This window comes from Enterococcus sp. DIV1639a (genome assembly GCF_050530445.1).
Lineage (GTDB): Bacteria > Bacillota > Bacilli > Lactobacillales > Enterococcaceae > Enterococcus_B > Enterococcus_B hirae.
Genome location: NZ_CP172886.1, coordinates 1990431 through 2048101 on the forward strand (window position 1 = coordinate 1990431; position 57671 = coordinate 2048101).

Annotated in this window: 53 protein-coding genes and 2 tRNA genes (2 of these 55 cut by a window edge); 5 read left to right on the plus strand and 50 right to left on the minus strand. The window is 37.1% G+C overall.

Going from position 1 to position 57671, the window contains the following annotated elements:
* The 3 genes from trxB to IGJ32_RS09095 all read right to left on the minus strand — a co-directional run.
* Positions 1 to 886 carry the 5' portion of a thioredoxin-disulfide reductase gene (trxB, locus tag IGJ32_RS09085; protein WP_081128033.1) on the minus strand. It extends 44 nt beyond the left edge of the window, so the window shows 886 of its 930 coding nt (coding positions 1–886); the start codon lies at positions 884 to 886; its stop codon lies beyond the left edge, outside the window.
* 146 nt (positions 887 to 1032) lie between these two features.
* A complete protein-coding gene (locus IGJ32_RS09090; protein ID WP_081128034.1) occupies positions 1033 to 2466 on the minus strand; it encodes a 6-phospho-beta-glucosidase in 1434 nt (477 codons plus the stop codon).
* A gap of 13 nt (positions 2467 to 2479) precedes the next feature.
* Positions 2480 to 3874 (minus strand): 6-phospho-beta-glucosidase, encoded by a 1395-nt coding sequence (locus IGJ32_RS09095; RefSeq protein ID WP_010718538.1) that lies wholly within the window; start codon positions 3872 to 3874, stop codon positions 2480 to 2482.
* A 220-nt stretch (positions 3875 to 4094) separates the two neighbouring features.
* On the opposite strand from IGJ32_RS09095, the gene IGJ32_RS09100 reads away from it, so the two are divergent.
* Positions 4095 to 4985 carry a MurR/RpiR family transcriptional regulator gene (locus tag IGJ32_RS09100; protein ID WP_342081841.1) on the plus strand — a complete coding sequence of 297 codons (891 nt, stop codon included), beginning with the start codon at positions 4095 to 4097 and terminating at the stop codon, positions 4983 to 4985.
* 214 nt (positions 4986 to 5199) lie between these two features.
* Here IGJ32_RS09100 and IGJ32_RS09105 read toward each other — a convergent pair whose 3' ends face one another.
* The 4 genes from IGJ32_RS09105 to IGJ32_RS09120 all read right to left on the minus strand — a co-directional run bounded on the left by IGJ32_RS09105 (position 5200) and on the right by IGJ32_RS09120 (position 9493).
* A complete protein-coding gene (locus tag IGJ32_RS09105) occupies positions 5200 to 5334 on the minus strand; it encodes a hypothetical protein (protein ID WP_265096494.1) in 135 nt (44 codons plus the stop codon).
* A 231-nt stretch (positions 5335 to 5565) separates the two neighbouring features.
* Entirely contained in the window at positions 5566 to 7344 is a 1779-nt protein-coding gene (locus IGJ32_RS09110; RefSeq protein ID WP_342081842.1) for an ABC transporter ATP-binding protein, read from the minus strand.
* The gene (locus IGJ32_RS09115) at positions 7334 to 9094 is read right to left on the minus strand and encodes an ABC transporter ATP-binding protein (RefSeq protein WP_342081843.1); all 1761 of its coding nucleotides are present in this window, start codon (positions 9092 to 9094) and stop codon (positions 7334 to 7336) included. The genes IGJ32_RS09110 and IGJ32_RS09115 overlap by 11 nt, the downstream gene beginning before the upstream one ends.
* Before the next feature lie 174 nt (positions 9095 to 9268).
* Positions 9269 to 9493 (minus strand): YneF family protein, encoded by a 225-nt coding sequence (locus IGJ32_RS09120; protein ID WP_010718542.1) that lies wholly within the window; start codon positions 9491 to 9493, stop codon positions 9269 to 9271.
* Between the two features lie 238 nt (positions 9494 to 9731).
* On the opposite strand from IGJ32_RS09120, the gene IGJ32_RS09125 reads away from it, so the two are divergent.
* A complete protein-coding gene (locus tag IGJ32_RS09125) occupies positions 9732 to 11309 on the plus strand; it encodes an Nramp family divalent metal transporter (RefSeq protein ID WP_010718543.1) in 1578 nt (525 codons plus the stop codon).
* A gap of 243 nt (positions 11310 to 11552) precedes the next feature.
* Here the strand turns inward: IGJ32_RS09125 and IGJ32_RS09130 are convergent, their stop codons facing one another.
* Positions 11553 to 12452 carry a deoxyribonuclease IV gene (locus IGJ32_RS09130; protein ID WP_081128037.1) on the minus strand — a complete coding sequence of 300 codons (900 nt, stop codon included), beginning with the start codon at positions 12450 to 12452 and terminating at the stop codon, positions 11553 to 11555.
* Between the two features lie 291 nt (positions 12453 to 12743).
* On the opposite strand from IGJ32_RS09130, the gene IGJ32_RS09135 reads away from it, so the two are divergent.
* Positions 12744 to 15089: a transglycosylase domain-containing protein gene (locus IGJ32_RS09135; protein ID WP_373169206.1), complete on the plus strand. Its 2346-nt coding sequence runs from the start codon at positions 12744 to 12746 to the stop codon at positions 15087 to 15089.
* 92 nt (positions 15090 to 15181) lie between these two features.
* Here the strand turns inward: IGJ32_RS09135 and IGJ32_RS09140 are convergent, their stop codons facing one another.
* The 3 genes from IGJ32_RS09140 to ccpA all read right to left on the minus strand — a co-directional run bounded on the left by IGJ32_RS09140 (position 15182) and on the right by ccpA (position 21756).
* The gene (locus IGJ32_RS09140) at positions 15182 to 17563 is read right to left on the minus strand and encodes a hypothetical protein (RefSeq protein ID WP_430610434.1); all 2382 of its coding nucleotides are present in this window, start codon (positions 17561 to 17563) and stop codon (positions 15182 to 15184) included.
* Between the two features lie 513 nt (positions 17564 to 18076).
* On the minus strand, positions 18077 to 20530 hold the full coding sequence (locus IGJ32_RS09145; RefSeq protein WP_342081852.1) for a hypothetical protein: 2454 nt from the start codon (positions 20528 to 20530) through the stop codon (positions 18077 to 18079).
* Between the two features lie 224 nt (positions 20531 to 20754).
* Complete coding sequence (ccpA, locus tag IGJ32_RS09150; protein ID WP_010718548.1) at positions 20755 to 21756, minus strand: catabolite control protein A; 1002 nt, start codon at positions 21754 to 21756, stop codon at positions 20755 to 20757.
* A gap of 207 nt (positions 21757 to 21963) precedes the next feature.
* Here ccpA and IGJ32_RS09155 point away from each other — a divergent pair, with 207 nt between their 5' ends.
* Positions 21964 to 23067: a M24 family metallopeptidase gene (locus IGJ32_RS09155; protein ID WP_010737965.1), complete on the plus strand. Its 1104-nt coding sequence runs from the start codon at positions 21964 to 21966 to the stop codon at positions 23065 to 23067.
* A gap of 642 nt (positions 23068 to 23709) precedes the next feature.
* Here the strand turns inward: IGJ32_RS09155 and IGJ32_RS09160 are convergent.
* The 26 genes from IGJ32_RS09160 to IGJ32_RS09285 all read right to left on the minus strand — a co-directional run bounded on the left by IGJ32_RS09160 (position 23710) and on the right by IGJ32_RS09285 (position 48960).
* Positions 23710 to 24306, minus strand: a complete 597-nt coding sequence (locus tag IGJ32_RS09160; RefSeq protein WP_088775289.1) for a YtxH domain-containing protein — start codon at positions 24304 to 24306, stop codon at positions 23710 to 23712.
* Positions 24307 to 24308: 2 nt separating this feature from the next.
* Positions 24309 to 24749 carry a DUF948 domain-containing protein gene (locus tag IGJ32_RS09165; protein ID WP_010718552.1) on the minus strand — a complete coding sequence of 147 codons (441 nt, stop codon included), beginning with the start codon at positions 24747 to 24749 and terminating at the stop codon, positions 24309 to 24311.
* A 129-nt stretch (positions 24750 to 24878) separates the two neighbouring features.
* Positions 24879 to 25817 (minus strand): UTP--glucose-1-phosphate uridylyltransferase GalU, encoded by a 939-nt coding sequence (gene galU, locus IGJ32_RS09170; protein WP_010718553.1) that lies wholly within the window; start codon positions 25815 to 25817, stop codon positions 24879 to 24881.
* Between the two features lie 14 nt (positions 25818 to 25831).
* Positions 25832 to 26857, minus strand: a complete 1026-nt coding sequence (locus IGJ32_RS09175) for an NAD(P)H-dependent glycerol-3-phosphate dehydrogenase (protein ID WP_342081854.1) — start codon at positions 26855 to 26857, stop codon at positions 25832 to 25834.
* 43 nt (positions 26858 to 26900) lie between these two features.
* Entirely contained in the window at positions 26901 to 27731 is an 831-nt protein-coding gene (gene lgt, locus IGJ32_RS09180; RefSeq protein WP_063627394.1) for a prolipoprotein diacylglyceryl transferase, read from the minus strand.
* A gap of 14 nt (positions 27732 to 27745) precedes the next feature.
* Complete coding sequence (gene hprK / locus IGJ32_RS09185; protein ID WP_010718556.1) at positions 27746 to 28684, minus strand: HPr(Ser) kinase/phosphatase; 939 nt, start codon at positions 28682 to 28684, stop codon at positions 27746 to 27748.
* 191 nt (positions 28685 to 28875) lie between these two features.
* On the minus strand, positions 28876 to 29226 hold the full coding sequence (locus IGJ32_RS09190; RefSeq protein WP_010737969.1) for a phage holin family protein: 351 nt from the start codon (positions 29224 to 29226) through the stop codon (positions 28876 to 28878).
* The gene (locus IGJ32_RS09195) at positions 29226 to 29534 is read right to left on the minus strand and encodes a PspC domain-containing protein (protein ID WP_010718558.1); all 309 of its coding nucleotides are present in this window, start codon (positions 29532 to 29534) and stop codon (positions 29226 to 29228) included. Before IGJ32_RS09195 ends, IGJ32_RS09190 begins: the two co-directional genes overlap by 1 nt.
* 216 nt (positions 29535 to 29750) lie before the next feature.
* Entirely contained in the window at positions 29751 to 31322 is a 1572-nt protein-coding gene (liaX, locus tag IGJ32_RS09200; protein WP_010737970.1) for a daptomycin-sensing surface protein LiaX, read from the minus strand.
* 241 nt (positions 31323 to 31563) lie between these two features.
* The gene (locus tag IGJ32_RS09205; RefSeq protein ID WP_034699165.1) at positions 31564 to 32208 is read right to left on the minus strand and encodes a hypothetical protein; all 645 of its coding nucleotides are present in this window, start codon (positions 32206 to 32208) and stop codon (positions 31564 to 31566) included.
* A 256-nt stretch (positions 32209 to 32464) separates the two neighbouring features.
* A complete protein-coding gene (gene phoU, locus IGJ32_RS09210) occupies positions 32465 to 33142 on the minus strand; it encodes a phosphate signaling complex protein PhoU (RefSeq protein WP_010718561.1) in 678 nt (225 codons plus the stop codon).
* Between the two features lie 12 nt (positions 33143 to 33154).
* Positions 33155 to 33913 (minus strand): phosphate ABC transporter ATP-binding protein PstB, encoded by a 759-nt coding sequence (gene pstB, locus IGJ32_RS09215; protein WP_010718562.1) that lies wholly within the window; start codon positions 33911 to 33913, stop codon positions 33155 to 33157.
* Positions 33914 to 33928: 15 nt separating this feature from the next.
* The gene (gene pstB, locus IGJ32_RS09220; RefSeq protein WP_010718563.1) at positions 33929 to 34735 is read right to left on the minus strand and encodes a phosphate ABC transporter ATP-binding protein PstB; all 807 of its coding nucleotides are present in this window, start codon (positions 34733 to 34735) and stop codon (positions 33929 to 33931) included.
* A 14-nt stretch (positions 34736 to 34749) separates the two neighbouring features.
* Entirely contained in the window at positions 34750 to 35634 is an 885-nt protein-coding gene (pstA, locus tag IGJ32_RS09225; protein WP_010718564.1) for a phosphate ABC transporter permease PstA, read from the minus strand.
* A complete protein-coding gene (gene pstC / locus IGJ32_RS09230; protein WP_010718565.1) occupies positions 35634 to 36554 on the minus strand; it encodes a phosphate ABC transporter permease subunit PstC in 921 nt (306 codons plus the stop codon). Before pstC ends, pstA begins: the two co-directional genes overlap by 1 nt.
* A gap of 117 nt (positions 36555 to 36671) precedes the next feature.
* Positions 36672 to 37526, minus strand: coding sequence for a phosphate ABC transporter substrate-binding protein PstS (locus tag IGJ32_RS09235; protein ID WP_010718566.1), 855 nt, complete (start codon positions 37524 to 37526; stop codon positions 36672 to 36674).
* Between the two features lie 349 nt (positions 37527 to 37875).
* Positions 37876 to 39324: a cardiolipin synthase gene (gene cls / locus IGJ32_RS09240; RefSeq protein WP_342081855.1), complete on the minus strand. Its 1449-nt coding sequence runs from the start codon at positions 39322 to 39324 to the stop codon at positions 37876 to 37878.
* A gap of 348 nt (positions 39325 to 39672) precedes the next feature.
* Complete coding sequence (ftsX, locus tag IGJ32_RS09245; protein ID WP_278250225.1) at positions 39673 to 40557, minus strand: permease-like cell division protein FtsX; 885 nt, start codon at positions 40555 to 40557, stop codon at positions 39673 to 39675.
* A complete protein-coding gene (gene ftsE, locus IGJ32_RS09250; protein WP_010718569.1) occupies positions 40550 to 41236 on the minus strand; it encodes a cell division ATP-binding protein FtsE in 687 nt (228 codons plus the stop codon). The genes ftsX and ftsE overlap by 8 nt, the downstream gene beginning before the upstream one ends.
* 104 nt (positions 41237 to 41340) lie before the next feature.
* Positions 41341 to 42439, minus strand: a protein-coding gene (gene prfB, locus IGJ32_RS09255; RefSeq protein ID WP_178243920.1) for a peptide chain release factor 2 whose coding sequence is annotated in 2 segments (ribosomal slippage) — positions 41341 to 42366 and positions 42368 to 42439 — 1098 coding nt in all. Because the reading frame shifts where the segments join, the coding sequence is not laid out codon by codon here.
* Positions 42440 to 42584: 145 nt separating this feature from the next.
* Positions 42585 to 45119, minus strand: a complete 2535-nt coding sequence (gene secA / locus IGJ32_RS09260) for a preprotein translocase subunit SecA (RefSeq protein WP_034699158.1) — start codon at positions 45117 to 45119, stop codon at positions 42585 to 42587.
* A 215-nt stretch (positions 45120 to 45334) separates the two neighbouring features.
* Entirely contained in the window at positions 45335 to 45895 is a 561-nt protein-coding gene (gene hpf, locus IGJ32_RS09265) for a ribosome hibernation-promoting factor, HPF/YfiA family (protein ID WP_010718572.1), read from the minus strand.
* Between the two features lie 133 nt (positions 45896 to 46028).
* Positions 46029 to 46718, minus strand: coding sequence for a ComF family protein (locus tag IGJ32_RS09270; RefSeq protein WP_081128060.1), 690 nt, complete (start codon positions 46716 to 46718; stop codon positions 46029 to 46031).
* A complete protein-coding gene (locus IGJ32_RS09275; RefSeq protein WP_081128063.1) occupies positions 46705 to 48078 on the minus strand; it encodes a DEAD/DEAH box helicase in 1374 nt (457 codons plus the stop codon). The genes IGJ32_RS09270 and IGJ32_RS09275 overlap by 14 nt, the downstream gene beginning before the upstream one ends.
* A gap of 175 nt (positions 48079 to 48253) precedes the next feature.
* Positions 48254 to 48577, minus strand: coding sequence for a PTS sugar transporter subunit IIB (locus IGJ32_RS09280; RefSeq protein WP_010718577.1), 324 nt, complete (start codon positions 48575 to 48577; stop codon positions 48254 to 48256).
* A gap of 95 nt (positions 48578 to 48672) precedes the next feature.
* A complete protein-coding gene (locus tag IGJ32_RS09285; RefSeq protein WP_081128065.1) occupies positions 48673 to 48960 on the minus strand; it encodes a DUF7662 domain-containing protein in 288 nt (95 codons plus the stop codon).
* Between the two features lie 128 nt (positions 48961 to 49088).
* Here IGJ32_RS09285 and IGJ32_RS09290 point away from each other — a divergent pair, with 128 nt between their 5' ends.
* Positions 49089 to 49736 carry a YigZ family protein gene (locus IGJ32_RS09290; RefSeq protein ID WP_063627399.1) on the plus strand — a complete coding sequence of 216 codons (648 nt, stop codon included), beginning with the start codon at positions 49089 to 49091 and terminating at the stop codon, positions 49734 to 49736.
* Between the two features lie 95 nt (positions 49737 to 49831).
* Here IGJ32_RS09290 and IGJ32_RS09295 read toward each other — a convergent pair whose 3' ends face one another.
* From IGJ32_RS09295 to IGJ32_RS09355, 13 genes are all read right to left on the minus strand, one after another.
* Positions 49832 to 50539, minus strand: coding sequence for a GntR family transcriptional regulator (locus IGJ32_RS09295; RefSeq protein ID WP_010718580.1), 708 nt, complete (start codon positions 50537 to 50539; stop codon positions 49832 to 49834).
* A 256-nt stretch (positions 50540 to 50795) separates the two neighbouring features.
* A complete protein-coding gene (locus IGJ32_RS09300) occupies positions 50796 to 50966 on the minus strand; it encodes a hypothetical protein (RefSeq protein WP_010718581.1) in 171 nt (56 codons plus the stop codon).
* A 120-nt stretch (positions 50967 to 51086) separates the two neighbouring features.
* Positions 51087 to 51158 (minus strand) — tRNA-Gln (locus IGJ32_RS09305).
* A gap of 6 nt (positions 51159 to 51164) precedes the next feature.
* Positions 51165 to 51245, minus strand: a tRNA-Tyr gene (locus tag IGJ32_RS09310).
* An 87-nt stretch (positions 51246 to 51332) separates the two neighbouring features.
* On the minus strand, positions 51333 to 51566 hold the full coding sequence (locus IGJ32_RS09315) for a DUF2969 domain-containing protein (protein ID WP_010718582.1): 234 nt from the start codon (positions 51564 to 51566) through the stop codon (positions 51333 to 51335).
* A gap of 83 nt (positions 51567 to 51649) precedes the next feature.
* Positions 51650 to 52537 carry an ROK family protein gene (locus IGJ32_RS09320; protein ID WP_342081889.1) on the minus strand — a complete coding sequence of 296 codons (888 nt, stop codon included), beginning with the start codon at positions 52535 to 52537 and terminating at the stop codon, positions 51650 to 51652.
* An 80-nt stretch (positions 52538 to 52617) separates the two neighbouring features.
* On the minus strand, positions 52618 to 53115 hold the full coding sequence (locus tag IGJ32_RS09325) for a GNAT family N-acetyltransferase (RefSeq protein ID WP_342081856.1): 498 nt from the start codon (positions 53113 to 53115) through the stop codon (positions 52618 to 52620).
* Positions 53102 to 53371, minus strand: a complete 270-nt coding sequence (yidD, locus tag IGJ32_RS09330) for a membrane protein insertion efficiency factor YidD (protein WP_010718585.1) — start codon at positions 53369 to 53371, stop codon at positions 53102 to 53104. The genes IGJ32_RS09325 and yidD overlap by 14 nt, the downstream gene beginning before the upstream one ends.
* A 180-nt stretch (positions 53372 to 53551) precedes the next feature.
* On the minus strand, positions 53552 to 53728 hold the full coding sequence (locus tag IGJ32_RS09335) for a DNA-directed RNA polymerase subunit beta (protein ID WP_010718586.1): 177 nt from the start codon (positions 53726 to 53728) through the stop codon (positions 53552 to 53554).
* 12 nt (positions 53729 to 53740) lie between these two features.
* A complete protein-coding gene (murA, locus tag IGJ32_RS09340; protein WP_010718587.1) occupies positions 53741 to 55042 on the minus strand; it encodes a UDP-N-acetylglucosamine 1-carboxyvinyltransferase in 1302 nt (433 codons plus the stop codon).
* A gap of 104 nt (positions 55043 to 55146) precedes the next feature.
* On the minus strand, positions 55147 to 55380 hold the full coding sequence (locus IGJ32_RS09345; protein ID WP_010718588.1) for a DUF1146 family protein: 234 nt from the start codon (positions 55378 to 55380) through the stop codon (positions 55147 to 55149).
* A gap of 449 nt (positions 55381 to 55829) precedes the next feature.
* Positions 55830 to 56681 (minus strand): hypothetical protein, encoded by an 852-nt coding sequence (locus tag IGJ32_RS09350; RefSeq protein WP_232088593.1) that lies wholly within the window; start codon positions 56679 to 56681, stop codon positions 55830 to 55832.
* A gap of 144 nt (positions 56682 to 56825) precedes the next feature.
* A protein-coding gene (locus IGJ32_RS09355; protein ID WP_342081857.1) for a hypothetical protein crosses the window boundary here: on the minus strand, positions 56826 to 57671 show its 3' portion. It continues 663 nt past the right edge of the window; only the last 846 of its 1509 coding nucleotides appear in the window; its start codon lies off the right edge, out of view; the stop codon is at positions 56826 to 56828.

A 57671-nucleotide genomic window follows, 5' to 3' on the forward strand; every position in this document is an offset into this window, starting at 1 on the left:
CTTGTTGACCAGCAATGCCTCCATCACCGACTGCTGTCGTGATTTGTCGTAAATCTTTTTCACGAACATCCCCAATAGCGAACACACCAGGCATAGTCGTACGCATGTCTTGATCTGTTGGAATCCAACCAGCTGCATTAGTTAAACCAGCTTTTTTAAATGGTTCAGTCAACGGATCTAATCCTACGTAAATAAACACGCCATCTGCTGCTAAATCAATGGTTTCATTCGTTTTCACATTATGCGCTTTAACCCCAGTGACCACCATGTCATTACCAACGATTTCATCTGTGACAGTGTCCCAGACAAATGAAATCTTTTCGTTAGCGAATGCGCGATCTTGGATGATTTTTTGCGCACGTAATTCGTCTCTTCGATGAACAATCACGACTTCAGAAGCAAATTGCGTTAGGTAGATGGCTTCTTCTACCGCAGAATCGCCACCGCCGATCACGACTAAGCGTTTGTTTCGGAAAAAAGCACCGTCACATACGGCACAATAGGAAACACCTCGGCCAGCGTATTCTTCTTCTCCAGGAACACCTAACTTACGATGGATACAACCCGTTGCGATAATCACTGTTTTGGCTTCATAAGATTGATCTTCACAGATCACTTCTTTGTAATTTCCATGATCTTTGATGTCTTGCACAATTCCATAGACATTTTCTGTTCCAAATTTAGTGACACCTTCATACATTTTATATGCAAGGTCAGGTCCCATGATGGAATCAAATCCAGGGTAATTTTCAACTTCAGCGGTGTTATTCATTTGTCCACCCGGTGCGCCTTGTTCAATCATAGCAACTGAAAGATTTGAACGTGACGCATATAACGCAGCAGTCATTCCAGCAGGTCCAGCACCAATCACGATAACATCATACATATGTACATTCCTCCATTATAAAAATCAAGTAAGCTTACTTTACAGCCTATAGAAAAAAAAGTCTATTGTTCTGCTTACTCTTTCCTCGAATAGATTTATTATACTCGAAAAATTAGTTTAAAAACAATAGACTTTTATTTAATTCACTATTCGTTACTTAAATCTTCTCCATTTGTTGCAATGACTTTTTTATACCAGTTGAACGATTTTTTCTTCGAGCGTTCCAATGTCCCATTTCCTTCGTTGTCACGGTCAACGTAGATGAACCCATAGCGTTTCTTCATTTCGCCAGTCCCAGCAGAGACAAGATCGATACAGCCCCAAGTCGTGTAGCCCAGGAGATCCACACCATCGAGCTCAACCGCATCTTTCATTGCTTGGATATGTTGTGCTAAATAATCGATCCGATAGTCGTCTTCTACATAGCCATTTTCATCTGGTGTATCAATCGCACCTAATCCATTTTCGACGATGAACAATGGCTTTTGGTAACGATCATAAAGATCATTCATCGTGATACGTAACCCCAATGGATCAATTTGCCAGCCCCATTCACTGGCTGAAAGATAAGGATTTTTAGCCGATTCAAAAATATTACCGGCCGTTTGCTCTAATACTTTTGGATCAGTAGTAGCTACCCGGGAAGAGTAATAGGAGAATGAAATAAAATCAACGGTATGTTCTTTTAATATTTCTAAGTCAGTTGGTTCCATCTCGATTTTGATTCCATTACGTGCCATTTCTTTTAAGGCATAGGCGGGATAACTTCCCCTTGACTGGACATCAATAAAGAAATAGTTTTCCCGGTCCGCCTTTCTTGACGCCCAGACATCTTCAGGTTTACAAGTGTAAGGATAATTTGCGCCAGCTGCTAACATACAGCCAACTTTATTTTCTGGATCCACTTCATGAGCGATCTTTGTAGCGATTGCACTAGCAACTAGTTCATGATGGGCTGCCTGGTATTTGATTTGTTCCACATCGTCCCCTTCTTCAAAATACAATCCAGCGCCCATAAATGGAGCATGTAAAATCATATTGATTTCGTTGAAGGTCAACCAGTATTTCACTAGTCCTTTGTAACGATTAAAAATGACATGGCAAAGTCTTTCATAAAACTCTATCAACTTTCGAGAACGCCAAGCACCATATTCTTTGACTAAATGCATCGGACAATCAAAATGAGTGATCGTCACTAACGGTTCGATTCCATATTTTTGACATTCTTTAAAGACATCTTCATAGAACTTCAACCCTTCTTCATTTGGTTCCTTTTCATCACCTTTTGGAAAAATACGACTCCACCCAATGGATAAGCGATAAGTTTTAAATCCCATTTCCGCAAAAAGTGCAATATCCTCTTTGTAACGATGGTACATATCAATGGCTGTTTTTGCTGGATAAAAATGTTCCTCATCAAAGTCAAACATTTTTTGTTTCCCAGTGATCACTGAAAAACGATCTTTACCAATCGGAACAACATCAACATTAGCTAAACCACGTCCACCTTCAGCGTAGCCTCCTTCACATTGATTGGCAGCCGTTGCGCCACCCCATAAAAAGTCTTTCCTAAATGCCATCCTACTTCCTCCATTATTGTTTTTGATAAGTTTTTGTCAGGTTGTTTGCTATTTCATCTTGTACTTCGATCCCCTCTTCTTTTAAGCGGTGGATCGTTTCCTTAAATTGTGGTAAATACGCTTCGTGAGCAACAAACAATTCATCCATGATCCGTTTCGCTGTTTCACCCGACCGTACTAAGGGATTGATCGTAAATGCTTGAAGCGCTGTGCCATAATTACCCGTCACTGCCGCTTCGATCGTCAATAATTCCATATTTTTCATGACTTGAAGCCAGCCACGTTCAGCTGGTGGCAAAGAACCGAAAGCAACGTTGCGTGCCCCTTGTGCCCCGACATACGCTGTGACCTCCACGACACAATCAGCAGGCAGATCAGGAACAGCGCCGTCATTTTTTGTTGAAACAACGATTTGGGTTTCTTTATTGGCATAGATCGAAGCGATCGTTTCACAGGCAGCATCTGAATAATAAGCACCCCCACGTTGTTGTAACTGTTCTGGTTTATGGTCTAGTTCTGGGTCCTGATACAACTCAAATAATTCTGCTTCCGTTTTTTTAACTTGTTCTGCTCTTGTACCAATTGTTTGATATTCTTCTAAAGCATGGTTCAACATTTCTTCTTCACGATAATAATAGCGATGGTAGCCACAAGGAATCATTTGCATTTGTTGTAATTGTTCCTTGAAAAACGGCACATCGAATATATTTTTTGGTAAGCCATTATTTTCAGCATAAAGTCGGTCGATTAGCTCATTCGTTCGATCGTTTCCATGTGAATCTGCTACTTTATGCCAATGAAAGTGATTGAGTCCAGCAAATTTATAAATCAAGTTTTCTTTGGTTTCTCCCAGCATTTCTGGCTCTGTCATCATTGCCATAACTGGTACATTACAAAGCCCAATTACCTTTTCCCATTTCCCGTAGCGAACGACAGCTTCTGTAACCATTCCACTAGGATTGGCAAAATTGATCAGCCAAGCATCGGGACATAGTCTTTTCATATCTTCTACGATTGAAAGAATGACCGGAATGGTACGAAACGCTTTGAACATCCCACCAGCTCCATTGGTTTCTTGTCCAAGCATGCCATAATATGCAGGGATTCGTTCATCTTTCACTCTGGCATCTAATTGACCTACCCGAAACTGAGTTGTTACAAAATCAGCATCCCGCAGTGCTTCTTCTCGATCCAACGTCGCATAGATCTTAACATCATAAGGCGAAGCATCCCACATTCGTTGAGACATTTCACTGACGATTCTTAGTTTTTCTTGACCCTCTGCTACATCCACTAACCAGATTTCTTTAATCGGTAATTCTTCATATCGTTTAATAAACCCTTCCATCAATTCAGGGGTATAGCTACTTCCGCCACCAATTGTTGCAATCTTCACTTTTCGTTCCATGAGCTTTCTCCTTTTTTGTTTTTACAACTATATTATGTTTTTTGTAAACGAAAACAACAAGTTAACTTTATTCTTTTGCATTTCCATTTACAAAAATTCATTATATAGCCGATTATTTTGTAAAAATCTTGTATAAGAACAACGAACGATTGACGAATCAATAAATAGCGCTTACAATATTTTTACACAAAAAATTAAAAACATGTAAAAGAGGATCGTCATGCTATTAAAAGAAAAACTAAAAAAAATTGCTTTTTCTCCCGCAGAAACAGAAGTGATCCATTTTATTCAAAGCCATGAACATCAACTCAAAGAAGCAACAATTCAACAAATTGCGAAGGCATGTTATGTCCATCCTTCTACGTTGATTCGGATTGCCAAAAAGGCTGGGTTCAACGGTTGGGTCCACTTTAAGGAAGCTTTTTTGGCGGAAAACGAGTATTTGGAAGGAAATTTTCAAGAAGTTGATGCCAACCTCCCCTTTCTAGAAAACGATGGAATCATGTCTATTGCGAACAAAGTCGCTACACTGGAACGAATGACGATTGAAGATACACTCTCATTGCTTCACCACGATGACTTACAACGAGCAAAACAGCTTTTATTGAAAGCAAAAAAAATCGTCCTTTTTTCTAGTAATTCGAATACTTTGATCTCGCAGGCTTTTATGTTGAAAATGAAGCGAATCAAACGAGACGTAACGATCGTGACGACTTCAGGCGAATCCTACTACGAAGCCTACAACTGTACGCCTGATACTTGTGCCATCTTAATTTCTTATACCGGCGAAAATAAAATGATGTTACGAACAGCCAAGATTTTGCAAGAAATCAATGTGCCGATTTTAACATTGACGAGTATTGGTGATTCCACTCTTTCTACTTTCAGCTCAGCAATCCTTCGTATCACTACCAGAGAACGATTGTATTCCAAAATCAGTAATTTTACGATCAATACTTCAATTTGTTACTTACTAGACGTACTATACAGCTGTATCTTTGCAGAGGAATATCAAAAAAACCTCAACCATTTAATCAAAATCGGACAAAAAGTAGACGATCGCCCAATCAGCTCCTCTATTATGGAAGAGCCTCCTGCAATTAAGGAATAAATTATCTCACACTTTTCAGCTTCTTATGCATTTTCTCTTTTCACCATCTAGCTTGTTAAGTTAGTCGTGTCCAAAAAGAAAAACCTAAAAAATTTACCATGACAACATGGATATTTTTTAGGTTTTATTTGCTTAAATTTCATGTTGTTTTTCGTAGTTGTTAGCAGTTGGACTAGGCTCAGTAGCGCCTATTAGTCCACGTTCTCTTGCCTGACTAAAACTTGCTCCCCCCCTCACTCTCTTTGTTTCTTTGTTTTGATTCAATTGATGAGAGTTGTTCCATTTTGGCAGCCACTACTTTTTTGAGCTCTTCTACGGATACTTTTGGATCATCAATCTTGTCGGCCATTAAGTCTACCAAAACTGCTTTTTGTTTTTCATTAAGTTCTGACAGACGATAAAATGTCTCCGCTAAGAAATGATCACTAAATAGTTATTTTATATCTGTTTGTTTATTTCAAACGCTATTGTTCAAGGTACTCTACTTCTGATACTCAATAAAATTGTCTTTATTAAAAAAACAGAGAAAAAGAAGATGATTTCCTCTTTTTCTCTGTCTGATTACTTCTATTTGGAACAACTATTCACTTTGAAGTTTATACATATCAGCATACAGTCCTTCTTTTACTAGCAACTCCTGGTGGGTTCCTTGTTCAACGATTTTTCCTTTATCCAAGACAAGAATGAGTTCTGCATCTTTGATTGTTGACAAGCGGTGCGCAATCGCAATAGTGGTTCTTCCTTGACGCATCTTTGCTAATCCTTCTTGGATCAACCCTTCTGTCTCGGTATCAATATTGGCAGTTGCTTCATCTAAAACCAAGATTTTAGGATCAGTAACAATGGTTCGTGCGAATGTGATCAATTGTCGTTGTCCACTAGAATAACTTGCGCCTCGCTCAATCACTTTTGAATGATACCCATTTGGTAATTCATTAATAAAGCGATCGGCTTGGACAAATTCAGCCGCTGCACGTATCTGTTCATCTGTGATCGCTGGGTCCATCATACGTATATTTCCTGCAATATCCCCATAGAATAGAAAAGCATCTTGGAGAACTAACCCCATTTTTTTACGAAGTTCAGCAATCGGATATTCCCGAATATCACACCCGTCAATTAAAATCTGCCCTTCATAAAATTCATAAAAACGCATCAATACATTGATGATCGAACTTTTCCCACTGCCAGTATGACCGACTAATGCGACAGTTTCACCAGGATTGGCAACAAAAGAAATGTTGTTCAGCACTTTATTTTTTCCATCATAGGAAAAGCTGACATTACGAAATTCGATTTTCCCTTCAGTGATGGTTTTGTTTGCTCCTTCATGTTGCTGTGGTGCGTATTCTTCTGTGTCCATGATTTTTAAGATTCTGCTACCAGCGACGATCCCGTCAGTGAATATACTTAAGAAATCCATCATTTGAGACATCGGATTGAAGAACCCTTGGACATATGTGGTGAAAGCATAGATCAGTCCAACTTCCACTGGTGATTTTAAGGCATCTAAACCAAAAAGCGTCAGTACCCAAGCAATGGCTAATGCATATAAAAAGCTGATAATCGGGCTCAATAACAGCGAATTGGTTTTGATCATAGCGTATCGTGTATTGAGATAATCCGTATTGACCGCTTCAAATTCGTTTGCTAACCGTTTTTCCTGCCGGAATTGCTGGATGATCCGCATCCCTGAAATGGATTCATTTAATTTAGTATTCAACTGACTTAACTTTTCTCGCATATTACGATAAATCCGAGAACTAAATTTTTGATAATACCAGATCACGACTCCTAGAACAGGTAAAAAAAGCAACAGCCATAAAGCAATGCGTCCGTTGATTTGAAACATTGCAATAAAGGAGGAAACTACTGCGAAAATGCCTGTCAATACCATCAGAAAAACATACCAAAATTCAAAAAGCGTTTCGGTGTCATTCGTGACTCTTGAGACAGTCGAGCCGGCTGGTGTCTGGTCAAAATATCTCATTCCCAATGTATGCAATTTTTCAAATAATTTTATACGGATATATTGATAGGTTTTAAGCGAAGCATTGGAATACAAATACCATTGGAAAAACCAGATGATACTTTTGACGATGACCCCAAATAAATACAAGCCTGCAAAAAATAAAATCACTTGTGTCGTAGCAGATTGTTTGGCTAAATATTCATCCATAAAGGTTTGAATGATTCGAGGTAATAGGACATTGATTACTGACAATCCCAAAGCAAACAGGATGGCAATGATGAAAGTCGCTTTAAAGGGTTTAGCAAAATGCAACAAGCGTTTAATGATTTGCTTTTGCTCTCGCAATGGAATGGATTTTGACCATTCGGATTGATAGTTATCTTCCATCATTTTCTCCCCTTTCAATTTTGGCTTCTAACTGTTGTTTTTCCCACATTTGTTTGTACCAACCACCTAAAGCCAATAGCTCGGCGTGACGGCCACGTTCAATGATCTGTCCTTTGTCAATGACGATGATTTCATCAGCATGCATCACACTGCTTAGTCGATGAGCGGCAATGATCGTGGTTTTACTTTGACGAATTTCTTTTAAATTCCGCAAAATTCTTTCTTCTGTTTTAGCATCCACTGCCGACAACGCATCGTCAAGGATTAATAACTCTGGATTTTGGATCAATGCTCTGGCAATCGAGATCCGCTGTTTTTGTCCACCAGATAAGGAAACACCCCGCTCACCAACTAATGTTTCATACCCCTTCGGTAATTCTTTGATCTCTTGGTTGATTGATGCTAACGACGCAGCAGCTTCCACTTCTTCGTTAGATAACTTAGGATCAGAAAAACGGATATTCTCACGAATCGTCATTGAAAACAAAAAATGATCTTGTGGTACATAGCCAATAGAATGTAAAAGAGCATCTAAGGAATATTCTTTGATCGAACGACCACCAAATTTGATTTGTCCTTGATAGTCATCATATTCACGCATCAGCAACTTCATGATCGTGGTTTTTCCAGCACCAGTTTTACCAACAATTCCTAATGTATCCCCTTCTTTAATTGCAAACTTGATTTGTTCCAAGGCGGGTAATTCTTCTTTGGGATAATGGAATTGCGCGATCTCTACATTTAATTCTCCTTTTGCGGGTGTCTTCACTGCACCAAGTTGTTCGACGATATGGGTCTTCTCATGTAAGAGTTCATTCACTCGGTCATAAGAAGCATTTCCTCTTTCCAGAACATTGAACAACCGACCAATAGCAAACATCGGCCAAACCAACATTCCAATGTAACTGATGAAGGAAACCATTTGTCCAATCGTGATCGTGCCATCTAGCACATATTTACCACCCAAGATGATCGTTAAAACATAAGATAACCCAATGATCAGCGTGATAAACGGATCAAACAAAGCATCTAAAAAGTTGACACGTTTATTCTTGGTGATTGCCTGTTCGATTTTTTCTTGAAAATCTGCCAGATCTTCCTGCTCTTGCCCAAAAGTTTTGATTACTTTAATCCCAGTAATACTTTCTTGCGTTTTGTCGTTGATACTGGAAAAAGCTTCTTGTGATTCTCGAAAAGCATCATGTAGTTTTGATCCTAATATCCTTGAAGTAACAGCTAATAGCGGCAAAGGGATCAAAGCAAGTAAAGTCAAGCGCCAGTCAATGAAAAGGATCATGGCAATGATTGTGGTTCCCCCAGTAATGACCGAATCAGCAAATGTCAAGATGCCTGCTCCTGCCACATTTTGAATCGCATTTAAATCATTGGTCGCATGTGCCATTAAGTCACCTGTACGATATTTTTGGTAAAACATACTATCCATACGAGTGAAATGGATAAACAAACGCTGACGTAATTCCTTCTCTAACCTCGCTGCACTTCCCCAAATATTCACCCGCCAAATGAAACGAAAGAGATACTGTAAAATGGCAGATCCGATTAATACAGCGATCCAAAAGACGATAAATCGCATGGAGAGATTCTTATCTGCAATCTCATCGATGATGATCCCGATTACTTTAGGCGGAACTAACTGAACCAAGGCAACACATAATAAAGAAAAAACGCCGATCACATAGTGCTTCTTTTCTTGTTTAAAAAACCAACCCAACTTCCTAAAAATAGACATATTTTTCCTCCTTTTTAACTCCCATCAACCTCTTTTTCTCTTGAAAATTTAGTCAGTGTCACTCATTTTTCTCACTAACTACACAACCTTGTTTTTAATCGCTTCCATAAATTCATCTAACAAAAAAAGCGAGCTGAAATCAATCAGCCCGCTATGATTTGTCCAATGAAAACCTTATTTTTTCCCTTGGTTTTTCATTTGTTGCATCATCTGACGAATTTTCTTTTCAGATGGTTTTTGCCCCATTGACATCATCATTGATCGTAACATGTCCTCATTAACGGGAGGATTTTTTTCTAAATAATCTTTCATATATTTACGCGCAAAAAAGAATCCACCGATTGCGCCGATTAATAAAGCAATAACTGCGATAAGTACGACTATTCCTGTTTTTACCATATAAATCTCTCCTTTCTATTTCCGAATTGCTCTCAATGACTTATTTTACTAAAGTTTTCCCAAAAAAGAAAGGCGTTTTCTTTAGTTTTGGCTAAAAAGTTTATTTTACTGCTTTCCTATAACTTCGCCAAAAAGAAGCTTAACCATATATTTTTTTTAGGCAAACCGAATAAATTGCTTTCAATTTTTTTGATGCAGGTGTAGAATGGTGTCGTGAAGAAAATGAGAGGTGATTTTTTTGAGTAATCAATTCCATAAACAAAAATTGATTGAACACACCAACGGCTTATCTTTAGCTGAAGTGAACGGGACAGTCAAAGTTCCTAAAGGGAAAAGTTTTTTTAAAACATTATTAGCTTATTCAGGTCCTGGCGCACTCGTTGCGGTAGGTTATATGGACCCAGGAAACTGGTCGACTTCTATTACAGGAGGTCAAAACTTTCAATATTTACTGATGTCAGTCATTCTTTTATCCAGCTTAGTCGCTATGCTTTTGCAATATATGGCAGCAAAACTAGGCATCGTTAGTCAAATGGATTTAGCCCAAGCCATCCGAGCCCGTACAAGTAAAACACTTGGTGTGATTTTGTGGGTGTTAACTGAATTGGCAATCATGGCAACCGATATTGCAGAAGTAATTGGGGCTGCCATTGCCCTTTATTTACTTTTTGATATTCCATTAGTAATTGCTGTATTTATTACTGTTTTTGATGTTTTTGTTTTATTGATGTTAACTAAGATTGGCTTTCGTAAAATTGAAGCGATCGTCGTTTGTTTGATCTTTGTCATTTTATTCGTTTTTGTCTACCAAGTGGCTTTGTCAAATCCCGACTGGAAACATTTATTTGCTGGCTTTGTTCCTAATAGCAAAACGTTTGCTGATTCACCGATGATTGGTGGTGAGACACCATTGACAGGTGCATTAGGAATCATTGGCGCAACTGTCATGCCTCATAATTTGTATCTCCATTCTGCAGTCTCACAAACGAGAGAAATCGATCGGAAAGACCCAACCGATATCGCTCGAGCTGTTCGTTTTACAACTTGGGATTCTAATATTCAATTGACTATGGCTTTTTTAGTCAATGCTTTACTTTTGATCATGGGCGTTGCAGTATTTAAAAATGGTTCTGTGCAAGACCCATCATTTTTTGGGCTTTACGAAGCATTGTCTAATCCTTCTGTTATGAGCAATGATGTATTGACCACTGTAGCAAAATCTGGCATTTTATCTACATTATTTGCTGTTGCCCTTTTAGCTTCTGGACAAAATTCTACGATTACTGGAACACTGACAGGACAAGTGATCATGGAAGGCTTTATCCACATGCGTATGCCGATTTGGTTACGTCGTTTGGTCACACGTCTCTTGTCTGTCATCCCTGTTTTACTCTGTGTCCTCTTTACCAGCACGAAAGGAACGATCGAAGAACATACTGCTTTGAATCATTTGATGAACGAATCTCAAGTATTCCTTGCATTTGCGCTTCCTTTTTCAATGATTCCATTATTGATGATGACAAATAGTGAAGTAGAGATGGGGAAACAATTTAAAAATAATCTATTCGTTAAATCTTTAGGCTGGATCTCCGTAATCAGTCTGACATTCTTGAATTTACGAGGGTTGCCTGGACAAATCGAAAGTTTCTTTGGTGATCAAGCAACTACCAATGAATTGATGTGGGCAGACAATGTGGCCTACTTGATTATCTTTGCTGTCTTAGCCTTATTGTGTTGGACGATCGTCGACTTGTATAAAGGGAACAAAAGATACGCAGAACGTTTGCAACAACTAACCGTCCAAGAAAATAACTAATAAAAAGATTAGATGATAAAAAAGTTGTTCCTTAAGTGTCCAACTTTAAAAAATAAGCCAAAGAATCCCGAAATAGTTACTCAGGGAAATTCTTCGGCTTATTTTAATTCGTATAACTACATTCAACAGCTTTGATGTCCATTTGTTGAAATGTCTTCGTGAAGAGATAAATCACGTTTTTTTCTACTAATATCAGTAGGTTTTGCACAAATCCTACAATCAAAACTTTAAGGTTTCATTTGTTTATTCATTCACTGCTGCTAATAATTCTGGGAAAGCTTCTGGATCAAAGTGTTTTTCTTTTAACATAGCAATTTCTTTTCCATATGGTGCATAGGCCGTTTTTTTCTCTTTCCCTACATAAGGGGTTTCTAAGATTTTGGCAATATCTGAAAACATCGGTTCATGTACGATTTCTTTCAGTGCATCAAAACCGATCGTCCCGAAACCAATATTAGCATGACGATCCTTATGTGACCCTTGAGGATTCTTCGAGTCATTGATGTGTAACACTTTCAATCGATCCAAGCCGATTACTTTATCAAATTCTGTCATTACACCTGAAAAATCATGACACACGTCATAGCCTGCATCGTTCGTATGACAAGTATCAAATGTCACAGACAGTTTTTCATTCAAAGTCACGCCATCAATGATCTGCGCTAATTCTTCAAATGTCCGACCGACTTCCGTCCCTTTACCAGCCATTGTCTCTAAAGCAATTTGTGCAGTCTGTTCTTTCGTCAAAACTTCATTCAATCCTTCAATGATTTTGGCGATACCAGCTGCGGCACCTGCACCGACATGGGCACCTGGATGCAAAGTGATCTGTGTTGCTCCTAAAGCCTCCGCTCGGACGATCTCTTCTCTTAAAAATTGAACCGCAAAAGGAAACATCTCCGGTTTAATCGTATTTCCCAAATTAATAATATAAGGTGCATGAACCACTATATCAGATAATCCATGTTCCTTCATATACGCTTTCCCCGCTTCGATATTCATGTCTTCAATTGCTTTACGTCTAGTATTTTGCGGTGCTCCAGTATAAATCATAAAGGTTGAAGCACCGTAACTTGCAGCTTCTTCTGCTGCCCCTAATAGCATTTTTTTCCCACTCATGCTTACGTGTGACCCTAATAACATAAAATTCTTCCTCTCCATGAAAAGTGAATCAATGATCGAAATCCTTATCAAGCCATATTCCATTCATTGATAATCACTCTAAATAAGCTAATCTTTTTCTATTTTAACTGAACATATAGGGAAAGAAAAGTTTACGACTCGAAAACGGTCTAATGCTTTAAGTTTCTCGTTCACTCTATCATTCAGAAAAAGAAAGTTGAAATAATCCTTATAAAAATCACCATATCTGTTTTTTTGCTCCATTATTTGCTATAATTAGCGAAATAAAACTATTAGTTGAGGTGAACCCTTTTGCCACGTAAAGATACTCGGAAAAAGCAACATCGAAGGAAAAAGCAAAAATGGTTGGGATTAAACATCGCTTTTGGTGTCTTCCAATCACTGACTACTTTTATCGTCGTCCTTCTTCTGCTACTGGCAGCCCTTGGTGTTGGTATCGGAGCTGGTTATTTTGCCTATCTTGTTGAAGATACCGAAATACCATCCAAAGCAACCCTGCAATCAGAGCTTGGCAACATTACAGAAACATCTAAACTTGTTTATGCTGACAATTCTGAAATATCAAAGATCCAAACTGATTTAATGCGGACAGCCGTTCCTTCAGATCAAATTTCGCCTTTATTGAAAACTGCAATCATTAGTACTGAAGATGAGTATTTTGAGCGACATAACGGCTATGTACCAAAAGCTGTTTTGCGTGCTTTATTTTCTGAAGCAACTGGTATCGGTTCTTCCGGTGGTTCCACGTTGACTCAACAGTTAGTCAAACAACAAATCTTAACTGATGAAACAACATTCAAGCGAAAAGCAAATGAAATTTTATTAGCAGCACAAGTCGAGAAACACTTTTCCAAAAATGAAATTATTTCTATGTATCTAAATGTTTCTCCATTTGGTCGAAACAATAAAGGACAAAATATCGCTGGTGTACAAGAAGCAGCGAAAGGAATCTTTGGTGTTAATGCCAAAGATGTCAACTTACCACAAGCTGCCTTTATCGCAGGTTTGCCACAAAGTCCGATCACTTATAGTCCTTATACAAATACTGGGAGTTTAAAAGAAGACCTTTCAGCAGGATTGAATCGAAAAGATGTGGTTCTATTCAGCATGTATCGTGAAAATAAAATCACAAAACAACAATATGAAGAAGCGAAAGCTTATGATCTCACGAAAGATTTCTTACCACAACAGATTGCTGAACAAAGTGATCGTGAGTTTCTATATTATACCGTTATGGGTGAAGCCACAGAGATCATCACTAAACAATTAGCTGAAAAAGATGATGCAGATTTATCTGATAGTTCAGTCTATGATGCCTACTATCAAAAAGCACAACAAACGATCCAAAACAAAGGTTATACGATCCATTCAACGATCGATAAAAATGTTTATGCGGCAATGCAAGAAGCAGCAAAAAGTTATGGACATCTATTAGACGATGGCAAAGCCACACAAGTTGAGACAGGAAATGTCTTGATGGATAATAAAACTGGTCGTATCTATGGTTTTGTTGGTGGTAGAAATTATCTACAAAACCAAAATAATCATGCTTTTGACACCCAAAGACAAGCTGGGTCTTCGATTAAACCAGTACTCGTGTATGGTCCAGCCATCGATATGGGGCTTGTAGGATCAGAATCACGCGTTTCTGATTACGCAACTACCTGGCAAGAAGGAAGTAACGCAGGAGAAAAAATCGTCAATGCAACGAATGAAGGTTCTAATACCTTCCAAACGATTCGAGAGTCTTTGGAATGGTCTAACAATATCCCTGCCTATCATTTATATCAGGATGTTTTAGAAAATGGTGGTTCTAAACAATATGCTTATGAAAATTACTTGGCAAAAATGAATTATCCAACCAACGATAATTGGGGCGTTGAGTCTGCACCTTTGGGAACCGTTGATGTAACGACTTTGGAACAAACCAATGGCTTCCAAGCTTTAGCTAATGGCGGGGTCTATCAAGAAGGTTATTTGATTGATTCAATTACTGATAACTCAGGAAAAGTCATCTACAAACATGAGGAAAAACCTGTAAGAGTGTATTCTGAAGCTACAGCATCAATTATGAATGATATGATGCGTAGTGTAATCACTGCGAAAATCACGACACCTTTTAAAGATGATATTACTGCTTTAAATCATGAACTGGGACAAGCGGATTGGATCGGCAAAACAGGTTCAACAAATGACTACCGTGATTCTTGGCTGATTGTTTCAACGCCATCTATTACGATCAGTAGTTGGGCAGGTCACGATGACAACACTGGAATGGACTCAAGAGCCCGATTACGTTCTTCTAGCTATTTAGCCAATCTCATTAATCAAGTATACCAAGCAAATCCAGCGATGTTCGGGACAAAGGATAAATTTGAATTATCTTCTGATGTCTCCAAGAAAAAAGTAGCATCCTTTACAGGACAACTTCCTGGTAAAGTTACTGTTGATAAGAAAACCATCGAAACACCAAGTCAGACAGTTGAATCGCTTTGGGCAAAAAATGGTCCAAAAAAATCAACATTCAAGTTTGGTGTCGGTGGAACGGATGAAAACTATAAAAACTATTGGGGAACTGCTTCATCCTTTGCTCGAGAGCATCCAGCAAAAAAAGAAAATGATAAAGAAAATGAATAATTCAGAGTCTATCATCTTTAATATTGATGAAAACGAACTGACATTATTTGACAAAGGACCTAAAAAACAGTCGCCAATTATGGCGACTGTTTTTATCTTGTTAATTTTTCAGTAGCGCCCATACGCTTTTTTTCTTGCTGTTTGACTAAGTTCATTGCTTTATTCCTTTTTTGATCCACTGTTTGCTGTTGATGAGTATTTTTATCTGTAGTCGGTGAATATTTAGAATGATTTAGATCATTGGTAGCAGGTTTGCTTTTTTCTTTTTCATGTGTGACTGGTTCCCATACCCCAATTTCAAACCACAGCGGGTTCGTTTCACTTGATTTCTTTAGGTTATCTGACTGTTGGTCATTTCCATTGATATTCATCGAGGGCTCAGCTTTTTCTAAATATAGGCTGGTTCCTTCTTTGAATTTAGGAGCAGTCAAGTTTTTAAAGGTGCTAGGGTTAAAACTATTTAGATCATTGGTAGCAGGTTTGCTTTTTTCTTTTTCATGTATGACTGGTTCCCATACCCCAATTTCAAACCACAGCAGGTTCGTTTCACTTGATTTCTTTAGGTTATCTGACTGTTGGTCATTTCCATTGATATTCATCGAGGGTTCAGCTTTTTCTAAATATAGGCTGGTTCCTTCTTTGAATTTAGGAGCAGTCATGTTTTTAAAGGTGCTAGGGTTAAAACTATTTAGATCATTGGTAGCAGGTTTGCTTTTTTCTTTTTCATGTATGACTGGTTCCCATACCCCAATTTCAAACCACAGCGGGTTCGTTTCACTTGATTTCTTTAGGTTATCTGACTGTTGGTCATTTCCATCGATATTCATCGAGGGCTCAGCTTTTTCTAAAGGTAAGCTTGCATCATCTTTGTCTTTTCCTTTAAAGTCACCTGATTGCCGGTTATCCCCTTCTTTGACAGTCATCACTTGCTTACTTTCGATTTCCCTACAATAATCGCTATTGTTTTCTCTATTTGGCTCTTCAGGACTTTGCATTTTACTTTCATCTTTATTCCAATTGGTTCTTTCGCTACTGTTCGTTTGTACTTCTATCCATACTTGTGGGTCATGCTGTTTTTGTTTCTCTTCTTCCAAACGTATGCTGTCAACCGATTTTTGATTACGTTCCTTTGAAGCTTCACGTCTTTTTCTCCATTTGTTGACAGGATCTAATAACTCAATAGATTGATTGTTTTGAAATTGGAAGACTGTATCATTTTCCATGCTTTTTTTCAAAATATCGTTAAAATTGTCTCTAAACCGTCCATATATTTGACTTACTTTCCTACTAATGCTAACTAAAATAGCATCGATTTTACTGTTAGACAATTCACTTTTTTTCAAAGTAGAAAGATATTCAAAAGAATAACTTTCCGTATGTAAACCTATATGTTTTGCTAAGATATAACCAATCGCTTCTGATTTAAAATATTCTAATTGGTCTGGATAATCGGTACTAGTCCCTCTTGTCTTATGTATGGCTGAACGCATAAAGTTACTCAATGTTTGTTTATCATTCATCCCTGATTGAATCTCGATTGGCATACTTGTAAATTGGTTAATACTTTGGAACAAAATTTGGTAGAGAGATGAATCAACTGTTTGATTCCCTACATAGTATGCTGGTCTGGGTATTTCTTGCTTTTCCGCTAATTCACTAACATCGAAAACCTGTACTAGAAAAGAGGCTGTTAGTTTACTTTTTGTTTCTTTGTCGAAACGTACTTCTGTATGGTCTCTATAAAGTGCGTCTGGACCCAGTTTTAATTTTTTTTCTAGCTTCTTCCATTCCCGAGCCTCGAGAGCTAATTGGACATCTGGTTTTTGGGCGATCAGGTTTTGGGTTATTTTTGAGTGTTGCCAAGGAAGATGCGCTGTAACAGATAAAAACTTAATAAAATTATCCTCTTCTAGAAAAGTTGAAAGTTTTTTTTTTCGATACGTTTCAATCCCTTCCCTATCCCCCCGTTTATTCAAGCTTTGTATACTTTTATCGTCTATTCCCTCATTAAACCTAAGATTTAGTATATATTCAACTCCTTCTGGAAATAAGTCAATTGAGTTAACCAACTTATTACCACGTTCATTAATATGATGTGCCATACTTACAAAATAATAAAATTTTTCTATGATCTTTTCTTTATTTTCTTCTATAAACGGACGATATAATTCCATTCCCGGATCCTTAGTTACTATTACCAGTGAAGAATCAAGATACAAGGAATGATTAAAAACAAAACCTGGAGTACAGCGACGATTGTTCTTGTACTTCTCTTCCATTACTGGCAATGGATATACAAACTCTGTAAAAATTTTCTCTGTAAAAGATTTAATAGGAATATACCAATTTCTCCTATTTCTTTCCAATGCAAGATATGTCCTATTTAAATTTTCTAATGTTATTTCTTTGTACTTTGAAGTTTTTAACTCATCGTAAACATCAGGAAGCAGTTTCACAAAATAAATATCTGACATTTATAACTTCTCCTTACAATTTAGATTTTCTCTTCTGATAGAGATTCCATTTCATTATACGGAATAAAAAGCTAAAATTTGTCCAAGTTTTTACAAAAAAAATAAATAGTTGTTCTTGTTAACTAGCTAAAAGCTTCAACGAATGTTTACTTATTTCAATCACTAAATCTTTTTTAGAAGTTAAAACGAGAGTGGGACAATAGTTCTTTCTCAATCGTTGGCGATTTGGAAATTATAACCTGGTTTGCGCTGTCCATTTCGCATATAACCGTCTTTCATCCACATAAAGGTGGTAACAGTTAATGTTCTACATTTCGTGGTAAAGTTGTTTGGCTGATGGTATAATTTTTAAACATAAAGCACACTCCTTTGATTTTTGTTTAAGCACTTTAATCATACAAGGTTGTGCTTTTTATGTACCTTAAAATCAAAAAAATGGGGAAATAATCAGATTTTTTTCTGACTATTGTCCCACTCTCGTTTTTATCTGGTTATGGTTTTAAAGAAGCTTTTTTATCTTGCCACTGTTCTACGCCCGGATACTCCATTTTTTTTCTGCCGATTGTTTGTATTTGCTTTTTCCTGAGCTATTCTTTGCCATTGCGGAATGAATTTATCTGTAGTCAATGAATTTAGACTGTTAGTATCTACTTTTACTAAAGTGCTTTTGTTGCTTTTGTTGCTTTTTTTACTTCCTTTTTTTGTAACTGTTTCCCAAGTCATTTCTTCCGGCTCATTTTGATCCATTTGATGATCTGTCTGCTGATCTTTTCCATTAATAGTCGTCGAAAGTTTAGATTCAGTTCGGTTGGTATCCTCAGCTTTTTTCAAAGATAGGCTTTCACCTTCTTTGGCTTTCATGTCAAACAAGCTTGCAAAGGTTCTAGGGGTAGAAGATTCTTGATGCTCTGTCTGCGGGTTAATTCTATTAATAGTCGTCGAATGTTCAGCTTCATTTCGATTGGTATCCTCAGCTTTACTCAAAGGTAGACTTGCACCTTCTTTGGCTTTAAGGATAATCGATCCTTCAAAAGTTCTAAGTTTAGAACTCTTTAAATCATTGGTAACAACATTTTCTGAAGTACTTGTGTTACTTCCTTTACTTGTGTCTTTTTCCAAAGTTCCTTTCTCAAACCATTGTTGATTCGCTTCTCCGTATTTCACTAGATTATCTAGCTGATTGTTTCTTTCTGTGCTTGAGTTCTCTTTCCAAGATCTCTCTTTAACTTCTTGTTGCTTAGTACCATTTGATCCTTTAATATGAACTGTCTGTTGCTCATTTCCCTTAATATCCATCGAGAGTTCAGTTTTTTTTATGCTGGCACCCTCAGCTTTTTCCAAAGATATTTTGACTTCAGGTCTAATCAATCCTTTAGAGTCGCCTGATAGCTGGTGGTTCCCTTCTTTGACTTTCCTCACGTGTTTACTTTCGATTTCCCACCAATACTCGCTATTATTTTCGCTATTTTGCCCTTCAGAATTTTGTATTTTACTCTCATATATATTCGGATGGATTCTTTTACTCTTTTTAGTTTTAACTTCTGTCCAAGTTTGTGGATCACGCTGCTGTTTTTCTCCTACTTTCAAACGTTTGTCGCTAAACTTTTTTTTACTATTTTCAATCAAAGCTTCACGTCTTTTTTTCCCTTTATTGACGGGGTCTAATATCTCTATAGATTGATTGTTTTGAAGTTGGGTAACTTTATTCTTTTCGTTACTTTTATTCAAAATAATATTAAATTTTTCTCTAAAGTCATTATATGTTTTATTTACTTCTGAACTAATGCTCTCTAAAATATTATCTATTGTAGTTTCAGACAATTTATTCTGCCTCAAAGTAGAAAGATATTCAAAAGAATAACTCTCCGTAGATAATCCTAAATGTTTTGCTAAGGTATAACCGACCGCTTCTGATTTAAAATATTCTAAATGGTCTTGATCACCGATACTAGTCCATCTTCTCTTATGTATGGCTGAACGCAATAAGATACTCAATTTTTCTTTATCATTCATTCCCGATTGTATCTCGATTGACCTACTTGTAAGTCCTCTGATACTTTGGAATAAAATTTTATAGAGAAATGAATCAACTGTTTGATCTCCTACGTAGTAAGCAGGTCTAGGTATTTCTTGATTTTCCTTTAATTCACTAACATCAAAAACCTGTACTTGAAAATAATCTGTTGGTTTAGAGTTTGTTTTTTTTTTGAAAACTTCTCCTGTATATGCTCTAAGGAGGGATTCCGGACACAGATTTAGTTTTTTTTCAAGTTTCTTCCATTCCCAAGCCTGAAGAGCCAATTGGACGTCTGGTTTTTGGGCGATCAAGATTTGGATTATGCTTGAATCTTGCCAAGGAAGATGAGATTTAACAGATAAAAACTTAATAAAATAATCTTCTTCTAGAAAATTTGGAAGTTGTTTTTCTCGATATGCTTCAATCCCTTTTATATCACCTCGTTTGCTCAAATTTTGTATACTTTTATCACTTATTCCCTCATTAAACTTAAGATTGCATATTTCCTCTATTTCTTTTAGAAATAATTCAAGCGTTCCGGTCTTTTTATCGTATACACAATGATTATAATATCCTCTTAGATAATGATAAAAAGCGTCCTTAATTTTTTCCAAATTTTTTTCTATAAACGGTAGGTATAAATCAGCTATCTCTTCACTTTTTATCTTTACTTCTATTACATCTGAAGAGGAAAGATTTAAGGACTGATAGAAAACTAATCCCGGAGAAACAAGATGAGGGTCCTCCTCCAATATTGGCAAAAAAAATACAGAATCTGGATGTTTTGTACTTGTATGAGCTTTAAAAGGAATATACCAATTTCTTTCATTTTGTTCGAACGCAAGATACATTCTTGTTTCTTTATTTAATATCCTATTTTTAGTTTCCTTTGAAGTTATTAAATCATTGTAAACTTCAGGGCGTAGTTTTACAAAATAAAAATCTGACATTTATAACTTCTCCTTACAATTTAAATTTTCTCTTCTGATAGAGATTCCATTTCATTATACGGAATAAAAAGCTAAAATTTGTCCAAGTTTTTACAAAAAAATAAATAGTTGTTCTTGTTAACGAGCTAAAAGCTTCAACGAATGTTTACTTATTTCAATCACTGAATCTTTTTAGAGGTTAAAAACACTCCACTAGCATCATCTAGTGGAGTGTTAATCACTTATTATTTCGTCGATCCTTTTTCTTCAATTCCATAAGGTAAGATAATTGTTTTTTCTTCAACTTCTTCTTTATTCATCATTTTTGTTAATAGACGCATTGAAACGGCACCTAAATCATACAATGGTTGTGTGATACTTGTTAGGCGTGGACGTGCAACTTCTGTTAACAATGAGTTATTACTTGTAATGATCTCAAATTCTTCCGGTACTTTCACACCTTTATCTAAAAGACCATCTAAAATACCGATAGCTAATTCATCATCTGAAACATAAACAGCTGTTGCGCCACTGTTATGAATGCGATCAACTAGGGTTAATCCGTCTTTAAAGTTATACTCTGCTTCAAAGATCAAACCTTCGCTGTAAGGTAAATTATTTTCTTTAAGTGCTTCTTTATATCCTTTCAAGCGATTTTGACCATTGATTGGATCAATCAATGCCCCACTGACAAAGGCAATTTTTTTATTGCCATTCTTAGCTAATTTATTGACAGCATCCTTAGTTGCTGAAGTGTAATCGATATTCACACTTCCAACTTGTTCATCAGGGTCAATTGAGCCAGCCAATACTACAGGAGTCTTAGATCGAGAAAACTCACCACGGATTTCATCAGTGATATGATGTCCCATGAAGATCACGCCATCTACTTGTTTTGCTAGCAAGTTATTTAATACATTCACTTCTTTTTGATCATTGCCGTCTGAATTTGCTAAAATGATGTTGTATTTGTACATTGTAGCAACATCATCGATCCCACGTGCTAAAGAAGCAAAAAACATATTGCTGACATCTGGAATGATTACCCCTACTGTCGTTGTCTTCTTACTTGCTAGCCCACGTGCAACAGCATTCGGACGATAGTCCAATCGATCAATGACTTCTAATACTTTTTTTCTAGTCGCAGGTTTGACATTCGGATTCCCGTTAACGACACGTGAAACAGTAGCCATCGAAACATTTGCCTCTCTCGCTACATCATAAATAGTAATTGTTTGCTTTTCCATTCTTGCTCTCCTGTTCATTTTTATATGTTTTCTGAAAATACGCTTTACATTTCTAAAACAGGATAACAAATAATACTCAAAATTGCAACCGTTTTACTACCGCTTTCATGAAAATAATTCATTTTTTCACTTTTATACGTTGGTCTTTGAAACATTAAGTGGTACAATTATCTAATAATTCAATAAATTAGAAAGAAGGATGCCAAAATGAATAACGTAAAAATCAACGAATTACGTAAATGGATGGCTCAAAATCAAGTGGATCTTGCCTATATTAGTGATCCAGGACACATCGCTTATTTTTCAGGATACGAAAGTGAACCCCATGAACGTGTCTTAGCACTATTTATCCCACTTGAACAGGATCCTTTTTTATTCACTCCGGCTTTAGAAGTTGAAGATGCACAAAACAGTGCATGGTCTTTTGATGTTCGTGGCTATTTAGACAGCGAAAATCCTTGGGAAATCATTGGGAAAGAAATTCGTCACCGTTATGGTCAGCCTGGAAATATCGGAATCGAAAAAAATGCGTTAACCGTTGATCGTTTCGATGCCATTTCAGATGTTCTAACTGGTTCTGACAACTTTACTGATTTAACAGCAATCATTCAACGTCTCCAATTAATCAAAACACTGGAAGAAAAAGACCAATTACTTGCTGCTGGTAAATGGGCAGATGTTGCCTTTGAAATCGGCTTTAAGGCAGTAAAAGAAGGTGTTACTGAGCAAGCAATCATTGCAGAAATCGAATATCAACTAAAAAAACAAGGTGTTTCGCAAATGTCGTTTGACACGCTTGTTTTAGCTGGTAAAAACGCAGCAAGCCCCCACGGTGCTCCAGGCAGCACAAAAATTTCGCCTAATGAACTTGTTTTGTTTGATTTAGGTGTTGTTTGGGATGGTTATTGCAGCGATGCTACTCGAACTGTAGCCTATAAAAAACCAACTGAATTTCAGGAAAAAATTTATCAAATCACACTTGAGGCACAATTAGCTGCCCAAGCAGCTGTACGTCCCGGCGTAACGGCTGCCGAACTAGATCAAATTGCAAGAAATGTAATCAATAGCTATGGCTATGGCGAATACTTCAATCATCGTCTAGGTCACGGAATCGGAACCACTGTCCATGAATTTCCTTCCCTTGTAGCAGGTAATGATTTAGTCATCGAAGAAGGCATGTGCTTCTCCCTTGAACCAGGAATCTATATCCCTGATCAAGTAGGTGTTCGAATCGAAGACTGTGTCTATGTGACAAAAGACGGCTGTATTCCATTTACAACTACGCCAAAAGAATTATTGGTTATTGAGTAAGGTTGTGAGAAGAGCGACTTGATCTGAGCGCTCACCAAGTAAAAACTGCGACGAGTAATCGCAGGAGCAGTAAGGATGAAAATCTCGAAACAGCTTCCCATGTTTTGAGATTTTTTGACTTATCGCCGAAGATCAGCTCTTTGAACACCGTGAATCAGAGGTTGTGAAAGAAGCGGGGAGCTCCGATGACAATAAGAAAGAATTTTTTAAAATAGCTTCTCTTATTTTAGAAAATTATCGTTTATTGTTGAGGAGTTGCTTCTTGAACACCGTTTATCACTTCTACATCTATTAATGAGTCTAAGGGCGACTGTTAGTCCTAGACTCATTTTTTTCTTATCTTCAACCTCACTAATTGTTGTTGACCCATTCATACCAAAGAGCTCTGGTTACCATTAGATTTTACGAATTCTTCTGATCATTCTGGTTCTTTTATAGTGTCTTCACTCTCATGGTGATAAGTATGCTATCAAGTGATTACGCAAATTAGACCTTTACATTATGTATTATTCTAGTAATTATCCAAACAAAAAAATATCAAAGCTAGGAAACTTTGCTAGCTTTGATATTCATCACTTGTTCCGTTCGATTAACCAAAATCGAGATAGCATCTATTGATTATTTACAAAAAATAGAAATTGCCTATTTTCCATTGTCAGTAAATGTATCTTTTAAATCTTCTTTTTTAGCTTTTACGTCTTCTTTAGCCATATCTGCCATTGCTTGCGCATCTTTTGCGACTGGTTTTGCTTCAGCAATGCCTTCTTTGACTGTTTGTCCAGCTTCACCTGCAGCATCTTTCGCATTGATCATCATATCTTCAGATGCATCTTTAACTGTTTCATTCATTTGTCCGACTGGCTTTTTAAGCTCATCTGCTGATTTCTTGAAGCGATGAGAAAGATCTTCTGATTGTTCTTTTAATGTTAATAAAATGTCTTCAGACTCATCTTCGACATCATTTGCAGAATGATTGACTTTATTTTTCACGTTACCAGCTAAGTCACCAGCTTGTTGGGATAGATCTTGCGCTTTTTCTTTTGCGATGTCTGTTAATGTCGCTGATTTTTCTTTTGCCATATCCGTGTAGTCTGAAGCCATATCAAGTAAATCATCTGCTTGTGCAGCAAGTTCATCGCGTAGTTCTTTTCCTGACTTTGGTGCTAATAATAATGCTGCGACTGCCGCTGCTGTCCCACCAATAACTGCTCCTAGTAAAAATCCACCTTTTTTTGCCATAATTAAATTCCTCCAGTCTTTTCTGTATGTTTTTTATTTTTGAAAAACTTTAAAGCTGTGCCACCAACTTTTCCAGCCACGGTAGCTTTAGCTGTTGTACGCCCAATCCCACCAACTTTGGTTACGATATTTTTACTTGATGTATTCAATTCTGACACGCTTTCACTTAAATCCGCGATAGCTGTAAATAATGGATCAATCGTTTCTACTTTCCCATTGATGTCTAAAAGCAATTCATTACTTTTGACTAGTAAACCTTCCACCTGCCTTGACAAAAGATCGACATCTTTGGTGACGACTTCAATTGTCGTATTTGCTTCTGCCACTGTTTGATCCACTTTTTCTAATGTTTTTGATAATTGTAACAATACTCTTATGATAAAAACAACGAGGACTGCAAATGCGATGGCCGCAATCAGCCCAGCAATTTCTCCGCCTGTCATACTCGAACTCCCTTCTGATACTCTTTCTATAAGCATAGCATTTTCGCATTTTTTAAACAAATAAAAAATAGCAAAGCTTCAACTACTTTTTTTGGATAAGAGCAGTTGAAGCTTTCATTGCTAAAAAATTTATTTTTTCAGCTCATCTTTTGATTCAATTTTTTTGTTGTCTTTTTTTGGTACCATCGTTTGATCAGCTTCTAATTGTTTCCCTAGCTCTTTGATATATTCTTTTAATGGTTCGCCGACTTCTGGATGAGTCAAGCCGTATTCGATACTGGTTTTCATGAAACCAAACTTGTCACCAACATCATAGCGTTTGCCTGTAAAGTTACGAGCAAATACTCGTTGTGTTTTATTCAATGTATCAATCGCATCTGTCAGTTGGATCTCATTCCCAGCACCTGGTTGTTGTTCTGCCAAAACATCAAAGATTTCAGGAGTTAATAAATAGCGTCCAATAATAGCTAAATTACTTGGTGCTTTACTTGGGTCTGGTTTTTCAACGAAGTTTTTAACATTGAACAATCCTTCTTCTAATTCTTCACCAGGATTAATAATTCCGTATTTAGACGTATCTTTTTGTGGCACTTCCATCACTGCGATTGTTGATGCATGTGTCCGCTCATAGTCATCAATCAATTGTTGTGTCAAAGGTACTTCATCTTCCATGATATCATCACCTAACATCACAACAAAAGGTTCATTACCGATAAAAGCACGGGCTTGTAATACAGCATGTCCTAACCCTTTTGGATGAGATTGACGAATGAAGTGTAGATTTACATCAGTTGTTTCTTCAACCAACTTCAATAATTCTGTTTTCCCTTTTTCACTCAAATTCGTTTCTAACTCGATATTTGAATCAAAATGGTCTTCGATTGGTCGTTTTGCTTTCCCAGTGACGATCAAAATGTCTTCGATCCCTGATTTAAGTGCTTCTTCTACGATAAATTGAATCGTTGGTTTGTCAACGATTGGAAGCATTTCTTTTGCCATCGCTTTTGTTGCAGGTAAAAATCTTGTTCCTAAACCTGCTGCTGGAATAACTGCCTTTTTTACTTTCATTTGTCATCTCTCCTCTAAAAAATTAATCGTGAAAATTCATTTTCTTTTTTTCCATCTCGCAACATGATTTCTCTTGCCGCAATTTGTACATTTTTATTTTCATAAAGTACTTCATAAATTGTTTGAGTGATTGGCATGTCTACACCTACTTGCTGAGCAAGTTCTTTTGCGGCTTTTGTCGTATGGACACCTTCCACAACCATCCCCATATTTTCCAATACTTCTGACAGTTCATGCCCTTTACCTAACAAATTGCCCGCTCGCCAATTTCGCGAATGGATACTAGTACAAGTAACGATCAAATCGCCCACACCACTAAGACCAATAAAAGTCAATGGGTTGGCACCCATGGCAACACCTAAACGACTGATTTCAGCTAAACCTCTAGTCATAATAGCAGCTTTTGCATTATCCCCAAAACCTAATCCGTGGATTGCTCCTGCACCAAGAGCAATAATATTTTTCAATGCAGCCCCCATTTCAACCCCAATCACATCAGGGTTGGTATAAATCCTAAAATAATGATTCATGAATAACCTTTGGACAAAGGAAGCTGTTTTTTGATCTGTGCTAGCAGCTGTGATCGTAGTAATGTCATGATTTGCTACTTCTTCTGCGTGACTCGGACCAGATAAAACAGCAATGGATTGACGTTTGTCACTCGGGATCTCTTCTAAAAGAATTTCTGAGATTCGTTTGTGTGTCTCCTGTTCTAGACCCTTGCTTGCATGGATGATTACAGGCTTGGTATTCAATTTAGTGACCACCTCTTGTGCTACAGAGCGAATGGCTCGTGTCGGAATCACGAATAACAAGGCATCAATATCTTGAACTGCCTGTTTCAACTCACTAAAACCACGGATTGACGTTGACAAATGATAGTCGGGTAAATATTTTTGATTGGTGTGTTGTTGGTTGATCTCGTCTATTTGCGATTGACGATGTCCCCATAGGCGAACATCATGTCCATTTTCAGCAAGAACTTGCGCAAGAGCTGTCCCCCATGAGCCAGCTCCTAAGACTGCCACCCTATATTTCATTTTACCACTCCTGCTATTTTTTTCATTTTTTTAGCTCTGTAAATTAGATAATCATTTGATTTTTACCAAAAGTGCGATCGTAATCTGGTAGATTTCCTTTTTTTCTACGCCAGATAAACAGAATAATTGTTCCAACGAATAAAAAGGCTGACAACAATTGGGAGATCCGAATAACACCTAAGAAGTATAAACTATCTGTCCGTAATCCTTCGATAAAAAAGCGCCCGAAGCTGTACCACATCACATAAACAAGTAAAACTTCTCCTTTTTTCAGTAAATGCTTTTTGTTTCTTAAAAATAGGAGTAGGATAAAGCCAATCAAACTCCAAACGGATTCATATAAAAAGGTAGGTTGACGATAAAAACCTTCAATGTACATATTATCAATTATGAATCTTGGGATATGCAGATTTTCTAAAAAAACTCTCGTCGTGACAGGGCCATATGCTTCATGATTCATAAAATTTCCCCAGCGCCCAATTGCTTGAGCGAGTAGGACACTTGGTGCTGCTATGTCTAAAAATGTCCACATGGAAATAAAGTGGTATTTGGTAAAGAAGTATAAAGTAATGGCACCTGCGATCAATCCACCATAAATAGCTAACCCGCCAGAACGGATATTGAATATTTGAATAGGATCAGCTATATATTGTGGTAAATCAAATAAAATATAGTACAACCGTGCGCCAATAATTGAAAGTGGCAATCCCCACAACATAAAATCAGTGACATCCTCAGATTTTAAGCCAACTCGTACGGCTTCACGGCTACTTAGCCACATGGCAATAATTATTCCCGATACAATGATCAAAGCATACCAATAGATTGGTATTCCTAAAAGATTGAACGCTACCCGATCGATTTGCGCTATCATGTTTCCACTCCTTGCTATTGTGCCCCTGAATTTTCTTCGATCAGACGACTTAATCTTTCTTCAAACGTTTTTGTTGCATCAAATCCCATCGTTTTTGCTCGGAAATTCATTGCAGCTACTTCGATGATGATGGCCACGTTTCGTCCAGTTTTGACAGGTATTTTGATTTGTGGAATCCCCACTTCTGCAATTTCCACAGAAGTATCTTCAGAACCTAGTCGATCATATTTTTTGTCCTTCGCCCAGGCTTCTAAATAAACGGCTAACTGCACTTGCATTGAACCACGGACAGCACTTGCTCCAAACAAGTTCATGACATCAATGATTCCGATCCCTCTGATCTCTATCAAATGTTCTAAGATTTTTGGTGGTTCACCAATGACTGTCAGTTCATCTTGTTGATAAACATCTACTCGGTCATCGGCAATCAGGCGATGACCACGTTTGATTAATTCTAATGCGGTTTCACTCTTACCAATTCCGCTATCCCCTTGAATGAGTACACCTAACCCATAAACATCGACTAGCACACCATGAACGCTCGTTCTAGGAGCTAAACGACCATCTAAATAACTAGATAATTCTCCAAGCAAACGGGATGTGGAGATTGGTGAACGTAAGACAGCCATACCGTATTCGTTGGCCGCTTGAATCATTTCTTCAGAAGCTGGAAGCCCCCGAGAAATAATGAATGCTGGCATATCCTCACTGCACAATCTTCTCATGATCATCAGTCTTTCTTCCGGCATCATCCGTTCAGCAAAGCTAATCTCTTTGCTCCCAAATAATTGTAAACGATCATGTGAATAATAATTAAAATAACCGGTCAATTCTAAACCAGGTCTTGAGATGTCACCAGTTACGATAACACGCTCCAAACTCTTTTCATCACCAGTCACTATTTCTAATGATAATTTTTCTACTAATTGGCTTACTTTCACAACTTCTGCCATTCGTGCTACCTCATTTCTATTAGAGTGTTCCTTCCCATTTTATCATTGTCTGACAAAAAGTACTACCAAATAAAAAAAACGTTTTTATTTTAAATTCACTTTTTTTATAAAACAAAGCAAAAAGGTACAACCAGGGAATTTAAGACATTTCCCATGGATGTACCCTTTTAGTCATTATCGATTGTTCACGTTTACCTTCTACTATTGTGTTCACTGACAATCATATTCACCACTGACATAATCACAGCAATCAAAAAAGCTGAACCAAAGGAAGCAAAATTAAAATTAGATGCTCCAACAAAAAAGGAAGTCATCTTCAAGATTGCCGCATTGATGACAAATGTGAACAAGCCCAGTGTCACTAAAGTGAATGGTAGTGATAAAATTGTTAGAATAGGTTTAATGAACATATTCAAGATGGACAATACGAAACTTGCTAAAATAGCTGTCCAAATACTATCTACATAAATCATCGTCGGAAAAATCACTGCCAGAGAGATGAACGTCAACGTATTCACGATGAGGCGCTGAAGATAAGACATTAGAAGTCACTCCATTCGTCATCATTGACCTTTTCCGCCTCTTTACGTTTTTTTGTTTGTTCATGATGATAATTATTATTTTGATAATATTGGTTTTCATGCCCATAACGAGTCTGTTTGTTTCGTCCAGAAGGGATGAGCAAAGCCAATAAAATATATAAGATAACTGGACTTCCAAATGCCACTAAGCTTAGGAATACATAGATCACACGAACTACCGTTGGATCAATTCCAAGATATTCTGCAATCCCAGCTAATGTACCAGTCAAAACAATATTTTTATTTGATTTTGTCAATTTTCTTTTCATTTTACTTTCACCTCTGTTCTATTCATTTTAATGGAAGAAAAAGAGTGTGACAATAGATAAACTGTTCATTCTCACTACACTTTTTCTCCAAAGATTTTTGCTTTTCCTCGTTAAAGGAACGAATGACCAAGTATCATCGTTTAATAGTGAACGTACATCCCACTTATCAATCCTGCTTTCGATTGTTAGAATAAGCTAACTCACCGGTTGATTACTTTATTGATCCGTATCTTTTAAATAAATACTACCAGTCGTAGTCGATAATTGGATTCTAGCTACCTCATTTTCAGAGAGACGACGGAACTGTAGCAATTGATTGGTCCGTTCTTTTTTTTCACGGATTACTTCATAATCAGTCAGGCGGCTGTTGATGCTGCCTAAACTTGTTTTCGCATTACCTTCCATGCCAATTCCTGTTGGTAAAGCTACTTTGACATTGCCATTGACTGAACTTGCTTCAATTTTTTTCAAATGTTCTTCTTTCATTGTCAACCGTACATCCCCATTAACGAGAGAAACGGAAAGATTTTCAGGGGTTGTTCCTACAGTGACCGTACCATTCACTGTTTCGATGATCGAATCTAAGATTGCACCTGATTGAACATCGATATTCCCATTAACGCCTTCAATTTCAAGCATGGTTGCTTGTAATTTTTGAATGACGATATTTCCATTTGTCGATTTGGTGTACACATCTTTACCTTCTAAGTCGTTAATCGTAATATTCCCATTTAACAATTTGATTGCTGTATGGTCATATACTCGTTTTGGTAAATAAAAGACTAGATCCGCACGTACACGTTTATTTGGAATTTGGAATGAGACATGCTCATCATTAACTTCAATTTGACTACGTTCTAAGAATGCCTCGAATGGTTCTGCATTCATTTTACCGTATAATTTGATTTTTGCTTCAACTTTCACATCTTCACTTTCCCAAGTTTTCAATGTGACATTTCCGTTTGCAGCTTTGATATCAAGAATACTTGCTGCAGGTGCTTCATAATAAAATTCGTGTTCAAATTTTGTCGTTGCGATACCTGGTACACGGAGATTGACATCTTTCCATTCCATGTTTTCATTAACTGTTTCCGATACCGTTTGGAATGTCTTCCGCAAAAACTTGCCTAGCTGAGAACCAGCTTCAGACATTTTTTCTCCAACTTGGTTCAATGTATCGTTGGCTTGTTCTTTCCAGTCATCTGGTAACTCAAATTTATCAGCAATTGTTTCTTTCTTTTCTGTCCATTGGTTTTTGCGAATATCTTTTAATTCTGCTTCTAGTTTCAATTGTTCTTCTGTTAATTGTTCACTCGCAGCTTCTAATTCCTTGATCTCAGATTCAAGAGTCTTTCTTTGGAGAAGCTCATCTTCTGTTAGTTCATCCAATTCTTCTTTGGTATTCAGCTGCATCAATGTTTCCTGTTTGTCATTGCGTGCCGCTTTATTTTGTGCTAACTTTTCATTCACTTCGTCTAAATGAGCCGACGTTTGATTGGCTTGTGTTGCTAACTCATCTAAGATACGTTCCAAATTTTCTTGATCTTCTTTTTCGTTTTGTTTCGGATCGGCATTAAAATGGATTTCTTCTGATGTGCCATTTTCCAATTCATCGATCAATTGAGTTGCTTGATCTTTTTCTTTATGACTAGCAGTTACTTTATCTGCTTCTTTTGCGATTTGCTTTTCATCTTTCTCAGTTGCCATGCTTTCTAATAAATCTAAGCCCTCTTCAGTGGAAAGGATCCCTTTTTTAACTAAGTCTAAAATACGTTCTCTTTCTTTCATGGAAATTGCCTCCTTAAGCAAATATAGTTTGCAAGCTTTTCCTTACATTCATATTATGCACGGAATGGAAGAAAAAGTCATAGGACTTAAGTTGTAACTTTTTCTCCAACTTGAGTTACTGAACGATTTACTTCCCATTGAACCAGCCAATAATGCTTTAAAAACAATATTTCTTTCCCTTTTTATGGCAAGAAATATTGTTTTCTAATTTTTTATGAATTATGTATGAATATTATGGATATTAAAAAAGCAATTGGATAAATGACCATAAATAGCGTATAACACGAAACAGGATAACTAGTAAAAATATATTTCCGACAATAAAACGTCCCATATTACCAATGCTTTCTTTTAAATTACTAAATGTAAACCGACGCAAAAAACGTGGCATTGAATGATAGCCGTTTCGCTTCAAACGAAACTTTTCTTCATAGGTTAGTTCAAGCATATCATAATAAACAATTTGAAGTGGTTCACGCGGAAAAAAGGACTTGGAGAATCCAACCATCAATGTATATTGTTTATTCCTTGACGGCAAATTACGCATACCAGTTTTGTTAATCCTGACACTCTTGTCTTCAAGATCATTATAGCTATACTCTGCTTCTTGGATCTTAACGATTTTTGCTTCTGGTTGATTTATCTCTAGATATTTTTGATAGACCTCTGGAAATTTTTGTTTTTGCAGATAAAGATAAATACCTCCCCCAGCAATGATTATCATCAGTAAAACATTATAAAGCAAATGTTCCTGAAAGATGCCTGTATAAGCCAGAACAATCACGAGTACGAATGCTAAGATTAGAATTCGCTTCCAATAATAACTTTGATACATTCTTTTGATTGTCCGCTCATAATAAGCAAAATCTTGCTCAACAAATTTCATCTTCTTTCACTCCTTTTCATCTCTATGCTCTTATTATAATTGAACGAGTTGAAAAAACAAAGACTAGTCGCTGAATTTCGATTATACAAATGACAATTAGTCTTGACCTTTTTCTCTCAGAGAAGTCAGCAATATTCACTCTAAGTCTTCAAGTTACAAAAAAACCGAAGAATTCCTAGGATATTTCCTATTTTGGAATTTTTCGGCTTATTTCTTATAACTCACACGTTGATCGTTACTTTCCAATCTTCAAGAGTTAGAAAATTTCGTTATGATTTGAGTTTAATTCGGTGATTTTTCCTGTAGCTAGATACACGATCCATTCACAAATATTCGTTACATAATCGCCAATCCGTTCTAAGTAGCTGGCAACATTTAGATAATCTGTCCCACTGATGACTGTTTCTGGATCAGACTGCATATTTTTGATCGTTGCATTGTAGATGCGATTGAAATAATCATTGACCCGTTGATCCATATTTGCGATCGTTCGAGCATCTTTTTCATCCGTTTTGACGTAAGCAACCAACACATTGTCCACCATTTTTTTGACATAATCAGACATATCAGAGATTTCTTTTTCGATCTCTGGGATTCTGGTTTGACCTTTCACACGGATCGTTGATTTGGCAACTGAAACCGCATGATCTGCCATTCGTTCCAAATCAGAACTAGCTTTCATCACGGTAATAATCATCCGTAAGTCTGTAGTCACTGGTTGTTGCAAAGCAATCATTTCAAAACTTTTTTTCTCTAAACGTGTTTCCATGTCGTTGATTTTAATATCATTTTCGATCACTTCTTGTGCAAGTGCTTTATCATGTTTGATATAAGAACGAACTGATTTATGCACTGCACTACTTACCATCATCCCCATCTCATAAAATTGATTATGAAGGTTAAGTAGTTCTTCTTCAAACTGTGTACGTAACATTTCGTTTCCTCCTTATCCAAATCGCCCTGAGATATAGTCTTCCGTTTCTTGTTTTTCTGGAGTCATAAAGATTTTTTTCGTATCATTGAACTCAATTAAATTCCCATCTAAGAAAAAGGCTGTTTTATCAGAAATCCGTGAAGCTTGTGACATATTATGCGTAACTATAATCATAGTATATCTTTCCTTTAATTCCAAGAGCATGCTTTCAATTTTCCCAGTAGAAACAGGATCAAGCGCACTAGTTGGCTCATCTAACAAAATAATTTCTGGATTGACGGCTAACACTCTTGCAATGCATACCCGTTGTTGTTGACCACCTGATAAGGATAAGGCACTTTTATGCAGTTTGTCTTTGACATCATCCCACACAGATGCAGCCTTTAAACTTTCTTCGACTACTTGATCAAGGACTTTTTTATCTTTTTCGCCTTTTAGTTTTAACCCATAGATCACATTTTCGTAAATCGAAAAGGGAAAAGGATTTGGTTGTTGGAAGACCATTCCAATTTCTTTACGCAATTCAACAATGTCCGTTTTAGGGCCATAGATATCTTTTCCTTTATACAGGACACTTCCAGTGATCGTCACACTCGGTATCAAATCATTCATTCGATTCAATGAGCGTAGATAAGTTGATTTACCACAGCCAGAAGGACCAATCATCGCTGTGATTTCGCCTTGATTGAAGCTTAGATCGATTCCTTTTAACGCTTCTTTTTTTCCATAATATAAGTGAAGATCTTTTGATGAGATAATTTCTTTTGTCATAACGAATCCTCCGTCTTACCCAAAATGACCCGATACATAATCTTCGGTCGCTTTAATTTTTGGTCTAGTAAATATCTTATTCGTTTTATCGTATTCGATCGCTTTTCCTAAGTAGAAAAAGGCAGTATAGTCACTGATACGAGCTGCTTGTTGCATGTTATGGGTCACAATGATGATCGTGTAATCATCTTTTAGATTCACTAATGTTTCTTCCACTGTCCCAGTAGAAATCGGATCAAGTGCGCTGGCTGGTTCATCTAATAACAAGATATCCGGTTTCATCGCAATCGCACGTGCAATACATAAACGTTGTTGTTGACCACCTGACAAGGCTAAAGCACTTTTATCCAGGCTATCTTTTACTTGATCCCATAATGCGGCTTGTTTCAAGCTGGTCTCAACGATCTCATCTAATTTCTTCTTGTTCTTTTCGCCATGTTGCTTCAATGCAAACGTGATATTTTCATAGATTGATTTACTAAATGGATTTGGTCGTTGGAAAACCATTCCGATTCGCTTACGCATCTCATAGACATCAATTTGTGGTGCATTGATATCGACATCTTTGTACATGATTTTACCAGTCACCTTAGTATTTGCGATCCCATCATTCATCCGATTCAACGAACGTAAATAAGTAGACTTACCACAGCCAGAAGGACCGATCAAAGCTGTGATCTTATTCTTTTCAAATTCCAGATCAACACCTTTGATCGCTTCGTTGTCACCGTACCAAACATGAAGATCATCTGTATAAAGGGCAATTTCTTTTTCTTGACCCATTGTGATGATATTTCTTTCATTCCAATTATATTCTTTCATCTTACTTCTTCTCCTTAAGCTGAAGTCATTTTCCGGTATAAACGTTTACCAATCGCACGAGCACCAAAATTGAATAGTAATACTGCGATAATTAAGACCGCAGATGCTCCAGCAGATACTGATACGCCATCTGGCATCGTTCCTTCCGTATTGATTTTCCAAATATGAACAGCTAGTGTTTCAGCTTGACGGAAAATACTGATTGGACTAGAGACACTCAATGGATTCCAGTTTGAGAAATCAAGTGCAGGCGCGCTTTGCCCAGCTGTATAGATCAAAGCTGCTGCTTCCCCAAAAATTCTCCCTGAGCTTAAAATGACTCCTGTTAAAATCCCTGGAGTTGCCTCAGGTACAACTACACGAATCACTGTTTCCCAACGTGACAAACCTAATGCAAGCCCTGCCTCACGCTGTGTGTAATGCACCGCTTGTAAAGATTCTTCTACCGTTCTCGTCAATAGAGGTAAGTTAAAAACTGTTAAAGCTAGTGCCCCAGAGATAATGGAGAAGCCATACTGGAATTGGATAACAAAAACTAAAAAGCCAAACAAACCAACGACTACAGATGGTAATGAGCTTAATATTTCAATTGAAGTACGGATAACATCAGTCAACCAGTTTTTACCAGCATATTCAGAAAGGTAAATACCGGCTCCTAAAGAAAGCGGAAAACTGATGATCATCGTGATCAATAATAAATAAATCGAGTTAAATAATTGGATACCGATTCCGCCACCTACTTGATAGGCTTTTGATGGTTCAGTTAAAAATGACCAAGAGATATGAGGAATTCCTCGAACTAAAATATATAAAAGTAACGCAGCTAAGATCAATACAATAATTCCCGATATTGCATAAAGGACTCCTGTTGCGATTTTATCAGAGCGTTTTGCGTTCATTATTTCAATGCCCCTTTCTTACCAATCATTCGGATCACGATATTAAAGATTAATGACATCAATAGCAAGATCAAAGCTAATGACCATAACACGTTGTTTTCAATTGTTCCCATGATCGTATTTCCGATCCCCATTGTTAAAATCGATGTCAATGTTGAAGCAGGAGTTGTTAATCCTGTTGGCATCAAGGCAGCATTCCCGATGACCATTTGGATCGCTAATGCTTCACCAAATGCACGTGCCATACCAAATACAACGGCTGTCAAGATTCCCGGTACAGCAGCTCGTAAAACGACTTTATAGATCGTTTGCCAACGTGTAGCTCCTAAAGCTAATGATGCTTCACGATAATGACGCGGCACAGCTTTTAAGGCATCGACTGTCATAGTCGTCACAGTTGGTAAGATCATGACAAACAAAACAAATGTCCCAGCTAAAATACCAAAACCAGTTCCGCCAAAAATGTTTCGGATAAATGGTACGATGACTGATAATCCAATAAAACCATAAACAACAGATGGAATACCAACTAATAGTTCAATGACTGGTTGCAAGATTTTTGTGCCATTTTTTGGAGATATCTCTGTCATGAAGACCGCTGCACCGATGGCAAAAGGTGTCGCAATGATTGCAGATAAAAAAGTAACGATAAACGAACCAGCGATCATTGGTAATGCCCCGACCATCGGTTTACCATCCGCACCAATTTGTCCAGGATTCCAATTCGTTCCAAACAAGAAATCAAATACGTTGATCTTATCAACGAAAAAGGTCGCTAATCCTTTACTTGCAACAAAATAAAAAATGGCTACTACTACTAGAACGATCAAGGCGATACATAAGAAGCTGATGAATTTACCACGCTGCTCCATTTTTGAACGTTTTGATTTTGTTAATAATACTTTTTTCACATCTTCCACAGATGATTCCCCCCCAGTAAGGTTTAACATACTTATACAGTGTACAAAGCGAACATCAATTTGAGTTTAATAACATGTAAAATTTATGCGAAGTTTGTAAAGATTGTGTAAAGATGATTATTTTACAATATTTCCTTCCCAATCACGTTCTACTTGCATACGTGAAACCGGAATATAACCTAATTCACCTACGATATTATTTTGAACTTCTTCTGATAGCATGTAGTTTAAAAACTCTTTCGTTAACTGTTTTGGTTGATTTTTTGTATACATATGTTCATAAGCCCAAATGATCCATTTATTGGTCGTAACGTTGTCATCGGTTGGCTCTACACCATCAATACTCAAAGTAGCCACATCGTTGGTTACATATGAGAAAGCGACATAACTAATTGCTCCTGGAGTATCTGCAACGATTTGTCGCACCATTCCGCTTGAATCTTGTTCTTGCGCACGAATCGCCGTTTCTCCATCAAGGACCCATTTTTCAAAAGTACTACGTGTCCCACTTCCTGATGCACGATTTAAAATAACCACTGGTTGGTCTTTCCCGCCAAGTTCTTTCCAGTTGGTGATTTCACCCGTAAATAACTTCCGTAAGTTTTCCATTGAGATGTCTTTAACGCCCACTTCCTTGTTAACGATCGGTGTGATCCCAACTACAGCCACCCGATGATCAACTAAAGCAGATGCATCAATTCCAGATTTTTCCTCCGCAAATAAATCAGAATTCCCGATATCTACTGCTCCAGATTGGACTTGAGATAATCCAGTTCCACTTCCTCCTCCTTGGACATTGATGAATTTCCCAGGGTTTGCAGCCTGAAAAGATTCAGCGACTGTTTCAACTAATGGTTGCAATGCGGAAGACCCGACAGCTGTAATGGATTCTCCTCGATCGATCCATTTTGAACAACCTGATAAAAGAATAGTTAATCCTATTATTGGTAAAAGTAATTTTAATTTTTTCATTTAGAAATCTCCTTCAGTCCTAAAGTAAGTTCATTTTAACATTTAACAAAATACTTGAAAACGAATTAAAATTATAAAATAACAAAAATAATGATTATTAATAAAAAAACACTATCTCATTAGGTTATTCTATGCTATACTGGCTTTGAAATGTGTCTCTTTATCAAACATTATCTAACTTATTTCTTGCTTTCCCCAAAAACAAGAAGTACCCCAAAGTTAGTTTTGTTCCTGTGAGACGCTTTCTCCATTTCTGACAGTTTACAGAAATGGCCCCGACAGAAAAAGGACATGAGCTGACGTCTTAGACGCCTCCCTCATGTCCTTTTTGATTAGCTGGAAGTAGCAATTATAATAATGGCGAGATCAATCGTGCCAAACCTTCTTTTAATTTGATGATAAATCCTCGATTTTCATAGCGTTCTTTGGTTAACAGTTGTGACTTTCTTGAATCAGCAAAGAAAGCTTTTCTTACGTGAGTCGCCATTCCTTCATCATAGATCAACGCATTCACTTCAAAGTCTAATTTGAATGAACGGACATCAATATTTGCTGAACCAATTGAAACTATTCCACTGTCAATGATCATGGTCTTAGCATGGATAAACCCATTTTCATAGGTTTCGATCACTGCACCATATTCGATTAGTTCTGCTGCAAAAGAATAAGTTGCCCAATAGACTAACGGATGATCAGGTTTATTGGGAATCTGAATCTGAACTTTGACACCAGAAAGCAAGGCTAATTTCAATGCTTCATGAATGGATTCATCTGGGATATAGTAAGGCGTTTGAATCAATATTTCTTTTTTTGCTAATGAAATCATTTTTAAATAAGTCAATTTGATTTGTTCATGCTCAGAATCTGGGCCACTTGTGACGATTTGAAGTGCTAAAGTGCCTACAGAATCAATTTTTGGGAAAAATTTTGGTGCATAGCTGACTTCTTTCACGTGCTGCGAGTTCCAATCCATCAAGAAACGATTTTGTAGCGTATAAACTGCTTCCCCATAGATTCGCAAATGATTGTCTCGCCAATAACCAAACTTTGAAACTTCTCCTAAATATTCGTTTCCTACATTAAATCCACCAGTATAACCAATTTTCCCATCAATGACAACGATTTTCCGATGGTTTCGATAATTGATTCGTGGATTGATATAAGGGACAAATAGTGGAAAGAAAAAAGCGACTTCACCACCAGCTACCTGTAATTCGTGGAAAAATTTTGCATTTACTTGGGTAGACCCCCAAGCATCTAATAATACACGGACTTTAACCCCTCTTTGAGCTGCTTCAGTCAGCGCGTCACGCACTTCCTTACCCAGAGCATCGCCCCGATAAATATAATATTGTAGATGGATATGATCTTTTGCCTGCTTAATGTCTTCAATCAATGCATCAAATTTTTCTCGTCCATCCGTAAATAAAGTCACTTTATTTCCAGTTGTGTACAATGTACTTTCAAACACTGTCAGCATATAGATTAGTTGCTTGACATCAACTTGTCCTGTTGGTGGATGCGGATAAAGTCCTCGCATCAAGGCTTGTTTGTCTTCTTCAATTTCCAAGTTCTTCCCGATTTTCCCTTGGATCTTCAAATCAAAGATCTTGTCTTGTGAAATACCTCTGCCAAAAAAGATATATAAAAGAAAACCGACAATCGGAATAAACATTAATACTAACAACCATGCCCATGTCTGAGCGGTTTCTTTTCGTTCACGAAAAACAATGACAATTGATAATAAGATATTCGCAATTAAGATGATCGTAAAAAAATTATCAACAACTACTCTCATGGCTCACCTCTTCACTTTTACACCTACTTAAGAATAGCCGAGATGTTTTTTAAAGTAAAGTGAAAGTATCAGACAGATAATGATCTCAATGAATTAAAATACCTACTGCTGAACCAATATGACCTCCTATTGATCATTACTTGATATTATTTTTTTATTTTATATTATGAGGTAAAAAAAATCATAGCGTTTTACAAAATGGTCACTCTTATCATAACTAAAAAAGCAGACAGAAAAATGAATTTCTGTCTGCTGATTCATTGAATCATCCATTTAAACTTTAAAGTTGTTGGATCTTCTTGAAACAACTCGTTCCATCCTTTCATATGGTGAAACGATGGAAATGAATTAAAACTTCAAGAATCTTCTCATCGAAATAATTGATCCTAATGAACCGATAATGATTCCGATCCCAGCCATCAAAGCGTTGATTTTCCACACGATATCCTGTGGTTGGATCAAGGAATAGTGGGAGCGCAATAATGAAGGGTTAAGCATTCGGAATACTTCTTGGTACCCAAATGTAATCAGCAATACCGGAATAATTGCACCGATCAAACCAATCCAGCCACCTTCTAAAAAGAATGGCCAACGAATGTAGCCGTTTTTGGCACCAACTAATCGCATGATTTGAATTTCTTTTTGGCGAGATAAGATCGTGATTCTGATTGTATTTGAAATCAAAAACATTGCAATAAACAATAATAATGCTGCTGCAGCTAAGCCCCATGTTCGAACGGTTCCTGCAAGCTTAAGAATTTTATCTGAAGACGTTCCACCGTAATCCGCGCGAGAAACATTCGCTAATTTTCCGGCTTCTTGAGATACTTGTTTCGTATAAGAAGGTTCTGACGTTTGAACGACATAAACATCATATAACGGGTTGTTATCTCCTTCAAATAAACTCCATGAATTCCCCATAGCATCCTGGATCTTTTTCAACTCTTGGTCTTTACTTGAGAATTTGACACTTTTGACGTGATCAATCTCTTTTAATTGTTTTTCAAGAGTCTTCATATCTTTTTCATTCGTGCCAATATCAACGAAAACAGAAACATCTACGTTACCTTCGATATCTTCGGCTAGTTTCGTTGCATTCATAATCACAGCCATGAACACCCCAACTAATGTTAATGTGATCGTCACGGCACTCACTGAAGCGACAGTCATCCAGCCGTTACGCTTTAAACTCTTGATACTCTCTAATAAATGTCGGAAAAAGGTTCTAATCATCGTATCCATATTCCCCTTCCGCTTGGTCACGTATGATTCGTCCATTTTCGATGGCGATCACTCGATGACGAATTGTATTCACGATCGTACTGTTATGGGTTGCCATAACGACCGTTGTCCCTTGAGCATTGATTCGGTCCAATAACTTCATGATCTCCCAAGAATTCTCCGGATCTAGATTTCCTGTAGGTTCGTCAGCAATCAATACTTTCGGCGTATTTACGATTGCACGGGCAATCGATACCCGTTGCTGTTCCCCACCAGATAGCTCACTTGGAAAAACACGCACTTTATGTTTCAATCCAACAAGATCTAACACTTCCATCACACGTTTTTTGATATCTCGTGGTTTTCTACCGATTACTTGCATCGCATAAGCGACATTTTCGTAAACTGTTTTTCTCGGCAACAGTTTGTAGTCTTGGAAAACTACCCCGATTTCTCTGCGTAAGTAAGGAACATCTTTGTTTTTGATTGCCATTAAATCATGACCAGCAACATTTAAGGTTCCTTTTGACGCTTTTTCTTCTCGATACATCAATTTGATGAATGTAGATTTCCCAGCCCCTGATGGACCAACTACATAAACGAACTCTCCTTGATCGATAACAACCGATAAATTTCGGATTGCAGTCGTACCATTTGAGTACTTTTTCATGACATCCTTCATTTCAATCATGGCGTTCTCTCCATATCTTTTCTCAGTCTCTCACCATTATAGCATGGTAATGTTTCATCTTGCTTTCAAAATCTTACAATTTTATTTCAATTAAAGTCAACTATTTAGAGGTGCATTTTTAAATATCCGTCAATAAATAAGTCTAAATCGCCATCCATTACAGCTTGAACATTACCAGTTTCTACGTTTGTCCGGTGATCTTTTACCATTGAATATGGATGGAAGACATAGGAACGAATTTGTGAACCCCAACCAATTTCTTTTTGCTCCCCACGCAATGCTGCAGCTTCTTGTTCTTTCTTTTCAACCTCAAGTTGATACAATTTCGCTTTCAACATGCTCATTGCTTGTTCTCGGTTTTTTAATTGTGAACGCTGCGCTTGACTAGCTACGACCGTTCCTGTTGGAAGATGAGTGATCCGAACGGCAGACTCTGTTTTATTGATATGTTGTCCTCCAGCACCGCTTGCTCGGTACGTATCGATCTTCAAGTCATCTGGGTTGATCGCAACATCAATCGTTTCATCTAGTTCTGGCATCACATCGACCGAACAAAACGAAGTGTGGCGCCGTTTGGCTGAATCAAATGGGGAGATCCGAACAAGACGGTGGACACCTTTTTCCGATTTTAAATAGCCATATGCATTATGCCCTTTGATCAGTAAAGTCACACTTTTTATTCCTGCTTCATCCCCTGCTTGGTAATCCAATGTTTCCACTTGGTAGCCATGTTGTTCTGCCCAACGTGTATACATGCGTAACAACATACTTCCCCAGTCTTGGGATTCTGTACCCCCTGCTCCAGGATGAAGTTCGACGATTGCATGGTTGCGATCATATGGACCATCTAAAAGCATGGCTAATTCATACGTCTTCATTTTTTCGTCTAATAGTTGGATTCTATCTTCTGCTTCTTGTTGCATTTGTGCATCTGGTTCTTCTTGCAACATTTCTACCATTAGGGCTAACTCTTCTAATTCTTCAGCTAACGCATTGAATTGATCATACGTTTCTTTATTTGTGTTGTTTTCATTGATCACTTTTTGTGCTGCTTCGCTATCATCCCAAAAACCAGGCTCTGCCATTTTGGCTTCAGCTTCAGCGATGTCTTCTTCCAACCGATCTAAGTCAAAGAGACCTCCTGAAACTTGTGACCTTTTCTTCCATCTCAGCTAATAAGTTACGGATTTCTGAAATCTCCATAAACTTCCCTCTTTCTATCTACATTATTTTATGTTTTATTCAACCACTTTAGTTTAACAGAAACGCTTCATAACAGAAAGAAGGTGAGTCGATTCTTAATCAAAAAGAACCGATCTCACCAATCTTATCTGCTAGCTGTCAAAAATTAGTTCTCATCTTTTCCATGACAGTTTTTATATTTTTTCCCGCTACCACATGGACAAGGATCATTTCTGCCTACTTTGTTCACGTGAACCGGTTGTTTTTTGGCACTTGTGTTGCTATTTTCTTTTGCATCACCGGTAGTTGGTTGAACTGCTTCGCCGGTTGACACTTGCTCCCGTTGAACATTTTGACGAATCTCAGCTTTCATAAAGAGACGAGTCACTTCATATTCGATCGCTCCAACCATCTCTTCAAACATCTTGTATCCTTCTGTTTGATACTCAACCAATGGATTGTTTTGTCCATATGCTCTAAGACCGATTGATTGGCGTAATTGATCCATAGCATCGATATGATCGGTCCATTTCGAATCCACTACTCGTAGAATGACTACTTTTTCAAATTCTAGTAATTGTTCAGGTCCGTTGAGCTGGTTAGCTTTCGTATTAAATACTTCTTGTGCTAACTCATTTAAATATTCTTTGATCTGTTGCGGTTCTTTCCCTTTAAGATCATCGATCGAGATACTGTCTTCATGGACTAATGTACTACCCGCAAAATCAACGATTCCTTCAAGGTTCCAGTTGTCTTTTTCTAGTTGTGTGTGCGCATCTACTACCCGACTGATCGTACGTTTGATCATATTCATCATTGGTTTAGACAAACTTGTTTCTTCCATGATGACTTCTTGACGTTGTTTGTAGATAACTTCGCGTTGTTCTCGCATTACGTCATCGTATTGTAAGACATTTTTACGAGTATCGTAGTTATTTCCTTCGACACGTTTTTGTGCTGATTCCACTTGTTTTGTCAGCATCTTACTTTGGATCACTGCATCCTCTTCACCGATTTTCATGCGATCTAAGAATGCTTTGATCCGTTCAGAACCAAATCGTTTCATCAGATCATCTTCCAATGAAAGATAGAATTGAGACATCCCTGGGTCTCCTTGACGTCCAGCCCTACCACGTAATTGGTTATCGATACGACGTGATTCATGACGTTCTGTCCCGATAACAGCTAGTCCGCCTAGTTCTCTGACACCAAGTCCCAACTTGATATCTGTACCACGTCCAGCCATATTCGTTGCAATCGTCACCGCACCTTTTTGACCAGCATTCATGATGATTTCCGCTTCTTTGAAGTGGTTTTTTGCATTCAATACTTCATGTGGGATACGTTCACGATTCAACATATCAGACAATAATTCTGAAGTTTCTACTGCTACCGTTCCGACAAGAACAGGTTGTCCTTTGCGGTAACGTTCTTTGATGTCTTGCACCACCGCTTGGAACTTGCTAGTCAATGTTGGATATAACAAATCAGGTCGGTCGTCACGAATGACTGGACGATTTGTTGGGATTTGACAAACTTGAATATTATAGATTTCCCGAAACTCTTCTTCTTCTGTTTTTGCTGTACCAGTCATACCTGACAGTTTCTTATACATTCGGAAATAGTTCTGGAACGTGATTGTCGCCATCGTTTTCGTTTCGTCTTCGATCTCTACGCCTTCTTTTGCTTCAATCGCCTGATGTAATCCATCAGAGTAGCGGCGTCCATCCATGATACGACCAGTAAATTGGTCAACGATCAAGACTTTTCCATCTTGGACCACATAATCAATATCCAAGATCATGATATAGTTGGCACGCAACGCTTGATCCAGATGGTGGGTTAAGGCAGTATTTTCAATATCATATAGATTTTCTAAGCCAAATGTTTCTTCGGCTTTCTCGATCCCCGCTTCAGTCAAGCTGATTGTTTTCGATTGCACATCGATTTTATAATCTTCTTCTTCTTTCAAACGTTTCACAAAATTATCTGTTCTTGTATATAAAGCCGTTGATTTTTCAGCTTGACCTGAAATAATCAACGGTGTTCTTGCTTCATCGATCAAGATCGAATCGACTTCATCGACAATCGCATAATTCAATGGTCTTTGAACCATTTGATGACGATAAACGACCATGTTGTCTCTTAGATAGTCGAAACCTAATTCATTATTGGTACTATAGGTAATATCACAATTGTAAGCATCTCGTTTTTCGTCCGCTGATTTTGAATTGATATTCAAGCCAACTGTTAAACCTAAAAAGTTGTATAATTCGCCCATTTCAGAGGAGTCACGAGTAGCCAGGTATTCATTGACAGTAACGACGTGAACGCCTTCTCCCGTCAATGCATTCAAATAAACCGGCATTGTTGCTGTTAAAGTTTTCCCTTCACCAGTACGCATCTCTGGGATATTTCCATCGTGAAGAACGATCCCCCCCATCAATTGTACATGGTAAGGATAAAGTCCCAACACTCGTTTGGCAGCTTCACGAACTACCGCAAAGGCTTCCGGTAATAATTGATCTAAAGTTTCCCCATTTTGATAGCGAGCTTTAAACTCAGCTGTTTTTGCTTGTAATTGTTCATCTGTTAATGCTGCCATTTCGTCAGCATGATCTTCTACTTTTTTAGCAATACGATCTAAACGTTTTAGTTCTTTTTTATCATTTTCGATAATCGAACGAATAAAATTGGCCATGCGTTGTATAATCTCCTTTTTACATATATTATCCAGATTATGTAGATTCTAGTTTCTATTTTATCATTAGTTCTAGATAATTGAAATATCTTAACACAATTAATGTAATATATTCACAATTAATTCACAATTTCTGACGTAGACAAAAAAGAAGCTGTGGCAAACCGTGAAGGGTTTGCCACAAGCTTTTTACTGCTTTTTCTAATTGTTATTTATCAGTCGGTTTCAATCAAACCGTATTTGCCATCTTTACGACGGTAAACGATACTTGTACCATTGGTTTCTGCATCTTCAAAAATAAAGAAATTATGACCAAGCATGTTCATTTGTAGAACAGCCTCTTCACTGTCCATTGGTTTCAGTGATAAACGTTTCGTGCGGACAATGTCTAATTCAGAATCATTTTCATGATCAGCATCGTCAGCTTCGTTATTGAATAATACCGCTGCATCGGCTGTGTTCATACCGGTTTCGCGAGATTTACGGTTAATTTTTGTTTTGAATTTGCGGATTTGTCGTTCCAATTTGTCAACTACCAAATCAATACTTGCATAAAGATCAGGTGATGTTTCTTCGGCACGCAATACAAGATAAGGTAATGGAATAGTTACTTCCACTTTCGCTGTTTTTTCAGTATAAACTTTTAAATTTACATGTGCTGTAGCATCGGGTGCATCACTGAAATAGCGTTCAAGTTTTCCTACTTTTTTCTCAACGTAGTCACGAATCGCTTCAGTTACTTCGATATTTTCACCGCGTACATTGTATCTAAACATAAAAATTACCCCTTTCGTCTACCACAATCAAGAAGGAGAAGGACCACTCTTTCCCTCTTCTTACTACCATTATATCGAACTCTAATCCATTTGCAAACTAAATCGCTATCAAGGACATTCGTTTTTCATTTATTTATCGAGCTAGCGAAAAGGTGCGGATTTTTTCAGGAGCATGTGGCAATAAACAAGAAGCAGCATGGAAAAGGGTTTGCCCCGTCGTATAGACATCGTCTACCAACAATACTTTTTTCCCTTTGATGATCGTTGGAACAACAGCTAATTTGAAAGGTTGGGTAGTTTTTAAACGTTCCTGACGTGTTTTTTGGGATTGTGGAAGTGAATGATCAGAGCGAGTCAGCAGTTGACTATAAGGTATTTTAGCTACTCTCAACATTTCAATGACCTGATTAAACCCACGTTCTTTTAAACGAGCAGTTGCTAGTGGGATTGGACAGATTTGATAATCGCTAAATTCTTGTTGGATTATTTGCAACTGTTTAGCAAATGTACCTGCCAGTCGGACATCTCCCATAAATTTATAGCGCTTTAACCATTCTTTGAAGGCTGAATCATAGTAAAAACAAGCATGATGACTGAAATCATAATTGGGATAGTCGTTTTTCCAGGCAATACAATCTTCACAATACGTAATATCACCAGGCAGTTCTTTCTGGCAAGTTCGACAGCTTTGCTGTTTATTTATCGGACGAAACAAATTTGAACAGTCCTCACAAATTTGAGGAAGAATCTTTCCCAACCCAACAATCTCGCTGATTTTCAAATTTCGGATGACTTGTTTTTGACAATAACTACAACGATTCATGTGTTTTTTCTCCTCTAGGCTCACTATTTTTCATAGCAAGCTGCTTTTTTCCCTGACGATTCATTTCTTTGATCTCACGACAGGCTAATTTGATAGCTTTTGTCAGTTCTTCATAGAAAAAATAGACTTGGCTATTGGTAAAATCTCCCTTTCGATCGGCTCGACCAGCGATTTGTACAAGGGAAGATTTAGTAAAAACACGGTGATCAGCGCCTAAGACGATCACTGACACATTTGCAAATGTTACCCCACGTTCCAAAATCATTGTAGTAAGTAACACATCATATTGTTGCTTTCTCATTTGCTGAACTTTTTCTGAACGGTTTGGATCTTTTGCGGATGCATCGGTAATACGGTACATGGGTAAACAACGCTTTAACAGTGAGGCTAATCGATTCATTAAGGCAATCGACGGACAAAATAATAAGACATGATTTTGTTGGAGCAGCATCTTTAGACACTTCAAAAGTGGTCGAAGTTTTTTTTCTTTCAAACATTTATTCGGCCAGTCATTCCAAAAAAACAAATGTGGTTCAGGCAATAACCGTTGATGGAAGCGAAGTGGCAATTGATGGATCAAAAAGGTTGAACGGATTTTTTTCAGTAGCTGCTCATTAGGTGTCGCACTTAAATAGATAAATGTTCCTTTTGGTTTAATTGCAGTTTCAACAGCATAAGCTAACCCAGGATCTCCTGCAAAAGGGAACGCATCCACCTCATCGACGACTAACAGATCAAACGCCTGATAAAAACGATACAGCTGATGCGTAGTCGCAATCACGAATGGACTAAAGCGATAGGCTTCTTTCTTTTTTCCATGAAGCAGGACAATGTCTTCTTCTGGAAAAACGCCACAAAAACGTAGGTAAAGTTCGTTGCACACATCAACCCTAGGTGAAACTAATGCGACTCGTCCACCTTTTTCTAACGTTTTTATGACCTTTTCATAAAGCATCTCAGTCTTTCCCGCTCCTGTCACAGCCCAAATCATGTGCTGTTTTCCCGAGACATCAGTGACCAAGTTCGTAGAAATCGCTTGTTGAGTTGGCGTTAACTTTCCTGTCCAAGTAAAACAGACATTTCTTTTCGGCAACTCAGGTTGTTCAAATAAAAATAATTCTTGTGTGTTGTCACAACGACCTAAAAAAAGACAAACAGGACAAAAGAGGATTGGTTGCTTTTGCTCTGATTTACCTATTTTTGTTCGCATGCTGCATCGATTACATGTTAACCAATTTCCTTGTAGATGAATGGCAGCTAGTTTCTGATAGCGAATCTGTTGAAAACTCTCTGTCCATTCTCTCAAGTCTCTCGTAAGTAATCGTCTACCATATAAACTGCATAAACTACTTTTTTCCATATGATCCCCTAAAAGAAGATACGCTACATCAGTCCATTCTTCAAAAAATTTGAGAAGAAATGGTTATTTGAAACGGTTGGTATAAAAAATAAGCCAAAAAATCCTTGAATAGGCGCCCTATTCGCTGGATTTTTCGGCTTATTTCCGATTTGAACATCTTAGTATGCTCTGTCCTTTATTTGTTTTCAATTAAATGGATGGCTTGTTGTAATACTTTTTCGCCATTCATCAAACCATAATCTGCCATATTGATAATATCTAATGGGATTCCTTTTGGCTCTAGACGTTTTTCAAAATCAGCTTTCATGAAGCGGACTTGTGGTCCCAACAGCAAAACATCAACTTCTTTAGAAGCTAGCTGATTATCGGCATCAGAAGCTGATACGGCAAAAATATCCGTATCAATTCCTTGTTCTTCAGCAGCTTTTTGCATTTTTGTTACAAGTAAACTGGTACTCATCCCAGCAGAACATACGAGCATGATTGTTTTTTTAGTCATTTTACTCTCTCCATTCTTTTAACTTTTGCAAACGATTTCTTTTTTGCTTGTGTGATTATTATACAAAAAAGCAAGATAATGTCAACGTTTTCTTATCAGTCGAATAGCCAACTCGATTTAACTAATTGATTGAACACAACATATTCTTTTTTTAAATTGATCGCCACAACCTCGTAGCCAGCATTGATCCAGCCATATGCTCCTTTTTCTGGGTGCTTATAATCATTTGCCCACCAATCAGTGCTTTGTCTAGCTGATTTAGGGAGCCCATAACTTGGAAAAAGAAGTTCGTCGATCTGTGTAAATGTTAAAGTAACCTGTGATCCCCCGTTATTTTTTAAATATTGGGTGATGGCGTCATATTTTTTTATGCGTTCTTTCATCCCCATCTCACCTTTCTTTCTTCTATTATCCCATAGACTCTCTTCATTACTCAAGTATTATAAGTGTTGAAACTAAAGGAATAATTCATTATACTTTGACTATTATCAACTACTTGTAAGGAGGAAGCATCACGCTGAATAGTTATAGAACCATCCAAGCAGACGGTCAAGCAGAAATCGAAGTCAAAAAATCTCGTTTTATTTGCTCTATGAAACGAATTGAAACGGAAGCAGAAGCTAAAGCGTTTATTCAGGCAATGAAAAAAGAGCATTGGAAAGCAAACCATAACTGTAGTGCTTTCGTTCTCGGTGAAAAAAATGAAATTCAACGCAGTAGTGATGACGGTGAGCCTAGTGGTACGGCAGGTGTCCCAATGCTGGAAGTACTAAAAAAAAATGAATTGATCAATGTGGTCGCTGTCGTCACACGCTATTTTGGTGGGACAAAATTGGGTACCGGTGGTTTGATTCGTGCCTATACACAGGCTGTTTCTCACGCACTAATTGAAATCGGGATCGTTGAAGGAACACAACAGCAAGAAATAGCTGTCCATATCACCTACCCGCAATTAGGTAAATTAGAAAATATGCTTGAGTTGAAACATATTCCTATAAAAGAAACGATCTACACAGACAAAGTCACGGTTCACTGTTTGATTGTAGAAACAGAAGTTACTGCATTTAAAACAGCAGTCGTTGAATTATTGAATGGACAGGTGGAATTTACAGATGGTCCAATTTCCTATCATGAACAACTGGTAGAAGCTGACCAGTGATTACTCTATCCGCTGATCTCGAAATCAAAAAAGAAGAGCCTAGGACAAAACTTGTCTCAGGCTCTTCTTTATTTGGACTGTTTCGTGTCCCTCTTTTATTTCTCTAAATAAAATTCAAAACGATTCCCTACATATTGCGTACGAACATATTCAAATGGGGTACCGTCATCAAAATAAGAAGTTTGGCGTAAACGTAACACAGCATCTCCTTTTTTTACTTCTAAATATTCTGCAATTTTTTCTGAAGCAAGAATGGCTGTGATTGTTTGATTAGCTGCCCCGATCTTATGCCCACTTTTCTCTTCGAGTACCCGATAAAGAGAATTGGTAATTTCAGATTTACTATAGTCTGCAATAATCTTTTGCGGGATACTGGCTACTTCAAAACAGATTGGTATATCATCAGCATAACGAATTCGTTCCATACGAAGAATCGTTTCGTCTTTTTCCAGTTGCAGCTTCTCCATTTCACTAGAACTTGGGGAAGTTAAAAAATAAGAGATTGTCCGACTAGAGGGTACTCGATTCTGTGATTCCATAATTTCAGTAAAACTGGTCGCACCCGACATCTTTTCTTGGACTTTTTCTCTTGCTACATATGTACCTGAGCCAATTTTTCTTTCCAAAATCCCTTCATCAGCCAGGTTTTGAATGGCTTGACGTAAAGTCATTCGACTAACATTGAATTTCACTGCCAATTCTCTTTCAGAAGGAAGGCGATCACCGATTTTCCAAATACCTTGTTCGATTTCACTTTTGATCTGATCATGGATTTGTATATAGACTGGTAGTTGATTCGACATAACGTATATCCGCCCTTTCATTTCCTTTATTATAACTGGTATATACCTGGTTCACAACTGAAAAGGAAAAAGTTTCTTTTGCTCGACTAATTGTCGATCAATCATTTGCCAACCCGTTTATTTTATCCGAAAGTTTATGTAAGTAAATGTGTGTCCTTCCTCTTTAATCCAAGTGGAAGGATTGAAAATCATTTTTTAAAATAACAAAATCTCCAAAAGACAGCAAAATCACTGTTTTTTAGAGATTGTGTTATTCTTAACGGTTTTTTGAAAGCCATTTTTTTGTGTGATTGGTTGGACGCTTTGATTTCACTTGTATCGCTTTTTCTGATTTTTTCGGTAACCGGACTTCTACCTGATACTTTTCCGACTTAATCAAATCATAGATTTTCTCTGCGGTCTCATCTACTTTTTCTTTCCACTTCATTTTACTGCCCCCTTTTTTTGATCTATCTACTATTCACTCTAGCCTATTTCATGATAATCTTCAAGAAACAAGCTGTTTTCACACAAAAAAAGAGTGATCTTAATAGATCACTCCGTACTACTGGGGTAGCTGGATTCGAACCAACGCATGAGGGAGTCAAAGTCCCTTGCCTTACCGCTTGGCTATACCCCAATGAAATGGAGGAGAGTGGATTCGAACCACTGAACCCTAAGGAACGGATTTACAGTCCGTCGCGTTTAGCCACTTCGCTACTCCTCCGAAAGGTTTGTATCAACCTGACTTAGTTATAATACCTAATTTTCCAGATTTTTGCAACCCCTTATTGAAAATTTTTTTGATATTTTTTTATTCGTGTAGATTCCAGTGACGAATAACTGTTTCTATCGCGTTTTCAAGACTCTTTTCTTTCCCAAAATCTTCTTCACCAAAAAAAATTTCAAATTCTTTTGGTCCATAAGCCAAAATTTCCCCAATCATTTTTTTACCAATAAATAACTGAGTCACATCATAAGTTGTTCCTTTGATTTGTTTTTTGACTTCTTCGATACGTACTTCAATATCTTTATTTTTTTTTGACATCTTTTTCCACCTCCATGATAGTTTATCATATTCATTCATGGAATGCCTACCATATGTCTAAAAGTTTTGTTCAACGCTATGCATCATTGAACTAAACCTTCACGTTGAGCGGTGAAATTGGCAGCTGCTCCAATCAAGTTTGCATCATTTCGATAATCACATAATAAAATTTTAGGATCAAAGTCATTTAGTTCTAAATCAGTAGTTAATTGTTTCATTCGTTGATTGATTTCTGTTAATAACCCTGCTTTTGCAGAGATCCCCCCACCAATCACGATGACTTCAGGATCAATCGAAAATTGGATACTAAACAAACCTTTTGTTAAATAATTATAAAAATTATCTACCTCTTCTTTTGCTAGTTCATCCCCTTGTTCTGCTCGTTCAAAGACTTCTTTTCCGCTATAAGTCGTACGTGAAACTCCCAAACGGTCACAGTAACGCCAAGCCATTTGAACTGCTGTACCAAGCTTACTAAATGTTTGATTGCCTTCTAAGAACATCAAGCCAAATTCTCCCCCGTACAAATGAGCGCCTTTATTTAGTTGTCCTTGGGTAAAGATTGCCCCACCTACTCCAGTCCCAAGTACAACAAATGCTACATGTTGATATTCTTTCGCTGCGCCTTCATAATACTCAGCCATTCCAGCACAATTAGCATCATTTTCGATCGTCACTGGTAAATGGAAGAGTTCTTCCAGTTCATGAAAAATATTGAATCCGTGGATATAAGGAATGGCACTAATCCCTTCAATCAGCTGTTTCTCCTGATTCACTACTCCAGGTGCGCTGATTGCTACGCCTTCAATCGCCTTCTGTTTTACAAACGTTTGGAATACCCGTTTTAAATTCGCTTTCATTTCTTCCCATGTCTTAGGAGTCGGAAATTGGCTGGTGTCTTCAAGCGCTTGTCCATTCCAATAGCCATATTTTACTGCGGAACCACCAAAATCAAAAACTAAAATACCCATCATTTATTTGTCTCCTTTTCTCATACTGTTTTTATTTTAAGTCAAGCCACAGTATTTTGAAAGCCTTTTTATGGATGAGTTCAAATTTTCTTTGCTAGAGTTACTTGGTCTCGTAAACGTTGGCCATTTTCATAGATTGGCTGTTTATAATTTTTGACAAAATAATCTTTTTCTCTAGAAATTTCCAGGAAGCCGATTTTTTTATACAGTTGTAAAGCTGCTAATGACGTACTCCCCGTCCGAATAATGACTTGTTGTTGGGTGGTTTTTAACTTTTTCATTTCTTTTAGTGTATGGGTAAGCAACGCGTAGCCGATTCCTTGACCTTGAACTTTTGGAGCTACAGCTAAATTCATTATTTCAAACACTAATTTATTTGTGAGAAAAACGATCACTCCCTGAATGTCGTTTTCTGCTTTCCATATAAAACCAGACCCTTGATCAATGTATCGTTGGACGTTTTCCTCTTCAGGATCTGCATCCAACAATAATGACCAAGGTAAAGTTGATTGCTCTAGTTTGACAATTCTTTTTTCTTCAGAATGCTCGGTCTTACCTGACTGTTTATTTTTCATCATAATTAGGCATCTCTTTATCTTTCTTATTACGTGTCAATTGGCAATTTAAAGGCACGTAATCGATTCCGCCCTTTACGAATGGATGGCAACGCAAAATGCGTGCTGTCCCCATCAGCGTTCCTTTAAATGCACCGTGTACTTGAATCGCACGTATCATATAGTTTGAACAAGTAGGATAGTACCGACAGCTAGGTGGAAAAGCAGGAGAAATAAACCGTTGATAAAAACGGACAATAGCCACTAAGATTTTTTTCATCTCATCACCTCATTATTAAAGCTTTGCTCCTCATTCTCCTATTCATGACAAACGACTGTTCAAAGGAGCAATAATCTGCCAAACAGTGGAATGACTCACAATAAAAAAGGACTTCTCAAAAGCGAAAATTCGTTTTAAGAAATCCTTTGTTTGCTTACACTATCATTTTCACAAAACTCTTTATCTGAAAAAATCCTGGATGTGCAGCCACAAACTTGGTTGAAAAACCTTAAACGGATTTCCACCACCGATAACCCCGTATCCAATCATTGTTCCAGCTATAAATAAAAGAATCAGTAATAGTATGACAACTAAAATCTTCACCAATGTGATTAAAATATACCGTTGGCTACTCATTTTATCACGTCCTTAAACAGTGACTTGAGCTGTTTTATCAGCGGGCGTTTGATCGATTGCCACACGTTCCACATCTGCACCTAAGTTTTGCAATTTAATATGGAATTGATAATAACCACGATCTAAGTATTTAAGATTGCGAACGCGTGTTATGCCATTTGCTTTTAAACCAGCAAGTACTAATGCTGCAGCAGCTCGTAAATCTGTTGCATAAACTTCAGCACCTTGTAATTCATGATTCCCGTCCATAATCGCTACGTTTCCATCAATCTTCACATGGGCGTTCATACGGCGCATTTCTTCTAAATGTTGGAAGCGATTCTCAAAAACTGTTTCAGTCACCATGCTCGTTCCCTCAGCGACTAACTGAATAGCAGTCATTTGGGCTTGCATGTCTGTCGGAAAACCAGGATGAGGCATTGTTTTGACGTCAGTTGGTAAAATATGTTTTGGACCAACAACTCGAATGCCGCCTTCTTCTTCAGTGATCGTTGCACCCATTTCAATTAATTTAGAAATCAACGGACGATTATGTTCTGAGATTGCATCTGCGATCAAGACATTTCCTTCAGTCATCGCTGCTGCTACCATAAAGGTACCTGCTTCGATCCGGTCTTGAACAATTGCGTGTTTCACTGCATGCAGATGATCGACTCCTTCGATACGCATCGTTTCCGTACCAGCACCATAGATATTTGCGCCCATTTTATTTAAAATATTTGCAAGATCTACAATTTCAGGTTCTCGAGCGACGTTTTCGATGATCGTTGTTCCTTTAGCTTTTACTGCTGCCATCATGATATTTTGAGTGGCTCCAACACTTGGAAAATCTAAATAGATCGTGTTACCGATCAATTCATCCGCAATAGCTTCGATGTAGCCATTTTTTTGAATGATTTTCGCACCCAATGCTTGGAATCCTTTAAGATGTAAATCAATTGGACGTTTCCCAATCGCACATCCCCCTGGCATGGCAACTTTTGCATGACCATTTCTAGCAAGTAATGGTCCCATTACAACGATAGAAGCACGCATTTGACTCACATATTCATATGGCGCTTCGATTTCTAATTGTCTTGACGCATCAAGCGTTACTTGATTATTGTCTTCATCAAACACTACATCTACGTTTAAATGACGAATCACTTGATTCATAGTGAAGACGTCAGAAAGAATTGGAACGTTGTCTAAAACGGTTGTTCCTTCTTCAGCCAACAAACTAGCAGCTAAAATAGGTAGAACAGCATTTTTAGCTCCTTCGATTTTTACTGTTCCATTCAATTGTTTGCCACCTTTGACGATGATCTCTTCCATGTTGTTCCCCCCAAAAAATTCCAATGAGCTATAAAGACTCAAAATCTTTTCTATTATATCATTTCTTTTATTAAAATAGTACCTTTTTTTATAGTACCTTTTTTTTACTGCAGGCTAACGAAAAGATTTCGACACAATGCAATAATTTCTAAGAAGAAATTACTGGCAGTATATCCTAAAAAAATAGAGAAGAATACAATCGCCATTCGAATTTGCGTATCATGCATTTTTTTAAAAAACATCTCAATTCGCAGTGACCGCAACGACCAGAAAGCCAGATAAATAAAAGCTAAATGACTCACGATTCGAATAATTGCATCAATTCCGTATACTTGCATAGTGACGTCCCTTCAAAATTATACTTTTTTTAATAACTAACAAAATGATGATACCATAAATTGGAAAAATAGAGAAATTATTGGTTGTAAAAAGATGGAATTTGTTGGCTAAACGAGACAAGAATTTTCAAGAACTTTACATTCAAATGATGACTCTGTTTTAATACCTTATTTTTATAAACTATTTTAACTACTATTTCACATGCATCTTTGATGAAAGTTGTTCCTTTTTTGCTTATGTACTCATATCATTATGATAGTATTTACCATTGTTAATTAAACGATTATTTAATATAAATATATGCTCTCTTTTATAGTGTAAGAACAAATAATCCTTTGTTTAATTTCTTGATGATCGTACAATCAAGTCTATTTCTTTTTTTTGCCATCTTCTTTGCTTGTACTTTAAGGTCAGCTAAGTTATTTGTTATTGTTTCATTTAAATTCTTTTATCTACATATTCGTTGGTTGATTGTTTCTGGTTTCACTTGATTCTCTTGAGAGGGTGGTTGTTCTGCTACTTTTAGCTCAAATAAATTATTTTTTATTTCACTTAGATACTTTTGTCTACATATTCGTTGGTTGATTGTTTCTGGTTTCACTTGATTCTCTTGAAAGGGTGGTTGTTCATTCAACGCTTGCCAACTTTTTGGTTTATAACTTTCCCATTCATTTGGAGATGTTTTCCAAGGTGCAGGCACTTCATATCCATCTTCAAAAAAATGTACCTTTCCTTCAAAATCTTTCCAATTGCGAAAGAGATAGCGAAGTTCTTTAGGAGTGAAAGCCTTTTTATCTTTTTTTTCTATAATACGTTTCATATCTAAATCATCAATACAATAATAAATGGTTACATTTTCATTATCTCTTGCACTGTCTAATCCAATTTTACAACCTCTAACAATCAGCTGTCCTGTATATTTGCGATTTTTCTCACATAGGTGTCCTATATTTTTTTTCGTAGCTTTATGTAGCCCAGGATTAAAATTGATTACTTTATTTTTTTCAGTATCTTGTGTGCGTTGAAAATAGTAAGACCATAAAGGCCACCAATCTTTAAATGGTGAAATATATTTTTTCCAATTTATTGAAAAATCTTTTAAGTATTCAAGATTCATCGGATTTTTTGGGTGATCATATGTAATAGATGAAAAATGATTATTGTACTCTCTGATATCACAGGGACCTTGTCCTTCAGTAACACTTGAATGGAATCCTTTTTTTCTAATTTTTTCAATCTGTTTCTGTAAGTTTTCCGCTTTTGGTGATAAGCCATAAAATAGAATTATTTCCTGTTTCATCGTTCATTTTCCTTCCCATAAGTTTATTTATTTTTAGTTTTCAAGGTAAATAATAGCAGCAATAATCGTCCTCCTTTGAACTTTTTTCTTTTGTCCTAGTCCGATTTAACAAAAAAAATAGTCATACTACGAAAATTAAAACACTCAACGTTCTTCCATAGCGGGAGATTGATTGTTTCTAATCGGTTGGTTTTTTAACTGAGTTCTCTGATCCATAATTGTCTTGTTTTTTTGTTCTGCTGTTTCAAACTCAGCTTTTCTAGCGAGATTTAATTTTATTCGTTCCTTCAAATAAGCAATGTTTTGATCAGTACTAGGATTAAAAAATTGATTTGTTTGATCAGTAGGAATCGATTTATCTTGTATTATTGCATCATAAAATGGCTTTTGGATTTTCTCATTTAGTTGCGGGTGAAACATATAAATTGGTGGGAGATATTGCTGATAATTTAACTGTCCTATTCGCTTGATGACATCAATTTGGCTACATGGTATTTTCTTTAATATTTCATTTATGTTTATTACGCCGTGTTTATCTATCTGTTCTTTTAATTCAGTATCCAGCCTTGACAATTTATATTGCATTGGCATAGTCCATCCAGAATATGTCAAAAGAATCCTATCTATTGAAGTTTCCTTCTGAGAACCATTCAGATGAGATGCGTGTGCTTGTTCTAGGAGAACTTTTAAGTGATTCTTAGCTAAAATTGTAATATCATTGTTGTTCAATCGTACCATTTGTTTAATATTTTCAAATGATAAATTTTTCCTTCCGTGAAATACTTCCGTTAATAATTGCCGTGCTTTTTCTTCAGACTCTACTTTTATTTTATTATTCTCAGCAGTTACATCTATATTATTCTCAATTAAAATGTTTTTTACAGTTTGACAACTCATCTCATGTTTTTTAGCTAATCGCAAAAAAAATAGTTTATGTCTTTGCTCCAACAAACACTTCACTGATTCAACAAGCGCTTGTTCCTTCTTACT

Bases quoted from the DNA above. Each gene is read 5' to 3' on its own strand.
- IGJ32_RS09090 (WP_081128034.1), bottom strand. From the start codon at position 2,466: ATGGCATTTAGGAAAGACTTTTTATGGGGTGGCGCAACGGCTGCCAAT.
- IGJ32_RS09095 (WP_010718538.1), bottom strand. From the start codon at position 3,874: ATGGAACGAAAAGTGAAGATTGCAACAATTGGTGGCGGAAGTAGCTAT.
- IGJ32_RS09100 (WP_342081841.1), top strand. From the start codon at position 4,095: ATGCTATTAAAAGAAAAACTAAAAAAAATTGCTTTTTCTCCCGCAGAA.
- IGJ32_RS09105 (WP_265096494.1), bottom strand. From the start codon at position 5,334: ATGGCCGACAAGATTGATGATCCAAAAGTATCCGTAGAAGAGCTCAAA.
- IGJ32_RS09110 (WP_342081842.1), bottom strand. From the start codon at position 7,344: ATGGAAGATAACTATCAATCCGAATGGTCAAAATCCATTCCATTGCGA.
- IGJ32_RS09115 (WP_342081843.1), bottom strand. From the start codon at position 9,094: ATGTCTATTTTTAGGAAGTTGGGTTGGTTTTTTAAACAAGAAAAGAAG.
- IGJ32_RS09120 (WP_010718542.1), bottom strand. From the start codon at position 9,493: ATGGTAAAAACAGGAATAGTCGTACTTATCGCAGTTATTGCTTTATTA.
- IGJ32_RS09130 (WP_081128037.1), bottom strand. From the start codon at position 12,452: ATGTTATTAGGGTCACACGTAAGCATGAGTGGGAAAAAAATGCTATTA.
- IGJ32_RS09140 (WP_430610434.1), bottom strand. From the start codon at position 17,563: ATGTCAGATATTTATTTTGTGAAACTGCTTCCTGATGTTTACGATGAG.
- IGJ32_RS09145 (WP_342081852.1), bottom strand. From the start codon at position 20,530: ATGTCAGATTTTTATTTTGTAAAACTACGCCCTGAAGTTTACAATGAT.
- ccpA (WP_010718548.1), bottom strand. From the start codon at position 21,756: ATGGAAAAGCAAACAATTACTATTTATGATGTAGCGAGAGAGGCAAAT.
- IGJ32_RS09155 (WP_010737965.1), top strand. From the start codon at position 21,964: ATGAATAACGTAAAAATCAACGAATTACGTAAATGGATGGCTCAAAAT.
- IGJ32_RS09160 (WP_088775289.1), bottom strand. From the start codon at position 24,306: ATGGCAAAAAAAGGTGGATTTTTACTAGGAGCAGTTATTGGTGGGACA.
- IGJ32_RS09165 (WP_010718552.1), bottom strand. From the start codon at position 24,749: ATGACAGGCGGAGAAATTGCTGGGCTGATTGCGGCCATCGCATTTGCA.
- galU (WP_010718553.1), bottom strand. From the start codon at position 25,817: ATGAAAGTAAAAAAGGCAGTTATTCCAGCAGCAGGTTTAGGAACAAGA.
- IGJ32_RS09175 (WP_342081854.1), bottom strand. From the start codon at position 26,857: ATGAAATATAGGGTGGCAGTCTTAGGAGCTGGCTCATGGGGGACAGCT.
- lgt (WP_063627394.1), bottom strand. From the start codon at position 27,731: ATGATAGCGCAAATCGATCGGGTAGCGTTCAATCTTTTAGGAATACCA.
- hprK (WP_010718556.1), bottom strand. From the start codon at position 28,684: ATGGCAGAAGTTGTGAAAGTAAGCCAATTAGTAGAAAAATTATCATTA.
- IGJ32_RS09190 (WP_010737969.1), bottom strand. From the start codon at position 29,226: ATGTCTTATCTTCAGCGCCTCATCGTGAATACGTTGACGTTCATCTCT.
- IGJ32_RS09195 (WP_010718558.1), bottom strand. From the start codon at position 29,534: ATGAAAAGAAAATTGACAAAATCAAATAAAAATATTGTTTTGACTGGT.
- liaX (WP_010737970.1), bottom strand. From the start codon at position 31,322: ATGAAAGAAAGAGAACGTATTTTAGACTTAGTTAAAAAAGGGATCCTT.
- IGJ32_RS09205 (WP_034699165.1), bottom strand. From the start codon at position 32,208: ATGAAATTTGTTGAGCAAGATTTTGCTTATTATGAGCGGACAATCAAA.
- phoU (WP_010718561.1), bottom strand. From the start codon at position 33,142: ATGTTACGTACACAGTTTGAAGAAGAACTACTTAACCTTCATAATCAA.
- pstB (WP_010718562.1), bottom strand. From the start codon at position 33,913: ATGACAAAAGAAATTATCTCATCAAAAGATCTTCACTTATATTATGGA.
- pstB (WP_010718563.1), bottom strand. From the start codon at position 34,735: ATGAAAGAATATAATTGGAATGAAAGAAATATCATCACAATGGGTCAA.
- pstA (WP_010718564.1), bottom strand. From the start codon at position 35,634: ATGAACGCAAAACGCTCTGATAAAATCGCAACAGGAGTCCTTTATGCA.
- IGJ32_RS09235 (WP_010718566.1), bottom strand. From the start codon at position 37,526: ATGAAAAAATTAAAATTACTTTTACCAATAATAGGATTAACTATTCTT.
- cls (WP_342081855.1), bottom strand. From the start codon at position 39,324: ATGAGAGTAGTTGTTGATAATTTTTTTACGATCATCTTAATTGCGAAT.
- ftsX (WP_278250225.1), bottom strand. From the start codon at position 40,557: ATGATTAGAACCTTTTTCCGACATTTATTAGAGAGTATCAAGAGTTTA.
- ftsE (WP_010718569.1), bottom strand. From the start codon at position 41,236: ATGATTGAAATGAAGGATGTCATGAAAAAGTACTCAAATGGTACGACT.
- secA (WP_034699158.1), bottom strand. From the start codon at position 45,119: ATGGCCAATTTTATTCGTTCGATTATCGAAAATGATAAAAAAGAACTA.
- hpf (WP_010718572.1), bottom strand. From the start codon at position 45,895: ATGTTTAGATACAATGTACGCGGTGAAAATATCGAAGTAACTGAAGCG.
- IGJ32_RS09270 (WP_081128060.1), bottom strand. From the start codon at position 46,718: ATGAATCGTTGTAGTTATTGTCAAAAACAAGTCATCCGAAATTTGAAA.
- IGJ32_RS09275 (WP_081128063.1), bottom strand. From the start codon at position 48,078: ATGGAAAAAAGTAGTTTATGCAGTTTATATGGTAGACGATTACTTACG.
- IGJ32_RS09280 (WP_010718577.1), bottom strand. From the start codon at position 48,577: ATGACTAAAAAAACAATCATGCTCGTATGTTCTGCTGGGATGAGTACC.
- IGJ32_RS09285 (WP_081128065.1), bottom strand. From the start codon at position 48,960: ATGAAAGAACGCATAAAAAAATATGACGCCATCACCCAATATTTAAAA.
- IGJ32_RS09295 (WP_010718580.1), bottom strand. From the start codon at position 50,539: ATGTCGAATCAACTACCAGTCTATATACAAATCCATGATCAGATCAAA.
- IGJ32_RS09300 (WP_010718581.1), bottom strand. From the start codon at position 50,966: ATGAAGTGGAAAGAAAAAGTAGATGAGACCGCAGAGAAAATCTATGAT.
- IGJ32_RS09315 (WP_010718582.1), bottom strand. From the start codon at position 51,566: ATGTCAAAAAAAAATAAAGATATTGAAGTACGTATCGAAGAAGTCAAA.
- IGJ32_RS09320 (WP_342081889.1), bottom strand. From the start codon at position 52,537: ATGGGTATTTTAGTTTTTGATTTTGGTGGTTCCGCAGTAAAATATGGC.
- IGJ32_RS09325 (WP_342081856.1), bottom strand. From the start codon at position 53,115: ATGATGAAAAATAAACAGTCAGGTAAGACCGAGCATTCTGAAGAAAAA.
- yidD (WP_010718585.1), bottom strand. From the start codon at position 53,371: ATGAAAAAAATCTTAGTGGCTATTGTCCGTTTTTATCAACGGTTTATT.
- IGJ32_RS09335 (WP_010718586.1), bottom strand. From the start codon at position 53,728: ATGAGTAGCCAACGGTATATTTTAATCACATTGGTGAAGATTTTAGTT.
- murA (WP_010718587.1), bottom strand. From the start codon at position 55,042: ATGGAAGAGATCATCGTCAAAGGTGGCAAACAATTGAATGGAACAGTA.
- IGJ32_RS09345 (WP_010718588.1), bottom strand. From the start codon at position 55,380: ATGCAAGTATACGGAATTGATGCAATTATTCGAATCGTGAGTCATTTA.
- IGJ32_RS09350 (WP_232088593.1), bottom strand. From the start codon at position 56,681: ATGAAACAGGAAATAATTCTATTTTATGGCTTATCACCAAAAGCGGAA.